The sequence below is a fragment of the Pseudoduganella namucuonensis genome, assembly GCF_900116645.1.
Taxonomy (GTDB): domain Bacteria; phylum Pseudomonadota; class Gammaproteobacteria; order Burkholderiales; family Burkholderiaceae_D; genus Rugamonas; species Rugamonas namucuonensis.
The window spans coordinates 55,487-113,157 of record NZ_FPBO01000028.1 but is presented as its reverse complement, the minus strand read 5'-3'; the positions used below and the strand labels follow the sequence as shown (position 1 = coordinate 113,157).

General features: G+C 67.5%; 49 protein-coding genes, 1 tRNA gene and 1 pseudogene (2 of these 51 running past the window's edge). 17 read left to right on the top strand and 34 right to left on the bottom strand.

The genetic code is table 11. The features are described 5' to 3' along the window. From era to BM436_RS24995, 18 genes are all read right to left on the bottom strand, one after another. On the bottom strand, positions 1-220 hold the start of the coding sequence (gene era, locus BM436_RS25080; RefSeq protein WP_093558260.1) for a GTPase Era. The gene continues 683 nt to the left of window position 1, outside the view; the window shows 220 of its 903 coding nt (coding positions 1-220); its start codon is at positions 218-220; the stop codon falls past the left edge of the window. Between the two features lie 16 nt (positions 221-236). Then, positions 237-1,058 (bottom strand): ribonuclease III, encoded by an 822-nt coding sequence (gene rnc, locus BM436_RS25075; protein ID WP_093558259.1) that lies wholly within the window; start codon positions 1,056-1,058, stop codon positions 237-239. A 14-nt stretch (positions 1,059-1,072) separates the two neighbouring features. Continuing rightward, on the bottom strand, positions 1,073-1,462 hold the full coding sequence (locus BM436_RS25070; RefSeq protein WP_307666155.1) for a DUF4845 domain-containing protein: 390 nt from the start codon (positions 1,460-1,462) through the stop codon (positions 1,073-1,075). A 32-nt stretch (positions 1,463-1,494) separates the two neighbouring features. Continuing rightward, positions 1,495-2,415, bottom strand: a complete 921-nt coding sequence (gene lepB / locus BM436_RS25065; RefSeq protein WP_093558258.1) for a signal peptidase I — start codon at positions 2,413-2,415, stop codon at positions 1,495-1,497. Continuing rightward, positions 2,412-4,205: a translation elongation factor 4 gene (lepA, locus tag BM436_RS25060; protein ID WP_093558257.1), complete on the bottom strand. Its 1,794-nt coding sequence runs from the start codon at positions 4,203-4,205 to the stop codon at positions 2,412-2,414. The genes lepB and lepA overlap by 4 nt, the downstream gene beginning before the upstream one ends. Before the next feature lie 209 nt (positions 4,206-4,414). Further along, positions 4,415-4,669 carry a glutaredoxin family protein gene (locus BM436_RS25055; protein ID WP_093558256.1) on the bottom strand — a complete coding sequence of 85 codons (255 nt, stop codon included), beginning with the start codon at positions 4,667-4,669 and terminating at the stop codon, positions 4,415-4,417. Between the two features lie 74 nt (positions 4,670-4,743). Next, positions 4,744-6,246, bottom strand: coding sequence for a DegQ family serine endoprotease (locus tag BM436_RS25050; protein ID WP_093558255.1), 1,503 nt, complete (start codon positions 6,244-6,246; stop codon positions 4,744-4,746). 230 nt (positions 6,247-6,476) lie between these two features. Further along, positions 6,477-6,800, bottom strand: coding sequence for a sigma-E factor negative regulatory protein (locus tag BM436_RS25045; RefSeq protein ID WP_093558254.1), 324 nt, complete (start codon positions 6,798-6,800; stop codon positions 6,477-6,479). 25 nt (positions 6,801-6,825) lie between these two features. After that, positions 6,826-7,428, bottom strand: a complete 603-nt coding sequence (rpoE, locus tag BM436_RS25040) for an RNA polymerase sigma factor RpoE (RefSeq protein WP_093558253.1) — start codon at positions 7,426-7,428, stop codon at positions 6,826-6,828. A gap of 64 nt (positions 7,429-7,492) precedes the next feature. Beyond that, entirely contained in the window at positions 7,493-7,960 is a 468-nt protein-coding gene (locus BM436_RS25035) for a hypothetical protein (protein WP_143133304.1), read from the bottom strand. Positions 7,961-8,071: 111 nt separating this feature from the next. Then, positions 8,072-9,316 (bottom strand): beta-ketoacyl-ACP synthase II, encoded by a 1,245-nt coding sequence (fabF, locus tag BM436_RS25030; RefSeq protein ID WP_093558251.1) that lies wholly within the window; start codon positions 9,314-9,316, stop codon positions 8,072-8,074. A gap of 29 nt (positions 9,317-9,345) precedes the next feature. After that, a complete protein-coding gene (gene acpP / locus BM436_RS25025; protein ID WP_093558250.1) occupies positions 9,346-9,588 on the bottom strand; it encodes an acyl carrier protein in 243 nt (80 codons plus the stop codon). Positions 9,589-9,733: 145 nt separating this feature from the next. Next, complete coding sequence (fabG, locus tag BM436_RS25020; RefSeq protein ID WP_093558249.1) at positions 9,734-10,480, bottom strand: 3-oxoacyl-ACP reductase FabG; 747 nt, start codon at positions 10,478-10,480, stop codon at positions 9,734-9,736. 20 nt (positions 10,481-10,500) lie between these two features. After that, the gene (gene fabD / locus BM436_RS25015; protein ID WP_093558248.1) at positions 10,501-11,442 is read right to left on the bottom strand and encodes an ACP S-malonyltransferase; all 942 of its coding nucleotides are present in this window, start codon (positions 11,440-11,442) and stop codon (positions 10,501-10,503) included. Between the two features lie 127 nt (positions 11,443-11,569). Beyond that, the gene (locus BM436_RS25010; protein WP_093558247.1) at positions 11,570-12,556 is read right to left on the bottom strand and encodes a beta-ketoacyl-ACP synthase III; all 987 of its coding nucleotides are present in this window, start codon (positions 12,554-12,556) and stop codon (positions 11,570-11,572) included. A gap of 42 nt (positions 12,557-12,598) precedes the next feature. Continuing rightward, positions 12,599-13,651, bottom strand: a complete 1,053-nt coding sequence (gene plsX / locus BM436_RS25005) for a phosphate acyltransferase PlsX (RefSeq protein WP_093558246.1) — start codon at positions 13,649-13,651, stop codon at positions 12,599-12,601. A gap of 145 nt (positions 13,652-13,796) precedes the next feature. Beyond that, the gene (gene rpmF / locus BM436_RS25000; RefSeq protein ID WP_028104096.1) at positions 13,797-13,979 is read right to left on the bottom strand and encodes a 50S ribosomal protein L32; all 183 of its coding nucleotides are present in this window, start codon (positions 13,977-13,979) and stop codon (positions 13,797-13,799) included. Between the two features lie 184 nt (positions 13,980-14,163). Continuing rightward, on the bottom strand, positions 14,164-14,658 hold the full coding sequence (locus tag BM436_RS24995; RefSeq protein ID WP_093558245.1) for a YceD family protein: 495 nt from the start codon (positions 14,656-14,658) through the stop codon (positions 14,164-14,166). A 142-nt stretch (positions 14,659-14,800) separates the two neighbouring features. Between BM436_RS24995 and BM436_RS24990 the strand changes: the two genes are divergently transcribed. The 3 genes from BM436_RS24990 to BM436_RS24980 all read left to right on the top strand — a co-directional run bounded on the left by BM436_RS24990 (position 14,801) and on the right by BM436_RS24980 (position 16,732). Next, on the top strand, positions 14,801-15,529 hold the full coding sequence (locus BM436_RS24990) for a Maf-like protein (RefSeq protein WP_093558244.1): 729 nt from the start codon (positions 14,801-14,803) through the stop codon (positions 15,527-15,529). 2 nt (positions 15,530-15,531) lie between these two features. After that, on the top strand, positions 15,532-16,269 hold the full coding sequence (locus BM436_RS24985; protein ID WP_093558243.1) for an SAM-dependent methyltransferase: 738 nt from the start codon (positions 15,532-15,534) through the stop codon (positions 16,267-16,269). 70 nt (positions 16,270-16,339) lie between these two features. After that, positions 16,340-16,732 carry a hypothetical protein gene (locus BM436_RS24980; protein ID WP_143133303.1) on the top strand — a complete coding sequence of 131 codons (393 nt, stop codon included), beginning with the start codon at positions 16,340-16,342 and terminating at the stop codon, positions 16,730-16,732. On the opposite strand, the gene BM436_RS24975 is transcribed toward BM436_RS24980, so the two are convergent. The 5 genes and pseudogenes from BM436_RS24975 to BM436_RS24955 form a co-directional block, all read right to left on the bottom strand. Next, positions 16,729-18,000 (bottom strand): EAL and HDOD domain-containing protein, encoded by a 1,272-nt coding sequence (locus BM436_RS24975; RefSeq protein ID WP_093558241.1) that lies wholly within the window; start codon positions 17,998-18,000, stop codon positions 16,729-16,731. The two genes, BM436_RS24980 and BM436_RS24975, sit on opposite strands and share 4 nt — an antisense overlap. 202 nt (positions 18,001-18,202) lie before the next feature. Beyond that, positions 18,203-19,390: a 23S rRNA (adenine(2030)-N(6))-methyltransferase RlmJ gene (locus tag BM436_RS24970; protein WP_093558240.1), complete on the bottom strand. Its 1,188-nt coding sequence runs from the start codon at positions 19,388-19,390 to the stop codon at positions 18,203-18,205. A gap of 139 nt (positions 19,391-19,529) precedes the next feature. Continuing rightward, positions 19,530-20,828 (bottom strand): annotated as a pseudogene (aceA, locus tag BM436_RS24965) (isocitrate lyase). A gap of 521 nt (positions 20,829-21,349) precedes the next feature. After that, positions 21,350-21,844: a ribonuclease E activity regulator RraA gene (rraA, locus tag BM436_RS24960; RefSeq protein WP_093558239.1), complete on the bottom strand. Its 495-nt coding sequence runs from the start codon at positions 21,842-21,844 to the stop codon at positions 21,350-21,352. A 35-nt stretch (positions 21,845-21,879) separates the two neighbouring features. Beyond that, positions 21,880-23,088 carry an MFS transporter gene (locus BM436_RS24955; RefSeq protein ID WP_093558238.1) on the bottom strand — a complete coding sequence of 403 codons (1,209 nt, stop codon included), beginning with the start codon at positions 23,086-23,088 and terminating at the stop codon, positions 21,880-21,882. Positions 23,089-23,204: 116 nt separating this feature from the next. On the opposite strand from BM436_RS24955, the gene BM436_RS24950 reads away from it, so the two are divergent. After that, positions 23,205-23,999 carry a helix-turn-helix transcriptional regulator gene (locus BM436_RS24950; RefSeq protein WP_093558237.1) on the top strand — a complete coding sequence of 265 codons (795 nt, stop codon included), beginning with the start codon at positions 23,205-23,207 and terminating at the stop codon, positions 23,997-23,999. A 97-nt stretch (positions 24,000-24,096) separates the two neighbouring features. Here BM436_RS24950 and BM436_RS24945 read toward each other — a convergent pair whose 3' ends face one another. The 8 genes from BM436_RS24945 to BM436_RS24910 all read right to left on the bottom strand — a co-directional run bounded on the left by BM436_RS24945 (position 24,097) and on the right by BM436_RS24910 (position 39,642). Beyond that, a complete protein-coding gene (locus tag BM436_RS24945) occupies positions 24,097-26,961 on the bottom strand; it encodes an ATP-binding protein (protein ID WP_093558236.1) in 2,865 nt (954 codons plus the stop codon). Positions 26,962-27,225: 264 nt separating this feature from the next. Then, positions 27,226-29,829 carry an ATP-dependent chaperone ClpB gene (gene clpB, locus BM436_RS24940; RefSeq protein ID WP_093558235.1) on the bottom strand — a complete coding sequence of 868 codons (2,604 nt, stop codon included), beginning with the start codon at positions 29,827-29,829 and terminating at the stop codon, positions 27,226-27,228. A gap of 77 nt (positions 29,830-29,906) precedes the next feature. Further along, positions 29,907-30,377, bottom strand: coding sequence for a molybdopterin synthase catalytic subunit MoaE (moaE, locus tag BM436_RS24935; RefSeq protein ID WP_229490685.1), 471 nt, complete (start codon positions 30,375-30,377; stop codon positions 29,907-29,909). Further along, complete coding sequence (locus BM436_RS38350) at positions 30,374-33,763, bottom strand: DUF349 domain-containing protein (protein ID WP_259741442.1); 3,390 nt, start codon at positions 33,761-33,763, stop codon at positions 30,374-30,376. The genes moaE and BM436_RS38350 overlap by 4 nt, the downstream gene beginning before the upstream one ends. A gap of 74 nt (positions 33,764-33,837) precedes the next feature. Next, positions 33,838-34,473 carry a hemerythrin domain-containing protein gene (locus tag BM436_RS24925; protein ID WP_177307492.1) on the bottom strand — a complete coding sequence of 212 codons (636 nt, stop codon included), beginning with the start codon at positions 34,471-34,473 and terminating at the stop codon, positions 33,838-33,840. Between the two features lie 177 nt (positions 34,474-34,650). Next, positions 34,651-37,299, bottom strand: coding sequence for a bifunctional acetate--CoA ligase family protein/GNAT family N-acetyltransferase (locus BM436_RS24920; protein WP_093558233.1), 2,649 nt, complete (start codon positions 37,297-37,299; stop codon positions 34,651-34,653). Positions 37,300-37,336: 37 nt separating this feature from the next. Then, positions 37,337-38,326, bottom strand: coding sequence for a DUF2804 domain-containing protein (locus tag BM436_RS24915; RefSeq protein WP_093558232.1), 990 nt, complete (start codon positions 38,324-38,326; stop codon positions 37,337-37,339). Beyond that, the gene (locus BM436_RS24910; RefSeq protein WP_093558231.1) at positions 38,323-39,642 is read right to left on the bottom strand and encodes a winged helix-turn-helix domain-containing protein; all 1,320 of its coding nucleotides are present in this window, start codon (positions 39,640-39,642) and stop codon (positions 38,323-38,325) included. Before BM436_RS24910 ends, BM436_RS24915 begins: the two co-directional genes overlap by 4 nt. A gap of 243 nt (positions 39,643-39,885) precedes the next feature. Here BM436_RS24910 and BM436_RS24905 point away from each other — a divergent pair, with 243 nt between their 5' ends. The 3 genes from BM436_RS24905 to BM436_RS24895 all read left to right on the top strand — a co-directional run bounded on the left by BM436_RS24905 (position 39,886) and on the right by BM436_RS24895 (position 47,883). Beyond that, on the top strand, positions 39,886-42,537 hold the full coding sequence (locus BM436_RS24905; RefSeq protein ID WP_229490683.1) for a sensor domain-containing diguanylate cyclase: 2,652 nt from the start codon (positions 39,886-39,888) through the stop codon (positions 42,535-42,537). Between the two features lie 89 nt (positions 42,538-42,626). Further along, positions 42,627-43,880, top strand: a complete 1,254-nt coding sequence (locus BM436_RS24900) for an exonuclease SbcCD subunit D C-terminal domain-containing protein (protein ID WP_093558230.1) — start codon at positions 42,627-42,629, stop codon at positions 43,878-43,880. 19 nt (positions 43,881-43,899) lie between these two features. Continuing rightward, complete coding sequence (locus tag BM436_RS24895; protein ID WP_093558229.1) at positions 43,900-47,883, top strand: AAA family ATPase; 3,984 nt, start codon at positions 43,900-43,902, stop codon at positions 47,881-47,883. A 7-nt stretch (positions 47,884-47,890) separates the two neighbouring features. Here the strand turns inward: BM436_RS24895 and BM436_RS37230 are convergent, their stop codons facing one another. Further along, a complete protein-coding gene (locus BM436_RS37230) occupies positions 47,891-48,046 on the bottom strand; it encodes a hypothetical protein (protein WP_177307484.1) in 156 nt (51 codons plus the stop codon). Positions 48,047-48,185: 139 nt separating this feature from the next. Here BM436_RS37230 and BM436_RS24890 point away from each other — a divergent pair, with 139 nt between their 5' ends. The 9 genes from BM436_RS24890 (at position 48,186) to BM436_RS24850 (ending at position 55,585) form a co-directional block, all read left to right on the top strand. Then, positions 48,186-48,644: a putative metalloprotease CJM1_0395 family protein gene (locus BM436_RS24890; RefSeq protein ID WP_093558228.1), complete on the top strand. Its 459-nt coding sequence runs from the start codon at positions 48,186-48,188 to the stop codon at positions 48,642-48,644. A gap of 75 nt (positions 48,645-48,719) precedes the next feature. Continuing rightward, positions 48,720-48,932: a hypothetical protein gene (locus BM436_RS38025; RefSeq protein ID WP_093558227.1), complete on the top strand. Its 213-nt coding sequence runs from the start codon at positions 48,720-48,722 to the stop codon at positions 48,930-48,932. Between the two features lie 97 nt (positions 48,933-49,029). Further along, positions 49,030-49,923, top strand: coding sequence for a hypothetical protein (locus BM436_RS24880; RefSeq protein WP_093558226.1), 894 nt, complete (start codon positions 49,030-49,032; stop codon positions 49,921-49,923). 109 nt (positions 49,924-50,032) lie between these two features. Then, positions 50,033-51,205, top strand: coding sequence for a methyltransferase (locus tag BM436_RS24875; protein ID WP_093558225.1), 1,173 nt, complete (start codon positions 50,033-50,035; stop codon positions 51,203-51,205). Positions 51,206-51,434: 229 nt separating this feature from the next. Then, positions 51,435-51,511 (top strand) — tRNA-Met (locus BM436_RS24870). A gap of 132 nt (positions 51,512-51,643) precedes the next feature. Next, the gene (locus tag BM436_RS24865; RefSeq protein WP_093558224.1) at positions 51,644-53,281 is read left to right on the top strand and encodes an acid phosphatase; all 1,638 of its coding nucleotides are present in this window, start codon (positions 51,644-51,646) and stop codon (positions 53,279-53,281) included. A 129-nt stretch (positions 53,282-53,410) separates the two neighbouring features. After that, positions 53,411-53,635, top strand: a complete 225-nt coding sequence (locus BM436_RS24860) for a hypothetical protein (RefSeq protein ID WP_093558223.1) — start codon at positions 53,411-53,413, stop codon at positions 53,633-53,635. A gap of 109 nt (positions 53,636-53,744) precedes the next feature. Then, entirely contained in the window at positions 53,745-55,157 is a 1,413-nt protein-coding gene (gene dbpA, locus BM436_RS24855) for an ATP-dependent RNA helicase DbpA (RefSeq protein ID WP_093558222.1), read from the top strand. Positions 55,158-55,198: 41 nt separating this feature from the next. Beyond that, the gene (locus tag BM436_RS24850) at positions 55,199-55,585 is read left to right on the top strand and encodes a VOC family protein (RefSeq protein WP_093558221.1); all 387 of its coding nucleotides are present in this window, start codon (positions 55,199-55,201) and stop codon (positions 55,583-55,585) included. Here BM436_RS24850 and BM436_RS24845 read toward each other — a convergent pair whose 3' ends face one another. Continuing rightward, positions 55,586-55,987 carry a hypothetical protein gene (locus BM436_RS24845; RefSeq protein ID WP_093558220.1) on the bottom strand — a complete coding sequence of 134 codons (402 nt, stop codon included), beginning with the start codon at positions 55,985-55,987 and terminating at the stop codon, positions 55,586-55,588. A 158-nt stretch (positions 55,988-56,145) separates the two neighbouring features. Here BM436_RS24845 and BM436_RS24840 point away from each other — a divergent pair, with 158 nt between their 5' ends. Next, positions 56,146-57,165 (top strand): glycoside hydrolase family 43 protein, encoded by a 1,020-nt coding sequence (locus BM436_RS24840; RefSeq protein ID WP_093558219.1) that lies wholly within the window; start codon positions 56,146-56,148, stop codon positions 57,163-57,165. 21 nt (positions 57,166-57,186) lie between these two features. Here the strand turns inward: BM436_RS24840 and BM436_RS24835 are convergent, their stop codons facing one another. Then, positions 57,187-57,671, bottom strand: the 3' portion of a protein-coding gene (locus tag BM436_RS24835) for a threo-3-hydroxy-L-aspartate ammonia-lyase (RefSeq protein WP_093558218.1). The gene runs 478 nt beyond the window's last position; 485 of the gene's 963 nt are visible here — the last part of the coding sequence; its start codon lies off the right edge, out of view; its stop codon occupies positions 57,187-57,189.

The following is a 57,671-nucleotide window of genomic DNA, read 5'->3' as shown; positions in this document are numbered from 1 at the left end:
GGCGGGTCTGGAAGCCGGGCGTGTCCACGTAGATGAACTGGGCGTCGTCCAGGGTCTGGATGCCGGTGATGCGGTGGCGCGTGGTTTGCGCCTTGCGCGAGGTGATGCTGACCTTGGCGCCGATGAGCATGTTCATCAGCGTCGATTTGCCCACGTTGGGACGGCCGACGATGGCGATGTAGCCGCAGCGGAAGCCGGCGGGGGTGGTTTCGGTGTTCATGTGTGACCTGCTTATTTTAAGATTTGGCTACTTTGCCATCGCCAGCGGCCTTGCCTTTTGGGGCGGCCGGTTCGGGGTCGGTCTCGCCCTGGATGGTGGCGATGCCGGCCAGCTTCAGCTGGGCGCCGCGCTGGCGTGGCTTGCGCGCGGCGGCCGGCGTTTTCTGCAACGCCTGCTCCGCCACTTCCAGCGCCAGCTTGGCGGCGGCCTGTTCGCCGGCGCGGCGGCTGCCGCCGCGGCCATAGACCTGGATGCCCAGCTTGGGCACCAGGCACTCGATTTCAAACTCCTGGCTGTGCGCGGCGCCATGGGTGGCCACCACATTGTACAGCGGCAGCGAGATCTTCTTGCTTTGCAAGAATTCCTGCAGCAGGGTCTTGGCGTCCTTGCCCAGGGTTTGCGGGTCCACGCTGTCCAGGATGGGGATGTAGAAGGCGCGTATCACCTTGGCGGCGGCGTCGAAGCTGGTGTCCAGGAAGATCGCGCCCAGCAGCGCCTCCAGCGTGTCGGCCAGGATGGACGGGCGGCGGAATCCGCCCGACTTCAGCTCGCCCTCGCCCAGGCGCAGGAACTGCGACAGTTCCAGCTTCTGCGCGATCTCGTACAGCGATTGCTGCTTGACCAGGTTGGCGCGCAGGCGCGACAGGTCGCCCTCGTCGATGCCGCTGTAGCGCTCGTACAGGATCGAGGCGACCACGCAGTTCAGGATGGAGTCGCCCAGGAATTCCAGGCGTTCGTTATGCAAACTGCTGTGGCTACGGTGCGTCAAGGCTTGCTGCAGAAGGCCAGCATCCTGGAACGTGTAGCCTAAACGGGTTTGCAATAACTGTAGATTCATGGACTCGTGTTTCTTTATTGTTCTGGTTTGGGTTTGGCCGCCGCCACGCCCGATTTCGAGGTGGTGCCGGCGTATTCCAGCAACAGGCTGGCCGGGCCGACCAGCGGGATTTTCTTGTCGTAGGCGAAGCTCACCTCCAGCCCGCCCTCTTCCCGCTCGATGATCAGGTCGCGGCCGGTGATGGCGGTGATGTAGCCCACCTCGGCGCTCTTGTCGAAGGACGTCATGATCTCCTTCGGCGTGCTGCCGGCGCCCTTGGCGGTGACGATGGCCGACGAGATGGCGCGGTACTCGGAATAGGTGGGGACGATTTTCATCCCCAGCACCCCGAGCACGCCCAGCACGGCCAGCGTCAGGATCAGGCCGACGAGGGAAATACCCTGCTGCTTGTGCATGCCACGCATATGCGATCTCCTAGAGTGTGCTTAGTTGATGCTTAGTTGATGCTGCCGATACGCTTCAGCGGATTGCTGAAGTTCATCCAGACGAAGAAGGCCTTGCCGACGATGTTCTTGTCCGGCACGAAGCCCCAGTAGCGGCTGTCCGCGCTGTTGTCGCGGTTATCACCCATCATGAAGTAGTTTCCGGCCGGAACGGTGCAGGTGAAACCCTCGTAGCGGTAGGTGCAGTTCTCGCTGTGCGGGAAGTCCTTCACGTCGCCCAGGTTCACGTTCGGCGCGCCCTCGGTCAGGATGACGCGGTGCTCGACGTTGGCCAGGCTTTCCTTGTACTGCTTGGAGTACAGCAGGCTGTCGTCGTTCAGGTAGTCGTCCAGCGCGGTGTACTTCACCGCTTGGCCGTTCACCGTCAGGCGCTTGTTTTCATAGGTGATTTTATCACCGGGCACGCCGATCACCCGCTTGATGTAGTCCTGGCTCATGTCGCGCGGATACTTGAACACCATCACGTCGCCGCGCTGCGGATCGTTCAGCTCGATGATCTTCTTGTTGATGATGGGCAGGCGCACGCCGTAGGTGAACTTGTTCACCAGGATCAGGTCGCCGATCAGCAGGGTCGGCACCATCGACGAGGACGGGATCTTGAACGGCTCGTACAGGAAGGAGCGCAGGATGAACACCAGGGCGATCACCGGGAAGAAGCTGCCCGAGTACTCGACCCAGGTCGGCTGGCGCAGCTGCGCGGCCTCGATCTCGGCGCGGTTGCTGTTGTTGTCCAGCTTGATGCCGTCGGCGGTCAGCTTGGCGGTGCGGGCGTCGTACTCGGCCAGGGCGCGGTCGGCCGCGGCGCGGCGCTGCTTGGCCAGGTAGAACACGTCCAGGCACCAGATGACGCCGGTCACCACCATCAGGATGAACAATATCAGGGCAAAGTTGCTCAGAACGGCTTGCAGGGTCATTTCTCGTCCACTTGTAAGATTGCCAGGAAGGCTTCCTGTGGAATCTCCACCGAACCCACCTGTTTCATGCGTTTTTTACCGGCCTTCTGCTTCTCCAGCAGTTTCTTCTTGCGGCTGATGTCGCCGCCGTAGCACTTGGCCAGCACGTTCTTGCGCAGCGCCTTGACGTTCTCGCGCGAAATCACATTGACGCCGATGGCGGCCTGGATCGCCACGTCGAACATCTGGCGCGGGATCAGTTCGCGCATCTTGGCGGCCACCTGGCGGCCGCGGTAGGCGCTGTTCGAGCGGTGCACGATGATGGCCAGCGCGTCGACCCTGTCGCCGTTGATCAGCATGTCCACCTTGACCACGTCGGAGGTGCGGTATTCCTTGAACTCGTAGTCCATCGACGCGTAGCCGCGCGAGGTCGATTTCAGCTTGTCGAAGAAGTCCAGCACGATCTCGCCCATCGGCATCTCGTACACCAGCTTGACTTGGCGGCCGTGGTAGCTCATGTCCATCTGCACGCCGCGCTTGCCGATGCACAGCGTGATCACCGAGCCCACGTATTCCTGCGGCATGTACAGATTGACCGTGACGATGGGTTCGCGGATCTCGTTGATCTTGGTCGGCTCCGGCATGCGCGAGGGGTTGTCCACCTTGACGACGCTGTTGTCGCGCATCACCACCTCGTACACCACGGTGGGCGCCGTCGTGATCAGGTCCTGGTCGAACTCGCGCTCCAGGCGCTCCTGCACGATTTCCATGTGCAGCAGGCCCAGGAAGCCGCAGCGGAAGCCGAAGCCCAGCGCCTGCGACACCTCGGGCTCGTACATCAGCGCGGCGTCGTTCAGTTTCAGCTTTTCCAGCGCGTCGCGCAGCGCGTCGTACTGGTTGGCCTCGACCGGGAACAGGCCGGCGAACACCTGCGGCTGCACTTCCTTGAAGCCGGGCAGCGGCGCCGGCGCCGGACGGTTGGCCAGGGTGATGGTGTCGCCCACCTTGGCGGCCTTCAATTCCTTGATGCCGGCGATGATGAAGCCCACCTGGCCGGCCGACAGCTGCGGCAGCGACAGCGAACGCGGCGCGAACACGCCCACGTCCTCCACCAGCTGCAGCGACTCGGTCGCCATCAGCTTGATGCGGTCCTTCGGTTTCAGGGTGCCGTTCACCACGCGCACCAGCATGACCACGCCCACGTAGGCGTCGTACCAGGAGTCGACGATCAGCGCCTGCAGCGGCGCGTCCGGGTCGCCCTTCGGCGGCGGCACCTTGGCGATGATGGATTCGAGCACGTCGTCCACGCCGAAGCCGGTCTTGGCCGAGCAGTGCACGGCGTCGCCGGCCTCGATGCCGATCACGTCCTCGATCTCGGCGATGGCGCTGGGCGGGTCGGCGTTCGGCAGGTCGATCTTGTTCAGCACGGGCACCACTTCCACGCCCAGGTCCAGCGCGGTGTAACAGTTGGCCACGGTCTGGGCCTCGACGCCCTGCGACGCGTCCACCACCAGCAGCGCGCCCTCGCAGGCGGACAGCGAGCGGCTGACCTCGTAGGAGAAGTCGACGTGGCCGGGGGTGTCGATCAGGTTCAGGTTGTAGATCTGGCCGTCGCGCGCCTTGTATTGCAGGGCGGCGGTTTGCGCCTTGATGGTGATGCCGCGCTCGCGCTCCAGATCCATCGAATCGAGCACCTGCGACTCCATCTCGCGCTCGGACAGGCCGCCGCACAGCTGGATGATGCGGTCGGCCAGCGTCGATTTACCGTGGTCGATGTGGGCGATGATGGAGAAATTGCGTATGTTGTTCATTAAACAAATCTAAAAAAGACGAACTGCCTCGAGTAGGCAAACAAAAAAAGCGCGACAAAAAAAGCGCTCCGGGCGGGGCGTGGATGCCCTGGCGAGCGCTTTTGTTACTATCACTGCAAGGAAACAAGAGCTTTCCAACCCCCGCATTTTACCGGATTTCAGAGGGGAAAGCCCGGTTTAATGCTGCGAACCGGGCGCCGTTGGCTGATTTACACGGGATTTTGGGCGGCCAGGGCCCGCCTCACGGCGTTTTCGTCGAGGAAGTAATGGCACAGTTCGGGCTGGTCCAGGCCGGCGAACAGCACCGGGACCAGTTCGTCGAAACGGGCCACCAGGGCCTCGTCGGCGTCCACGTCGATGACGTCGACGGTGAAGGGGCGCTCGGGGGTCTGGAACGCGTTGAGGGCGTCCAGCATGTCCTGGCAGAGGTGGCAGTAGCCGCGGGAGTAGAGGGTGAAGTGCATGAAAAACTTTGAACCCGAAGCGAAGGGCTGGGGGTCAGACCCAATGGGTCCGACCCCGGAATTTGCCGTTGGGTTTATTTGGTCACCGGGCGCAGCGGGATGAACTGCGCCACGTCGCCGCGGCGCACCAGCACCACGTGCGCCTTCTTCGGATCGAGCTTGGCCACCAGCGCGTTGAATTGCTTGGCGTCCTTGATCTCCACGTTGTTCAGCTGCAGCAGGATGTCGCCCTGGCGCAGGCCGGCCTTGGCGGCCGTGCCCTCGGTGGCGTCGACCACCACGCCGCCGTCCAGCTGCGTCTCCTTGCGCTGCGCCGCCGTCAGGTCGCTGACCTTGAAGCCCAGCGCGTTGAAGGCGGCCATCTCGGGCTTGGCCTTCTCGGCCGGACCGCCGGCCTTGGCCGTCTTGTCCGCCTCCAGCTCCACCACCGTCACCGGCAGGTCCAGCTGCGCGCCCTTGCGCCACACGGTCACCACGGCCTTGCTGCCCAGCGCGGTGCCGCCCACCAGGCGCGGCAGGTCGGACGAGCGGTTGATCTGCACGCCGTTGAACTTGAGGATGATGTCGCCGGCCTTGACGCCGCCCTTGTCGGCGGGGCCGCCCGGCTCCACCAGCGTCACCTCGGCGCCCTGCGAGCCCTTCAGGCCCAGCGACTCGGCCACTTCCTTGCTCAGCTCGCCGATCTGCACGCCGATGCGGCCGCGGGTGACCTTGCCGGATTTCTTCAGCTGGTCGGCCACGCGCATGGCCTCGTCGATGGGCACGGCGAAGGAGATGCCGTTGTAGCCGCCGGACAGGGTGGCGATCTGCGAATTGATGCCGATCACCTCGCCGCGCATATTGATCAGGGGGCCGCCCGAGTTGCCGGGGTTGACCGCCACGTCGCTCTGGATCAGCGGCAGGTATTCGCCGGTGTCGCGCGACTTGGCCGAGATGATGCCGGCCGTGACCGTGTTTTCCAGGTTGAACGGCGAGCCGATCGCCACCACCCACTCGCCCACGCGGATCTTGTCCGAGTCGCCGATGGTCAGGCTGGGCAGCTTGGCGCCGTCGATCTTGAGCAGGGCCACGTCGGTGCGGGCGTCCGCGCCCAGCACCTTGGCCTTGAATTCGCGCTTGTCGGTCAAGGTCACGTAGACCTCGTCGGCGCCGTCCACCACGTGGGCGTTGGTCAGCACGTAGCCGTCCGGCGAGGTGATGAAGCCGGAACCGACGCCGCGCTGCACCTCGTCGCCCTGCTGCTGCGGCGTGCCGCGCCGTCCGCGCGGGGCCTGGCCCGGATTGCGCGGGGTGGGCACCGCGCCGCCGAAGAAGCGCCGCAGGAACTCCTGCATCTCCTCCTCGCCCGGCTGCGCCCCGGCGCCGCCCTGGCTCAACTTGACGCGCTCGGTGGTGCGGATGTTGACGACGGCCGGGCCGACCTTGTCGACCATGTCGGCGAAATCGGGCAGGCCGGCGACGGTGGAGGCCGCCTGCGCCATGGGCGCCAGGCCCAGCACAGCAGGGGCAAACAGGACACCCGCGCTCAGCATCAGCGCGGACAGCGTTTTACTACCGGTAGAGAAGTTGGTTTTCATGGATGGCATCGGTTTGGTTTTTTCTGGATAGCTCGCCGGCCCCGCCGCCATGGGGCGCAGGGCACAGCACATGGTAAGCTAAAACGGGCGTTGCCGCATGCACAAGATATTGCGAACCGCAAGTTTTTCAAGGGGGAGATTTGCGCTGGATCGCATCCTGCGCGGTGGGCAGCAGCGTCTGTTGATACGCGCGCAGAAGTTGCTGCGATACGCCCAGCCGCCGCCCGGCCTTAGGGGGTGGCCAGGATCGTGGCGGGCGGCGCGCCCTCCTGCTCCGCCTCGGCGGCGTCCGGCGCCGGCCGCGGCTTGGCGGGTGACCGGCGGCGCGGCGCGCGCGCGCCCGGTGCCGGCTCGGCGTCCAGCCGCGCGGCGAGACTGGCGGCGAAGCCCTCGCTCAGTTCCGGCTGGTCCGCGCGCAAGGTCTCGCCGATGGCGCGGTAGCTGCGCCACGTGGCCTGCCCCGCCGGCTCCGACAGCTCGGCCATCGCCTGCTCGGTGTCCAGCCCGGCCAGTTCGCCGTCCATCAGCGCGGAGAGTCGTTGTTTCTTGTGCATGTCTTCCGGTCCAGTTGTCAAAGGCCTACCAGCGCCTGTCCGCAGCCCGCTCCAGCAAGGGCTTCAGCTTCTCCGCCACCACCTCGCGCGCCCGGAAAATGCGGCTGCGCACGGTGCCGATCGGGCAGGCCATGATGTCGGCGATCTCCTCATAGCTCAGGCCCTCTATCTCGCGCAGCACGATGGCCGTGCGCAGGTCCACCGGCAGCGCGTCGATGGCCGCGTTGACCGTCTGCGCGATCTGCTTGGTGGCCAGCATGGATTCCGGCGTGCTGATGTCGTGCAGCTGTTCGCCATGCTCTTGCCCCTCCGCCTGTTCGGCGTCCGTGCCCGTCGACGTCGGCGTGCGGCGGTTTTGCCCGGCGAGATGGTTCTTCGCCGTGTTCACCCCGATACGGTACAGCCAAGTATAAAACGCCGAGTCGCCGCGGAAATGCCGCAGCGCGCGATACGCCTTAATAAAGGTTTCCTGTACCACATCCTCCGCCTCCACCGGGTCGTGCACGATGCGCGCGAGCAAGCGCAGCAGCCTGCGCTGGTACTTGGCCACCAGTAGGTCGAACGCCTGCCGCTCGCCTTCCTTGGCCCGATCCACCAGCAACTGATCGCTTTCGCGTTCTGTCGTCACGCCGTGTTCCCCGGTGGCGGCAGCGGGCTCTATACTGCCTTAGAGCAAGCTTACCGCAAGAAGTTCAAAGATTTTTCTCCGCGCAGGCGCGGCACGCGAGCGCCAGCGGACGGAACTCGCCGGGCGCCACGCTGTCCGGCAGCACCACCAGCAGCGCCGCGCCGCCATCGTCGCGCCGCAAGGGCAGCACCAGCAGCCAGGGCCACAGCAGCGCGCCGCCCAGCAGCGTCACGCGCTCGCCGGCGCCCCCCTCTGCATGCAGGTATACCGCCAGCCGTAGCTGGCCGACACGCGAAATGTCAATTCGGTGCGCCTTCGCGTGGGCGCCGTAAAGAATCGGCGGACATAGCCCCGCGAGGGCAGCCAGCGCCATGACGGGGGGCAAAGCCGCGGCGATCAGGCGCGGGCCGGCCAGCGGCGCGCCGGTCAGCGCCAGCCACGCGGCGGCGGCCAGCAGCGCCATGGCGAACGCCGTCCGCAGCCGGCGCAGGCATGGGGATGGACGAACAATGGCGGTGACCTCGATAGTCATGACCACAGTAAAAACAAGGGAGTTACGGCGGATGGCCGGGCGTCGGGTGCCGGCGGGCGCCGGCACCGACTCAGCGCTCACTCCGGTTCGACCGGAGCGAGGCTGAAAGGTTCAAACTTTTCCGAACACGAGGCTGCCGTTGGTGCCGCCGAAGCCGAACGAGTTTTTCACCGCGTACTGGATCTTCATGTCGCGCGCCACGTTGGCGCAGAAGTCCAGGTCGCAGGCGGGGTCCTGGTTGAAGATGTTGATGGTCGGCGGCACCACTTGGTGGTGGATGGCCAGTACCGTAAACACCGCTTCCAGACCGCCGGCGCCGCCCAGCAGGTGGCCCGTCATGGACTTGGTCGAGCTGACCACCATCTGCTTGGCGTGGTCGCCGAAGGTGCGCTTGATGCCCACCACTTCCGCCTGGTCGCCCAGTGGCGTGGAGGTGCCGTGCGCGTTCACGTATTGCACCTGGTCCGGGTTGATGCCGGAGTTTTTCAGGGCCGCGATCACCGCCTTGCTGCCGCCGCTGCCGTCTTCCAGCGGCGACGTCATGTGGTAGGCGTCCGCCGTCATGCCGAAGCCGTGGACTTCCGCGTAGATCCTGGCGCCGCGCGCTTTCGCGTGCTCGTACTCTTCCAGCACCATGACGCCGGCGCCCTCGCCCAGCACGAAGCCGTCGCGGTCCTTGTCCCATGGACGGGACGCGGTCGCGGGGTCGTCGTTGCGGCTGGACAGCGCGCGCGCCGTGGCGAAGCCGCCCAGGCCCAGCGGGGACACGGTCGATTCCGCGCCGCCGGCCACCATCACGTCGGCGTCGCCGTACTCGATCAGGCGGGCCGCCGCGCCAATGCTGTGCAGGCCGGTGGTGCAGGCCGTCACGATCGCCAGGTTGGGGCCGCGCATGCCGTACTTGATGGACAGGTTGCCCGAAATCATATTGATGATCGAGGCCGGCACGAAGAACGGCGAGATACGGCGCGGTCCGCGCTTGTCGTAATCGGCCTTTTGCTCTTCGATCATCGGCAGGCCGCCGATGCCGGAACCGATGATGACACCGACGCGGTCGGCGTTTTCCTCGGTGACGACCAGGCCCGCGTCCTGGATCGCCTGAATGCCGGCTGCCATGCCAAAGTGGATGAACGTATCCATATGGCGCGCTTCCTTACCGGGGATGTAATCCTCGATATTGAAGCCCTTCACTTCACCGGCGAAGCGGGTAGAAAATGGCTGCGCATCAAACTTGGTGATGTTGGCGATCCCCGACTTACCCTCAGTAACTGCGCTCCACGCTTCGGCAATGGTATTGCCGACGGGTGACACGCAGCCGAGGCCGGTGACCACTACACGACGGTTTTTAGAACTCAAGCGATTCTCCTGGAGTCGATCGGGCAGGCTTAGGCAGCCTTGACGTGCGCGGTGGCGTAGTCGATGGCTTGCTGCACGGTGGTGATCTTCTCGGCTTGTTCGTCAGGGATTTCCATTTCGAACTCGTCTTCCAGTGCCATGACCAGTTCAACGGTGTCCAGGGAGTCAGCGCCCAGATCGTCAACGAACGACGATTCGGTTTTGATGTCTGCTTCTGCGACGCCCAGTTGTTCTGCGACGATCTTTTTTACGCGTTGTTCGATATCCGACATGTTATGGCTCCATTTTGTTTGTTACGGAAAGCGCGCATTTTATCAGGTTTGCGCGCTGAAAAACTAATTTCGGCTGCTGCTGCTATTTGCGCCGAAATCTCTCTTAAAAGATAGCAAAGCGCGGCTTACGGGCCGCGCGCGGCCATCAATTCATATACATACCGCCGTTCACGTGCAGGGTCGTGCCGGTGATATACGCCGCTTGCGGCGAGGCCAGGAAGGCGACCGCCGCGGCGATGTCCTCCGGCTTGCCCAGGCGGCCCAGCGGGATCTGCGTGAGCAGCGCCGCGTGCTGGTCGTCGCCCAGCGACTTGGTCATGTCGGTGTCGATGAAGCCCGGCGCCACGCTGTTGACGGTGATGTTGCGGCTGCCGATTTCGCGCGCCAGCGCGCGGCCCATGCCCTCCACGCCGGCCTTGGCCGCCGCGTAGTTCATCTGGCCCGGATTGCCGGCCGAGGCCACCACCGAGGTGATGTTGATGATACGCCCGGTCTTCGCTTTCATCATGCCCCGCAGGACGGCGCGCGACAGGCGGCCGACGGAACTGAGGTTGGTGGCGATGACGCTGTCCCATTCCTCGTCCTTCATGCGCATGGCCAATTGATCCTGCGTGATGCCGGCGTTGTTGACCAGGATGCCGACCGCGCCCCAGGTCTTGGTGATCTCGTCGATCACGGCCGCGCAGCGCACGGCGTCGGTCACGTTCAGCACCAGGCCCTTGCCGGCCTCGGGGCCGATCTCGGCCAGGTAGGCGGAAATGGCTTCGGCGCCGGCCTCGGTGGTGGCGGTGCCGATCACGCGCGCGCCCTGCTTGGCCAGTTCCTGCGCGATGGCCTTGCCGATGCCGCGCGATGCGCCCGTAACCAGGGCGACTTGATTTGCCAGAGTCATGTGTTTCCTTATCGATTAACTTATTTCAGCGAGGCCAGCACACGCTCCAGGGAGGCCTGGTCGGTGATGGCGTCGCCCACCAGGCGCGCGTCGATGCGTTTGGCCAGGCCCATCAGGACCTTGCCCGGGCCGCATTCGACCACCTGGGTGATGCCGTCGTTGGCGACCAGCTGCATGGTTTCCACCCAGCGCACGGGGCGCGCGGCCTGGCGCACCAGGGCGTCCTTGATGGCGGCCGGGTCGTTCACCACGGCCACGTCGACGTTGTTGATCAGGGCGATCCGCGGCGCCGAGAAATTCAGGCCGGCCATGTATTCGTTCAGGCGGTCCGACGCGGGCTTGAGCAGGGTCGAGTGGAACGGCGCGGACACCGGCAGCTTCATGGCGCGCTTGGCGCCCTTGGCCTTGGCGATCTCGCAGGCGCGTTCGACGGCGCCGGTATGGCCCGCGATCACCACTTGCGCGGGCGCGTTGAAGTTGACCGGCTCGACCACCTGGCTGGCGTCGGCCGCGGCGGCCTCGGCGCAGGCGGCGCGCACGTCGTCATCGGACAGGCCCAGCACCACGGCCATGCCGCCCTGGCCGACCGGCACGGCTTCCTGCATCGCCTGCGCGCGGAAGCGCACCAGCGGCACCGCGTCCTTGAAGGCGATCACGCCGGCGGCGACCAGTGCGGAATACTCGCCCAGGCTGTGGCCGGCCATCACCGACGGCACCGGGCCGCCGGCGGCGATCCAGGCGCGGTAGGCCGCGACGCCGGCCGTCAGCATGACGGGCTGGGTGTTGGTGGTCAGGTCCAGCGCTTCCTTCGGACCTTCGGCCATCAGCTTGCCGATGTCGAAACCGAGGGCGTCCGACGCCTCGGCGATGGTCTGCGCGACCACGGGATTGCCGGCGAAGCCGTCCATCATCGCGATCGCCTGCGAACCCTGGCCTGGGAATACAAATGCAAATTTGGTCATATCTGTCTCGTTCTTTTGTCAAAGGGGGCCAACGGCGGGAATCTTATGGTGTGGCACCCGCCGCGCCCCAAATGGGTAGAACTCTAATTCTAAAGAGGGCCCTTATTTTACCGCCTCGGGCCGAACCTTACATCCTCACGAGGACGGCGCCCCACGTGAAGCCGCCGCCTACGCCTTCCATCATCACGTGATCGCCCTTCTTGATGCGGCCATCGCGCACGGCGATGTCCAGCGCCAGCGGGATCGACGCGGCCGAGGTGTTGCCGTGCTGGTCCACCGTGACCACCATCTTTTCCAGCGGCATGCCCAGCTTCTTGGCGGTGCCCTTCATGATGCGGATGTTGGCCTGGTGCGGGATCAGCCAGTCGATCTGGCCGGCGGTCATGCCGGCGTGCTCCAGCGCCTCGTTGGCGACCTGCTCCAGCACCGTCACGGCCAGCTTGAACACCGCCGGGCCATCCATGAACAGGTAGGAACTACCCGCCACCGCGCCGCCGGACAGGTTGCCGGGGATGCTGAGGATGTCCGCGTGGCGGCCGTCGGCGTGCAGCTTGGTGGCCAGGATGCCCGGTTCCTCCGAGGCGCTCATGACAATGGCGCCGGCGCCGTCGCCGAACAGCACGCAGGTGGTGCGGTCCTCGAAATTGAGGATGCGCGAGAACACCTCGGAGCCGATCACCAGCACGTTCTTGTGCACGCCGGCCCTGATGAAGGCGTCGGCGGTCGAAACGGCGTAGACAAAGCCGCTGCAGACGGCCTGCACGTCCACCGCCGCGCTGTGGTTGGTCATGCCCAGCTTGCGCTGCACGATGCAGGCGGTGCTGGGGAAGCTGCCGAAGAAGTCCGGCGTGGAGCTGGCGACGATGATCAGGTCGATGTCATCGGGCTTCAGGCCGGCCATCTCCAGCGCTTTCCTGGCGGCGTGCACCGCCAGGTCCGACGAGTTCTGCTCGGGCGCCGCGTAGTGGCGCGCCGAGATGCCGCTGCGGCTGGTGATCCATTCGTCCGACGTCTCTATGCCCTTGGCCGCCAGTTGCACGGTCAGGTCCTCATTGGTCACTCGTTGTTCTGGCAGATAACTGCCGGTGCCTATAATTTTGCTGTACAAAGTCATCCGTATCGTCCCAGATAAGCGGGCCGGCTCGCGCGCGTGGCGTTATACCGGCTCTTGCGTTGTCTCCGTGCTGCGGGGCATCAGTTCGGCGATCATCGTCGACAAATGCGCCTGCACGTCATTTTTTGCAGCATCATACGCGCGCCGGATCGCCCATTCAAAGGAATAAGCGTCGGCTCCGCCGTGGCTCTTGAACACCAGGCCGCGCAGGCCCAGCAGACTGGCGCCGTTGTAGCGGGAAGGGTTGAACTTGTTTTTCATCGCCTTCAGCGCGCCATTGCCGATCAGCGCGCCCAGCATCGTGAAGATGTTGCGCTTGAATTCAGTGGTGATCACACTCTTGACGAAGTGGCCCAGGCCCTCGACGGCCTTCAAGGTCACATTGCCAACGAAACCGTCGCACACCACCAGATCGACCGTTCCCTTGAAAATATCGTTGCCTTCCACGTTGCCGTGGAAATTGAGCGCGCCGCGCTCGTGGTCGGCCTGCAGCAGCTTGCTGGTGAGCTTGACGACCTCGTTGCCCTTGATGTCCTCGGTGCCCACGTTCAGCAGGCCGATGGTCGGGCGCGCTATGCCCTCCATGGCGCTGACCAGCACGGAGCCCATGATGGCGAACTGGTGCAAATGGTGCGGCTCGCAATCGACATTCGCGCCCAGGTCCAGCATGTAGGTGGGGCCGTTCTTCTCGTTGGGCAGGATGCTGCAAATGGCGGGGCGGTCGACGCCGGCCATGGTCTTGAGCACGTAGCGCGAGACGGCCATCAGGGCGCCGGTGTTGCCGGCCGAGACGGCGGCGTGCGCCTTGCCGTCCTTGACTTGCTCGACCGCCACGCGCATCGAGGAGTCCTTCTTGCGGCGCAGCGCCACTTCGAGCGGATCGTCCATGGTCACCTGTTCGGAGGCGTGCTGGACGGAGATGCGGGGCAGGTTCTCGGCGTGGTGCTTTTTGAGCTCGGCGCGAATGACGTTTTCCAGGCCAACGAGGATCAGCTCGGCTTCGGGCTCCCGTTTAGCGAAGGAAATGGCGGCAGGAATGGTGACAGACGGGCCGTGATCTCCGCCCATGCAGTCGATGGATATTTTGATTGTCATTGTGGGACAAAATGCGAGGCTGACGGGTCAGTCCTGCAAGATACGAGTGGCGAGCTGTCGAATAACAGCCGGAAGAAAAGAAAAAAGCGGCGCCACGTCAGACCAACTCACGTCGCACCGCTTTTAATCTTGCTAAAAACGCCGATTACTCGTCGTTTTTGGTCTTCAGCACTTTACGGCCACGGTAGAAACCGTTAGGGCTGATGTGGTGACGCAGGTGCGTTTCACCGGTGGTTGGCTCGACCGCCAGGTTTGGTGCAACCAGGAAATCGTGCGAACGGTGCATACCGCGCTTCGATGGGGATTTCTTGTTCTGCTGAACTGCCATGATGACTCCTAATACATAAGTTCTAAAATTCTAACACAATCGACCGGCAAATACATGCGAATCGAGTATCCCTGCGGCAAAACTTTGCCGCATTGCCCTTCTTCTACTGCATACAACACAATGCCAATACTCGATCAACTGCACGCGTTTTGACACGTTCTTTACTACAACTTGTTCTGTGTGTTTATTTTTTCAGGTCTTTCAGACCTGCAAACGGCGACTTCTTCTCGGACTTCTGGGCGTCGAGCAGCGCCGTGTCCGGACACACCTCGTGCTTGGGCGTGTGCGGCAAGGCCAGCAGGGCCTCGTCTTCCACCAGGTACATCATGTCCATGTCGCGGGCGCCGACGATGACGTCGATGCTCTCGTCGTCGATGATGGATTCGATCTCATCGGCCTGCTCGTCGTCCTTGCCCAGCATCAGCAGCGTCGACGATTCCAGCGTGTGCGCGTAAGGCGCCATGCAGCGCTGGCAAACCAGTTGCACGGTGCCGGACACGGTCAGACGCAGTTGCGGAAAGCCGTGCTTGCTGGTGCCGCCCTCCACCTTCCAGGCGATCTCGCCGGAGGTATCGGCGCATTCCTTGGCCAGCCGGCTCATGTCGGCGACCGGTGTCACACCGTCGCGGCTCCCATTGGTCCGACTGAAATCAAAGGCGTCGATCACAAAGGCATTCATTAGCAGCGTTCCCCGGAAAACCTGCGATAATAACAGGATTTTCGCCGGCGCGCCGCATTTGCGTCGATCTCGCGCACAAATTTTGTGTCGGGATGACGGCGCACAGAGCATATAACAATTCTTCGCCAGGGGCCAGCATCAAATGCCAATTATTGAAAATTCGCCGCCGGGCCGGGCTCCGCGCCTGATCCTGGCGTCCAGCTCGGCCTACCGCCGCGAGCTGCTGTCGCGGCTGCGGCTGCCCTTCGACGTGGCCGTGCCCGATATCGACGAAAGCCCGCTACCGGGCGAGTCGCCCAGCGCCACCGCCCTGCGCCTGGCGCGCGAGAAAGCGTCCGCCGTCGCCCTGCGCCATCCCGGCTGCCTGGTGATCGGCTCCGACCAGGTCGCCACGCTGGACGGCGAGCAGATCGGCAAGCCCGGCGGCCACGCCGCCGCCCTGGCCCAACTGCGGAAAATGCGCGGGCGCGATGTGGTGTTCCACACCGCGCTGTGCCTGTGGGATGGACGCGACAGCACGGCCCAGGTCGAGGACATCCAGACCGTCGTGCGGTTCCGCGACCTGCCTGACGAGGAGCTGGACGCCTACCTGCGCATCGAGCAGCCCTACGACTGCGCCGGCAGCGCCAAGAACGAGGCGCTGGGCATCGCCATCCTGGAACGCATCGACAGCGGCGACCCGACCGCCCTCACCGGCCTGCCGCTAATCGCCCTGACGGGCATGCTGCGCAAGGCCGGCGTTTCCTTCTTCAACCTGAACCAAGACCACGGCCCAGTCCCTTCGGGATCGGAAGCGGCCCCATTGGGGCCGCTTCCCCCACTGGGTCTGACCCCGGTTTCTGCCGCTGGTTTTGGCTCGCATCAACAATGAATATGACCGGCACCCTCTTCCTCATCCCGAACACCCTGGGCGACACCGAATCGCTGGCCCACGTCATCCCCGAGCACGTGCAGGCCACCACGGCCGCCCTCGGCTATTTCGTGGCCGAGAACGCCAAGACGGCGCGCGCCTTCCTGAAACTGGTCGGCGCGCGGCACCCGCTGGCGCGTCCGCTGCAGGAAATCAAGATCGCCGAGCTGAACATCAACACCCCGCACGCCGCGCTGACGGGCCTGCTGGAGCCGCTGCTGGCCGGGCAGGACGCGGGGCTGGTGTCCGAGGCGGGCGTGCCCGCCGTGGCCGACCCCGGCGCGGACCTGGTGCGGCTGGCGCACCAGCACGGCATCCCCGTGCGGCCGCTGGTCGGCCCGTCGTCGCTGCTGCTGTCGGTGATGGCGAGCGGCCTGAACGGCCAGAGCTTCGCCTTCAACGGCTACCTGCCGACCGACGCCGCGCTGCGCGCCAAGCGCCTCAAGGAGCTGGAAATCCGCTCGCGCCACGAAAAGCAGACGCAGCTGTTCATTGAAACGCCCTACCGCAACGCCGCCATGCTGGAAGCCATCATCGCCAGCTGCCATGGGAGCACGCTGGTGTGCGTGGCCACCGACATCAGCCTGCCGTCCGAAAGCATCCGCACCATGACGGGCGCCCAATGGAAAAGCCTGCTCGCCTCGGGCAAGGCGCCGGACTTCCACAAGAAGCCCACGGTGTTCCTGCTGCTGGGGCAGTAAAAGCCCGGTCGGCCACGGGCCCGGGCGACCATGCTATATTGGCAAGATTATATTTTCACAAAGAATGATCATGCCAAAGCCATCTCCGCCAAACGGCGAATTCCTGCTCGGCGCGGCGCGCGTATTCTCGGGACTCCTGGCCGCGGCCATATTGGTGGCAAGCGTGCCGTTGACGTTTTTCGGCATGACGATGAAAATTCCTCCCGCCATCGTCGTGCTCGGCTCATTGACGTTTGTTTTGGGCTACATCCACATCGCCATCTACGGGCGCAAGATCCTCGCCTCCGTCGCGCAACGCAAAACAGCGGGCGCATTGCTCGCCATTCCAACGGCGCTGAGTTTCTGTGGATTGTTCTACGAACACGGGCTAGCCAAACCAGTGGCGGAACCGTTGCTGGTGATTACACTGTTCCTCGGCGCCTTGTTTTGCTGGCCCGGGGTTCGGGCCGACAAGCCAGGCTAGTGCACGCCCTGCCGGTAGTCGTTGACCCAGTCGTAGGCGGCCAGTTGGATCGCGTACAGGTCGGCCGGCGCCAGGTCCAGCTCCTGCAGCAGGTAGCCCAGGCCGGGACTGTCGGCGCCGCGCTCGGTGTGCTCGACCAGCGCCAGCATGCTGCCGTAGTTGCCGCGCCGGTGCAGCAGCGCGCCGCGCACCTCGTCCAGCACGTTCACGCTGTCCAGGATCTCCTCCATCCGCACCGAGAACAGCGTGTCCATCAGCGACATGATGCCGACCGTGAAACCGATGTCGGCGCCCGTCCGCTGGCCCGGATGCTTGTGCTCCATCAGCAGTTCCATGGTCTTGCCGCGCGTGGTGGCCAGCTGCAGCAGCGGCGAGTCGAAGTCCTGCTTCGGCCCGGATTTCACGTACAGCAGGATCTGCAGCCAGCGCTGCAGCTGGCGCCGCCCCAGCACGATCAGCGCGTGCCCGACCGAGTTGATGCGGAAGCGCGCGCCCACCGCCGGCGTGTTCACCAGCCGCAGCAGGTTCAGCGTGATCAGCACGTCGTGCTTGACCGCGCGTTCGATCTCGTTCTGGTCGGCGTCCGCGTTCAGCAGGTTGAGCAGGTGCAGGATGGCCATCTGCGACGGTTCGATTTTCTTGCCGCTGAGGATGACCGGGCGCGCGAAGTAGTAGCCCTGGAAGTATTCGAAGCCCAGGTCCATGCACTGCTGGAACTCCTCCACCGTCTCCACCTTCTCGGCCAGCAGCTTTTGCCTGGGATTGCGCAGATTCCTCGCCAGCGAATGGAGGCGGGCCGGCGGCATCTCGTGGATGTCGACCTTGATCACGTCCATCAGATCCTGCAGCTCGTGCACGTCCTCCGACTCGGCGACCACGTCGTCCAGCGCGAAGCGGAAGCCGGCGTCCTTCAGCTCGCGCACGCGTTTCAACACCTCCGGCGTCGCGCGCACCGTTTCCAGGATTTCGAGGATGACCTTGTCGTTGGGCAGGAAATGGATGAAGTCGCTCATCAGCCCCACCGCGTCCACGTTGACGAAAGCCATCTGGTCGCCCACCACGTGGCCCATGCCCAGCTCGGACGCGTGGGCGATCACGGTGGCGGTGGCGGAGGCGTCGTCGCCGACCTCGGCGTATTCCACGTCCGCGTGGCGGAACAGCAGCTCGTACGCGACCAGGCGCTGGTTGCGGTTGAGAATGGGCTGGCGGGCCAGGTAAAACTGGTTGGCGAGCGCGGGGGCGATCTGGACAGGCATACCAATGGTCATGGCTGGCCTCTATGCAAGGGATTCCGGGCCGCGCGGGCGCTGCGGGGATGCGCGGCAAGCTTGCCGGAACCGTTATTCACGCGCGCTCCGGTTACTTCAAGCCTATCCCTTTAGTAAATCCTTGACAATGTTTATTTGACAAATATCATTGCAACGGCCGAGGCCGTTGTTGCGCCGGATCGACGCGCCGCCCCGCCCGCGGTCACGGGCGGCGCGGCTTGCGCGGCCCGGCGCCGCGGGGACCGTCGGTGCCCAGCTTGGCAACCGCCTTGGCGCCGGCCGGACGGCTGTAGCTGGCGCCCGGCGAACCCGGACGGCCCGTGGCCGCGCCCGGCGTGCCGGGACGCGACGAGGTGCGCAGGCTGCCGCGCGGCGCGGTCGGCGCGTTGTTGCCGCGCAGGCTACCGCCGGGACCGATGGCGCGCGGCGAGATCGGCGCGCGCAGGCCGCCGCGCGGATTGTTCTCGGTCTGCTGCAGCGAACCGGCGCGCGGCGCGGTGGCGGCGGTGCCCGATTCCAGCACGAAGGTGGCGCCGGCGTCCTCGCCCAACACTTCTTTCAGGTAGGGCATCACTTCCTTCAGCGTCGCCTCCAGCGTGTACGGCGGATTGACGATGAACATGCCGCTGCTGTGCAGGCCGCCGAAGCCATCCGGTCCCGGCGTGCGGATCGTCAGCGTGACGTTCAGCCACTCCGTGCCCTTGACGTGCTTCATGCGCTCGGCGAAGTTGCGCGCCTCGATGCGCTGCAGGATCGGGTACCAGATGGCGTAGGTGCCGGCCGGGAAGCGCTTGGTGGCGTCGTTCAGCATCTCCACCACCTTGCGGTAGTCCTGCTTGTCCTCGTACGGCGGGTCGCACAGCACCACGGCGCGGCGCGACGGCGGCGGCAGCAGGCCCTTCAGTTCATGGAAGCCGTCGCCGCGCGTGACCAGCACGCGTTTGCCGCGCACGGTGGAGCGGATGCCCTGCGCGGCCTTGTGCTCGTCCAGCTTGCGGAAGTTGTCGGTCAGGATCTTGGAGTCTGCCGGGTGCAGCTCGTACAGGCGCAGGCGGTCCTGCTCGCGCGCGACCTGGTCGGCGCAGTACGGCGAGCCGGGGTAGTAGCGCAGCTTGCCGCTGGGGTTCATGCCCTTGATCAGCGCCACGTACTCGGCCAGCGCGGCCGGCATGTCGGTGCGGTCCCACAGGGGGCCGATGCCGGTCTCGTATTCCGCGTTCTTCGAGGCGAAGGTACCGTCCAGCGCGTACACGCCCGCACCGGCGTGGGTGTCGATGTAGCTGTAGGCGGCGTCCTTCTGGTTCATATACTGAAGCAGCTGGATCAGCACGAAATGCTTCAGCACATCGGCGTGGTTGCCGGCGTGAAAGCCGTGGCGGTAACTGAACATGGGGAATTCCTTAGACGTAGCGGTGTGAAGCTGAACAAGCTATAAGAGCGCATTATACCTAAGGAAAAAAGGCCGCAGGCCAGGGAGGGCTGGCAGGCGGCCGCGAGTTGGCGGGGGAGGCTCCCCGCCCGATCAGTCGTCAGGCGACTTTTTTGCTATCGAAGAATTGCTCGTTTTCCGTCGAGCCGTGCAGCGCGGTGGTCGAGCTCTGGCCCTGCTGGATGGCCTGGGTGACCGCGTCGAAGTAGCCGGTGCCCACCTCGCGCTGGTGCTTCACGGCCGTGAAGCCCTTCTCGGCCGCCTGGAACTCGGCCTCCTGCAGTTCCACGAAGGCCGACATGTGGCGCCGCGCGTAACCGTGCGCCAGGTTGAACATGCCGTGGTTCAGCGAGTGGAAACCGGCCAGCGTGATGAACTGGAACTTGTAGCCCATGGCGCCCAGCTCGCGCTGGAACTTGGCGATGGTGGCGTCGTCCAGGTTCTTCTTCCAGTTGAACGAGGGAGAGCAGTTATAGGCCAGCATCTTGCCCGGGAACCTCTCGTGCACGGCGGCCGCGAACTCCCTGGCGAAGACCAGGTCGGGCCGGCCAGTTTCGCACCACACCAAGTCGGAGTACGGCGCGTAGGCCAGCGCGCGGGACACGGCCTGGTCGATGCCGGGGCGCACCTTGTAGAAACCCTCGACGGTGCGCTCGCCGGTGCAGAACGCGCGGTCGTTGGGGTCCACGTCCGAGGTCAGCAGGTCGGCCGCCTCGGCGTCGGTGCGGGCGATCACCAGCGTCGAGGTGCCCATCACGTCGGCCGCCAGGCGCGCGGCGGTCAGCTTCTCGATCGCCTCGCGGGTCGGCACCAGCACCTTGCCGCCCATGTGGCCGCACTTCTTCACGGAGGCCAACTGGTCCTCGAAGTGCACGCCGGCGGCGCCCGCCTCTATCATGGATTTCATCAGCTCGTAGGCGTTCAGCACGCCGCCGAAGCCGGCCTCCGCGTCGGCCACGATGGGCGCGAAGTAGTCGATGTCGTCCTTGCCCTCGGACCATTGGATCTGGTCGGCGCGCTGGAAGGTGTTGTTGATGCGGCGCACCACCATCGGCACCGAGTTGGCCGGGTACAGCGACTGGTCCGGATACATTTCGCCGGCCAGGTTGGCGTCGCCGGCGACCTACCAGCCGGACAGGTAGATCGCCTTCAGCCCGGCCTTCACCTGCTGCATGGCCTGGTTGCCGGTCAGCGCGCCCAGCGCGTTGACGAAGGGCTCGTTGTTGACCAGGTCCCACAGCTTTTCCGCGCCGCGCCGCGCGAGCGTGTGTTCTATCCTCAGGGAGCCGCGCAGCCGGACCACGTCGTCCGCCGTGTAGCTCCGGGTCACGCCATTCCAGCGCGGATGGGTGTCCCATTCCTTTTGCAGTTCGGCCGCTTGCTGTTCACGCGTTGCCATGGTGGTTCTCCTTGCTGAATAAACGAAATCCTTTAGAAACATGGTAGGCCGTATTGTTCAGCGCAGCAATGGTCTTATATAAGATACATGAGCAAATATAATCGTTTAAAAATCAATAATTTAAATTTCATTTTTCATGATACGGCAAGACATTTCTTCCAATGAAAGCCGCCGCGTGCGGCACAGCCGCATGCGTTTCGCGATGTGGAATATAAATTCCACGGCATGAAAACATTGAAATTTCTCAATGGATACATGAATTTCTTTATTGAAACGATAGTTTTCTTAAGAAAATACAATGGGACAATCCGGCGGGCTCTGCTAAAGTGAAACCATCAAAAATAACAGAGCAGCCAGTGCGCCGCGATGGGTCCGGATGATGTCGACGCTAGCACAGCGGTATCCGGAAGTCGGAGCGGGGCCTGGCCCGGTCGGTTGCTTGTCCGGACGAGCAACCTGAACGAATAGGCCGCGCCGTTGACGTCAACGGGGCGGCCGTTTCTTTTGATGGGTGGAAAGCGTCAGGCCAGCTTGCCGCGCGAGACCAGGACGCCGTCGGCGTCCGCGTAGATCCAGTCGCCCGGCGACACCGCCACGCCGGCGATCTGGATCCGCACATTGCGGTCGCCGTCGCCCTTCTTCGAACTCTTTTGCGGATGGGCGCCCAGGGCGCGCACGCCAACTTCGCAGGCGTTGATCTCGTCGGTGTCGCGGATGCAGCCATACACCACGATGCCGGCCCAGCCGTTGTTTTGCGCCAGCACGCCCAGTTGGCCGCCGACCAGCGCGCGGCGCGTGCTGCCGCCTCCGTCGATCACCAGCACGTGGCCGTTGCCATCGGTCTCCAGCGTGGAACGCACCAGCGCGTTGTCCTCGAACACCTTCAGCGTGGTGGCGGGGCCGCTGAAGCGCGCGTGCTTGCCGTAGCGGGTGAAGAGCGGCGGCAGCACGGCCAGCGCGCCGGATTCCAGCAGTTCGGGATGGTCGTCGCACAGGTCGGTGGTGGCAAAGCTCATGGCATCTCCTTGATGAGTAATCAAACGAGACAATCTTAAGCTTTTTGCAGCCTCAGCGCGCGGGTATTGCCGCCCACGCCCACGGCGGTGACGATGGCCAGCGCCTGGAACACGCCGATGCAGATGAACAGCCAGGCCGGCTGGCCGGCGTCCATCAACGCGCCGAACAGCAGCGGGCCGACCGCCAGGCCGCTGTCCAGGCCCGAGTACACCACGCCGAACACGCGGCCGGTGGCGTTGGGCGGCGCGGCGGCCTTGATCATCAGGTCGCGCGAGGGGCCGGCGATGCCCGCCGCGAAGCCGACCGCCCCCATCATCACGAAGGCCAGCCAGCCCGGCACGGCCGCCATGCCCAGCAGGATGGCCATCAGCGCGGCCAGGCCGAACGCCAGGGCGATGGTGCGGTCGTGGTCCTGGCGGCCGGCGGCCAGGAAGCCGCCCACCAGCATGCCGGCGGCCGAGGCGCCCATGTAAGCCGTGTAGCTGGAGGTGGCCAGCGCCAGCGACATGCCGTACAGCGACACCAGCGCGGACGAGGCGAAGCTCTGGATGCCGGCCAGCGCCAGCGCGGTGATGAAGAAGAAGGCGAAGCACATCCACACCGATTTCAGGCGCAGGAAGTCCAGCGAGCCGTCGCGCGCCTGGCCCGCCGGGACGCGCGCGACGGGGTTGGGGCGCAGCGCGTGGCGGTTCAGCGCGAGGATGGCCAGCACGCCGAACGGCAGCGCGGCGGCGCACAGCAGCGCGGTGCGCCAGTCGGACAGCGTGGTGACGGCGGTCATGAACAGCGGCGACAGGGCCCAGCCGATATTGCCGCTGATGCCGTGCACCGAGAAGCCGTGCGCCAGCCGCGCCGGGGAGACGCGCTGGTTCAGCAGCGTGTAGTCGGCCGGGTGGAACACGCTGTTGCCGGCGCCGGCCAGCATGGCGCCGACCATCAGCACCGCGTAGCTTTGCGCGCCGGACAACACCAGCGCCGAGACGCCCAGCATGCCGACGCCGGAAAACAGCACGGCGCGCGCGCCGAAGCGGTCCACCACGAAGCCGGCCAGCGCCTGGCCCACGCCGGAGACCACGAAGAACACCGTCATCAACAGGCCCACTTCGACGTAGGACAGCTTGAAGGCCGGGATCAGCCACGGGAAAAGCGCGGCCAGGATGACATGGTAAAAGTGCGAGATGCCGTGCGCGAGGCCGACCAGGCCGATCACGCGGGCGTCCTGGCGCAGGGGTGCGGTGGACATTGCGGACTCCAGAGTTGTAGCGTAAAGCCCAGTGTATGCAAAATGTCGCCGGCTGAATTAAGATAGCGTGACATTGTTTATCGCGATCCTGCCAAAGCGAATCCGGGGCTTCCCACATGGCCATCACCGTCGTCACCCACACCAAGACCTACCCCTACAACGATCCGACGCCGGAACGGCCGGTGACGATGCGGGCGCGCGACCTGCAGGCGGCCGAGTTCATGCAGGCCCACAACCATCCCTGGGGCCAAGTCACGTTCGCGCTGGAGGGCGTGCTGCGCGTGGCCGCCAACGGCAGCAGCTGGATCGTGCCGCCGCTGCGGGCGATCTGGATCGCGCCCGAGGTGATGCACGAGGTGACGGTGCTGGAAACGGCGCGGCTGCGGCCACTGTGCGTGCTGGCCGCGCGCGCGCCGTTCGCCGGCAACGAGTGCAAGGTGCTGGCGGTGTCGCCGCTGCTGCGCGAACTGATCGTGGCGCTGGAGCAACTCGATCCGGGTGCCGAACCGGCGCGCGAGGCGCTGCTGGCCGAGTTGATACTCGATGAACTGGGGCGCTCCGCCACCCGTCCCATCCGCGTGCCGCTGCCTGAGGACAAGCGCCTGAAGGTGCTGTGCTCCGCGCTCATCGACGATCCCGGTTCGCCGCAGACCCTGGAGCACTGGGCGCGGCAAGTGGGCGCCTCCGAGCGCACGCTGGCACGCCTGTTCGAGCGGGAGCTGGGGCTGACGTTCGGCCAGTGGCGCCAGCAGGTGCGGCTGGCCCACGCCGCGCCGATGATCGCGCGCGGCATGCCGATGTCGCAGGTGGCCGAGCAGCTGGGCTACGCCAGCCAGTCGGCCTTTTCGGCGATGTTCAAGAAGACCTTCGGCACCACGCCGTCGGCCTTCTTCGCCGACAGCGGCGGGTAGCGCCATACAAGCGGCGCGGGGACGGAGCGAGCGCGACTCGGCGTCCCAAGCTATTCCGCCGGATGCGCGCAGGCCCGCTGGCGTCCACGGGATCGCGTCATCCCAGTTCATCGAGCAGCGCGCGCGCCTGGAGCAGATCGCGCGTCCCCCAGCCCTCCGAGTAGCGTTCATACACCGCCAACAACGGCGCCCGGGCGTCGAGCCGCCGCTCCCGCGCGCGCAGCAGCGCCGCCAGGCTGGTGGCGGCGCGCAGTTCCCAGGCGCCGGCGCCCTGCTCCCCTGCGATGTCCAGCGCGCGCCGGAAGCAACGCTCCGCCTGCGCGTGCGCGCCGGCCTGCGCCAGGGACTCGCCCCAGCCCCGCAGCACCTCGGCGCGGCACCAGCCGGCCGCGCCGGACTCCGCCCGCTCCACGGCGCGCGGCGTCAGCAGGCGCGGATGCAGCGTGGCCATCACGTCCACCTGCAGGTCGCCGCAGAAGCGGCTTTGCCTGAGCGCCGCGATGGCCGCGTCGTCCGGCGCCCCCGTCCCGTGCAGCAGCCGCTGCGCCGCGGCGAAACCCTCGCCCCAGAAGTGCCAGTGCGGCAGCGCGCTGCGCTGGGAGTGCTCCAGCATCATGCCGGTGTAGCGCCGGCCGGCCGCCTCGTCGCCGCTCCAGGTGGCGACGCTGCATGCGAGCAGCAGGGCGAAGCAGAGCGAGATGGCGTGCGCGCCGCGCAGGCCCTCCTCCACGCATTGCCCGGCCACCGCCATGGCCTGGTCCGGATAGCCCTGCAGCCACAGGATGCGGCCCTGCACCGCCAGCGTGGAGATGTGCGGGTCGAACTGGAAACCGCGATTGCGCGACTGTCCCTCGCGGCGCAGCGGATGGTGGACCGCGAAGTCGATGTGGGCGCGCGCGCTGCGCTGCCGCCCCAGGTAATACATCACGCGCGCCAGCATGCGCGCGTGCCCCACCCTGGCCAGCTCGCCGCCATGCCGGTCGACGTCGATGCCATAGCGTTCGGCGTAGCCCAGCGCGATCTCGTAGTCGCCGTTGAAGATGGCGTCCGTGTAGCAGCCCCACAGCGCGGCCATGCGGCACGATACGTCGTCCAGCCGCTGCGCCAGGTCCAGCGCGCGGGCGAAGGCCTCCGATCGCACGCGGCTGTCCGAGTGCTCGCCGGCGTGCAGCAGCGCGTGCCCCATGGCCAGCCGCAGCGGCATTTCGGTGGCGGGGGCCAGCGTGTCCCCGCCGGCGCGCAGCGCGCGTTCCAGCCGGCCGCGATACTCGCCCATCAGCGAGAGCTGATACCACAGCGGCGCGGACACGGCGCACAGCCGCTGGCCAAGCGCGATGTCCCCGGCCGCAACGCCGCCGCCATCCCCGAACGCCCAGTCCAGCGCGGCGCGCACGTGGTCGATGGTGCGGCCGTACACCGCCAGCCATTGCGCCATCGGCTGCCGCTCGACCTCCTCCTGCGCCCGCGCCATGATGTCGCAGCAGCGCTGCGCGTAGCGCCGCGCCACCCGGTCCTGGTCGCCGCTGGCGCGCAGCTTTTCCAGCGCATAGGCGCGCGTGGTCGCCAGCAGGCGATACAGCATGGTGTCGCCGCCGGTGTCGGCGATCAGCAGTGACTTGGCGACCAGGTTGGCGATGCCGTCCAACACGGCGTCGGCCGCGTCTCCCTCTTGCTTCCCTTCGGCCTCGTCCGCGGCCACCGCGACCGCGCACTCCAGCATGAACGGCGCGCGGAAGACGCCGAAGCGGCGCAGGATGGCCTGCTCCGCCGGCGGCAGCATGTGGTAGCTCCAGTCCAGCGTGGCGCGCAGGGTCTGGTGGCGCGGCAGGGCCGTGCGGCGGCCGCGCGTCAACACGGCGAAGCAGTCCTCCAGCCGCGCGGCCAGCGCGTGCACGCCGAAGAACTCCGCGCGCCCGGCCGCCAGTTCGATCGCCAGCGGGATGCCGTCCAGGCGGCGGCAAATCTCCGCCACGGCGGCGGCGTTGTCCTCCGTCAGGCGGAAGCTGTCCACGCTGGCGGTGGCGCGTTCCACAAACAGCTGCACCGCCGGGCTGGCGGCCAGCAGCGCCATGTCCGGCGCCGCGCCGGCCGGCACGGCCGCGGGCAAGGCCAGCGGCGCCAGGCGGTGCACGCACTCGGACTCGGCGCGCAGCGGCTCGCGGCTGGTGGCCAGGATGTGGACGCGCGCCGTCGCGCACAGCAGCCGCTCGGCCAGCGCGGCGGCGCCGTCGATCACGTGTTCGCAGTTGTCCAGCACCAGCAGCGCGTCCGTGTCGCGCAGATGGACCAGCAAGCCCGGCAAAGGATCGCTGGACAGCGCCGGCAGGCCCAGGGCCATGGCCAACGCCACGCCCACCTGGCTGGATTCGGTGAGCGGGGCCAGGTCCACGAAATGCACGCGCTGGCCGAAATGCGGCGCGACGTCGGCCGCCACCGCCAGCGCCAGCGTGGTCTTGCCCATGCCGCCCGGCCCCACCACCGTCAGCAGGCGGCGCTCGATCACCTGCGCGGCCAGCTGCCGGATCGCGTCCTCGCGGCCGATGACGCGGCCGCGCGAAGCCAGCGTGGCGGCCGTCGGTTGCGGCCGTGGCGACGGCCGCGCCGCCGGCTGCCACGGCGCCGGTGGGTCCGGCGCCGCCTGCGTCGCGCGCCGCACCGGCGCGACGAAGCTGTAACCGCGCCCCACCACGTTTTCCACATACGGGCCGTCGTCGCCGCCCAGCGCCTTGCGCAGCGTGCCGATGTGCACCCGCAGGTTGCCCTCCTCGACGAAGGACTGGGGCCACACCCGGGCGATCAGCTCATCCTTGCCGACCACCTCGCCGGGGCGTTCAATCAGCGCCAGCAACAGGTCGAACGCGCGCCCGCTCAGCCGCACCGGACGCGCGCCTTGATAAAGCGCGCGTTCGGCGGGAACCAGGCGATAGGGACCAAACAGCAGGACGGTGTCGGCGGCGGGCATGGGCGTCGAGGGAGAGGGCCGGCTCTCCCTTAAGCTATAAAAAGGCTTAGCTTAACGCCAATTGGAAAGAATTCATGCGCCGCCACAAAGAATAGTTTTGCGTCAGAGGCTGAGAGTTTTTCGGGCGTGCCAGAGCAGCGCGCCAGAAAGTGGCCGATCGAGGCGCAAAGCACAGCCATAGCTCGGGCTATGGCGAGCATTTGCAACGACGAGCGGGCACTTTCTGGCGTGATGAGCGGGCATGATCGAAAGACTCTCAGCCTCTCAGGCCGCGGCCTGGCCTCCCGAGCCGAACACCAGCGCGCCGTCGCGGGCGTCGATGTGGATGGTGTCCTTCGGCCCGAAGCGGCCCTCCAGTATCATCCGCGACAGTGGGTTCTCGATCTCCTGCTGGATCGCGCGTTTCAGCGGCCGCGCGCCGTATACCGGATCGTAGCCCGCCTCGGCGATCTTCTGCAGCGCGGCGTCGGTCACCTCCAGCGCCATCTCCATGCGGGCCAGGCGCTGTTCCAGGATCTTCAGCTGGATCTTCGCGATGGCGCCGATGTTCTTCTCGTCCAGGCCGTGGAACACCACGATCTCGTCGATGCGGTTGATGAACTCCGGACGGAAGTGCGAGCGCACCTCGGCCATCACCGACAGCTTGACCAGCGCCGGATCCGAATCCTCCATCGCCTGTATCTTCTGCGAGCCCAGGTTGGAGGTCATGATAATGACGGTGTTCTTGAAGTCCACCGTGCGGCCCTGGCCGTCCGTCATGCGGCCGTCGTCCAGCACCTGCAGCAGCACATTGAACACGTCGTGGTGCGCCTTCTCCACCTCGTCGAGCAGGATCACGCTGTAGGGCTTGCGGCGCACGGCCTCGGTCAGGTAGCCGCCCTCGTCATAGCCCACGTAGCCGGGCGGCGCGCCGATCAGCCGCGCCACCGAATGCTTCTCCATGAATTCGCTCATGTCCAGCCGTATCATCGACTCCTCGGTGTCGAACAGGAAGGACGCCAGCGCCTTGGTCAACTCGGTCTTGCCCACCCCGGTCGGGCCCAGGAACATGAAGGAGCCGTACGGGCGGTTGGGATCGGCCAGGCCCGCGCGCGAACGGCGGATGGCGTCGGCCACGGCGTTGATCGCCTCGTCCTGTCCCACCACGCGCTCGTGCAGCTTCTCCTCGATGTGCAGCAGCTTGTCGCGCTCGCCCTGCATCATGCGCGAGACGGGGATGCCGGTCGCGCGCGACACCACTTCCGCGATCTCCTCGGCGCCCACCTGGGTGCGCAGCAGCTTGGGCTTGTCGCCCTTGTCGCCGGCCGCGCCGGCCGTCTCGGCCTGCTTCAGCTGGGACTCCAGTTCCGGCAGCTTGCCGTACTGGAGTTCGGACACGCGCTGCCAGTTGGACGCGCGGGTGGCCTCCTCCATCTGCTGCTTGATGCGCTCGATCTCCTCCTTGATGTGGGTGGTGCCCTGCACGTTGGCCTTCTCGGCCTTCAGCACCTCCTCGAAGTCGTTGTACTCGCGCTGCAGCTTGGCGATCTCCTCGTCGATCAGGTCCAGGCGGCGGCGCGAGGCCTCGTCCTTCTCCTTCTTGACGGCTTCCTTCTCGATCTTCAGCTGGATCAGGCGGCGTTCCAGCTTGTCCATGACCTCGGGCTTGGAATCGATCTCGATCTTGATCTTGGAGGCCGCCTCGTCGATCAGGTCGATCGCCTTGTCGGGCAGGAAGCGGTCCGTGATGTAGCGGTGCGACAGCTCGGCCGCCGCGATGATGGCCGCGTCGGTGATGGCCACCTTGTGGTGCAGCTCGTACTTGTCCTGCAGGCCGCGCAGGATGGCGATGGTGGCCTCCACGGTCGGTTCGTCGACCAGGATCTTCTGGAAGCGGCGCTCCAGCGCGGCGTCCTTCTCGATGTATTTGCGGTATTCGTCCAGCGTGGTCGCGCCCAGGCAGTGCAGCTCGCCGCGCGCCAGCGCCGGCTTCAGCATGTTGCCGGCGTCCATCGCGCCCTCGGCCTTGCCGGCGCCCACCATGGTGTGCAGCTCGTCGATGAAGACGATGGTCTGGCCCTCGTCCATGGCCAGTTCCTTCAGCACGGACTTCAGGCGCTCCTCGAATTCGCCGCGGTACTTGGCGCCCGCCAGCAGCGCCGCCATGTCCAGCGACAGCACGCGCTTGCCGCGCAGCGAGTCCGGCACCTCGTTGTTGACGATGCGCTGCGCCAAGCCCTCGACGATGGCGGTCTTGCCGACGCCGGGTTCGCCGATCAGCACGGGGTTGTTCTTGGTGCGCCGCTGCAGCACCTGGATGGCGCGGCGGATCTCGTCGTCGCGGCCGATCACGGGGTCCAGCTTGCCGGCGCGGGCGCGCTCGGTCAGGTCCAGCGTGTATTTCTTGAGCGACTCGCGCTGGCCCTCGGCCTCCTGCGAGTCCACGTTGGCGCCGCCGCGCACGGTGGCGATGGCCGCCTCCAGCGCCTTGCGGGTCAGGCCGTTCTCGCGCGACAGCTTGCCGGCGTCCGACTTGTCGTCGGCCAGCGCCAGCAGCACCATTTCGCTGGAAACGAACTGGTCGCCGCGCTTCTGCGCCTCCTTGTCGGACAGGTTCAGCGCGCCGATCAGCTCGCGGCTGACCTGCACGTCGCCGCCGTTGCCGGACACCTTGGGCAGGCGCTCCAGCGAGCTCTTCAGCGCGTTGACCAGGCCATTGACGTTGACGCCGGCGCGCTGCAGCAGCGAACGGGCGCTGCCGTCGTCCTGGTTCAGCAGGGCCGTCAACAGGTGCACCGGTTCGATGTAGGGATTGTCGTTGCCCACGGCCAGGCTTTGCGCGTCGGCCAGGGCTTCCTGCAGTTTTGTCGTGAGTTTGTCTTGCCGCATGTTGAATGCTCCTGATTATTGGTTGATCTCCAAGTTGGGATGGGCAACCTGTTTTCAAGGAGCATTCATGATTCAGATCAAGACGTCTCCCATTTCCTCAGGGCGGCGTCGTCGCTGACGCGGGCATCGACCCAGCGCGCCCCGGCCGGGGTCTGCTCCTTCTTCCAGAACGGTGCTTCCGTCTTCAGGTAGTCGATGATGAATTCGCAAGCGGCGAAAGCCTCGCCCCGATGGGCGGATGTCACGGCGACGAGCACGATCTGCTCCATCGGCTTCAGGGGGCCGATGCGGTGGATGACCAGCGCGCCATAGACGGGCCAGCGCTGTTTGGCCTGCTCGATGATGGCCTCGATCGATTGCTCCGTCATGCCGGGGTAGTGTTCGAGTTCCATCTCCGCGACATCGGCGCCCTCGTTCAGGTCGCGCACCGTGCCGACGAAGCTCACTATACCGCCAACCTTGGCGTTCCCGGCGCGCAGTTGCGCCAGCTCGGCGGCGACGTCGAAGTCCTCCGCCTGGACCCGGACCTGCGTCTTTCCATCCATCATTTCGAGTCCGCGCCGATGCGGCGGAACAGCTGCTCGATGCGGGTGGCGGTGCGCGCGTCGGCCAGGGCCGGCATCGCGCACAGCTGCAGGAACTGGGCCGCCTGCGTCATCGGCTTCTGGCCGGACTTGAGCGACGATTGCAGCACTTCCACCTGCAGCTTCAGGCGGTCGCGCGCGAACTCGGCGCCGCTGTCGACGCCGGCCACGATCTCCAGGCGCAACACTTCCTGCAGCAGTTTGGCGCGGCCCGCCTCCAGTTGGCCGGCGTAGGCGGCGCGCTTGCCTTGCGCCTCGGCGGCCAGGGCGGCGGCGTAGCGCGTGTGCAAGGTGCGCTCGTATTCGGCGGCCAGCGGCGGCAAGGCTTTCCAGCGGCCTTCCCAATCGGCGCTGTCGATGGCGTCGGCGCCGGTGAGCGCCGTTTCCAGCGCCTGCACCAGGCGCAGCTTGTCGCGCAGCGCGTTGGCCTGGGCGGCGCCGGCGCGCTTGCGGATCGCGTCCGACTGCGCCTGCACGGCGGCCACGGCGGCCTTGTAGCGCTGCTCAATCTTCTGCTCGCTGGCGCGCGGCACGTGGCCGGACGCGTGCCAGGCGGCGGCGGCGTCCTTCAAGGCCTTGGCCATCGCGGCCAGCTGGGCCTTGTCGTCGCCGCCGAAGGTGGCGTTTTCCAGCTGCGCGCAGATGTCCTCGCGCACATGCAGGTGCGCCTTGCGCTCGCTGTCCGCCGCGTGCGCCGACTCCTTGCGGGCGGCGAAGATGGCGTCGCAGGCGGCGCGGAAACGCTGCCACAGCGCCTGTTCCTGCTTGCGCTCCAGTGGCAGCGCCTTGGCGTGCTCTTGCCAGCGCTCCTGCAGCGAACGCACGGCGTCCAGCGTGTGGCGGTCGCTCGGGTTGAGCTTGAGGGCTTCCTCGATCAATTCCTCGCGGCCGGACACTTCGACACGGCGCTGCTGTTCCAGCGGCGCCAGCATGGCGTCCATGGCCTTGCCGAAGGCGCTGTCCAGCTTTTTCTTTTCCTTGCGGTCGATCGCGCCCAGGCGGCTCCAAGCCTGGCGCAGGCGCTGCGAGGCGGCGGCCAGGCCTTTATAGTTGGGCGTGCCGGCGGCGGCGATCTCGGCGGCCATGGTTTCGATCTCCGAAATCATGGCCTGCGCCTTGGCGGCGTTGGTGTGGCGCTCGTCGGCCAAGTGCTTGAAGTGGGCCGCGGCCGGCGCGTAGGCGGCGGTGCAGGCGGTGTCGAAGCGTTCCCACAGGCCCTTGGGGGCCGGACCGGACACGCCGTCCAGCGCCTTCCAGCGCTCGCGCATGCTGCCGACCTTCTTGGCCAGCTCGGACATGGCCAGTTGCTGGCCTTGCAGGTCTTCCACCGCTTTCACCAACTCTTCGCGCGAGACGTTGCCGCCCCAGCGCGCCCAGTCGCCCAGGCGCTTCAATTCGCCGCGCACGTGGGCCAGGCGGTCGGCCTGGGGCGGCGTCAGGCGGCCGGTTTTGCTTTCCTTTAACAGCTTGTCGTGGTCGGCGGCGATGTGCAGTTGGCCTTGCGCCAAGGCGGCTTCCATGGCGTCCAGCGTGGCCATGAATTGCTTGTTGGCTTCCTTGGATGCATCGGACGCGGGCGCTTGCTGGCGGGCGGGCTTGGCGGGGCGCTCGCCGCCTTGCTCTGCGCCGCGGTTTTCGCGATTGTCCTTGGCGGCGTTGGCGGGCGCGGCCTTGGCCGGGGCGGCTCCGGTTTGATTGTCCTGGGGCTTGCGGGCGGCGTCCGGGCGTTCGTTGCGTTCGGCGCGCCGGGTGGCCGGGACGCTGGCCAGCAGCGCGTCGAAGGCCGGCTGCAGACCCGCGGCCAGCGTGTGCTGCGGCAGGCTTTTCCAGGTGCGGGTCAGCTCTTCGGCGCTCAGCGCGGCGGGGCCGGCAGACTGCCAGCCGGCCAGCGCTGCGCGGCGGGCTTGCAGGGCCGCCTGGCCGGCGCGGACGTCGGCCATCGCCGTTTCAAAGTCGCCCAGCAGGTGGCGCGGCAGCGCGGCGCTCTCCGGCGCCGCCACGTGCTTGGCGTGCTCGGCGGCCAGGGAGTCGAGGAGATCGGCGAAGGCGTCGGGCGCGGCGGCGTCCTGGACCGGGGCGGTGGCGCTGGCCCGCGGTTGATCGCCAACGGGCGCGGCGGCATCGGTGGCGCCGACGGCGGGCTCATTGGAGGCCGGCGCGCTTTCCGCTTCGGCCTTGATGGCGGCGCGGGGCGCATCGTTGGCGCTTGCATCCGCATGCGCGGCGACGGACGCGTTATCTACGGCGGTCTCGGCGGCAGCCGGCTCGGCGTTGGCCGGCGTATCGGCTTGCGCGGCGGCTGGGGCGTTTTCCGCAGCGGTCTCGGCCGCGGTCTGAGGCACATCCGCGGTCTGAGGCGCATCATTGGCGCTTGCCTCGGCTTGCGCGGCGACGCGCGTGTCACTCGCGGCCGCCTCGGCGACGGCTTGGGGCGCATCGTCGGCGTTTACCTCGGCTTGCACGGCGACTGACGCGCTATCTGGGGCGGCCTCGGCAGCGGCCGGCTCGGCGTTGGCGGGCGAATCGGCTTGCGCGGCGACCGGCGCGTTTTCCGCGGCGGTCTGAGGCACATCGTTGGCGCTTGCCTCGGCGCGCGCGGCGACGGACGCGTTTTCCGCGGCGACCTCGGCGGCCGGCTCGGCGTTGGCCGGCGCTTCTGCGGCGGCCTGCGGCTGTTCATCGGACGGCGACGATTCGGCTTGCGCAGCGGCGGGCGCCGGCGTGGCGGCTGGAACGGCCACCAGCGCGGCTTGCACTTCGGGAGGGACGTCGCCGGCGGCGATGCGCCTCACGGCGGCGAGCGCGTCCAGCGCGGCACGCTGCAGGGCGACCTGGTCCTCCAGGCGCTTGCCCAGCGCGGCGCGCACGCCGTTGAACTCGTCCGTCAGCTCCGGCGTGGCGGCGATGATCTTCCACATGCGGTCGAGTTCGGCGACCTGGTTGGGGGTGAGTTTTTCATCGGCCAGCAGCTTGCGGGCGGCGGCGATGGTGACCTCGGCCTGGCGCTGCTCGGCCTGCTGGTGGCGCAGCGCGTCCAGGCGCGACTGCATCAGCTTGGCCACGCGGCGGTCGGTGTTGCGCATGGCCTGCTGGACTTTCTCCAGCATCGGCTGCGAGTGGACGTGCGCGGCGGCGGCCAGGCGCACGTCGGCGAATTCGCTTTGGAGGATCAGCTCGACCGCGCCGGCCTCGTCGCCTTCGAGCGACTTGGCCCGTTCGCCCTGCGCGGCGCGGCGGGCGGCGGTCTGTTCAGCTTGCGCGGAGGAGGCGGCCGTGGCGGCGGCCTGCTCCGGAGTGGCCTGCTGATCGGACGGCTTATCGCCTGGGCGCTTGAAGAGGAATTCGAACATAGTGGGCTATCGATGGATCAAAACCGCCATGATAGCAAAGGAACGCGTTTTGCTTCGGCGTCCGCCATATATGCCTATTCCATCATGGCTCGGCTCGGTGGCCGCTGCCTGCGGTTGAACTTCAGTTCGGACACCGGGATGTTCATTTCCAGCTCGTCTTCCGGCACCGCCACCGGCAACGCGGACAGCGTGGGCACCAGCACCTCGGCGTCGAGCACCTCGTCGCGGTCCGATTCAACCAGCATCAACTTCTCCACCGGCGCTGGCAATGCTCCACGGCAACGACGCGTCTCGGCCACATGGGCGTCGTGCAGCAGGAACTGGTTGGCGATGGCGAACCAGGCCTCGCCGCCGATGGCGCTGCGGGCCACGGCGAACAATTCCTTCTCCTCCTTGTCCAGCCGGCGCAGCATCGCCTCGCAGAAGCTGTCGATCACGCGGCCGACCTCCTCGCTGCAGGAATCGTTGCGGGTCTGCGCGGTGGCGACCTGGTCCTGCAGCGCGCGGATCACGGCCAGCGCCGCGTCGTTCAGGCGGCCCAGCTCGTCCAGCAACTGGTCCGCCTGCTGCGTGGCCTGGCGGATGGCGGGGATCAGGTACATCTCGATCTTGCGCCAGTGGCAAGCCTGGTACAGGCGGTTCAGGGATTCGCAGGCGAATTCCAGTTGCGACAGCGTCAACCCGTGCTGGCGTACCAGAGTGGACTGCACATATTTTTGAAAGGTCAATAAGCTGACACGGATGTTTGCTTGCTCTACCGATAGAGCAACCAGAGTATATGTGGCCGTTAACATTCTTACTCCAAGCTAAGATCACGGGTTGCGACGAGGCGGAAGTAAAAGTGTAAATAAACGCGACAGTAACCACCTTGACTTAGAACAAACGTCTTAGTGTTGGTGTTGCAGGGTGATAATCAGATCGGCCAATCCCGGCTCCGGCGAAGCACTGACCGTACCGCCGAAGCGCCGGACCAGCTGCTGGACACCGCCATTCTCAGACAAGGCTGTTCCGACCATTTCCGCAGTGCCTCGGCCGCGGAAATAATCGATTAGCTTGTCAAACAGAATAGCGCCTAGGCCCTTCCCCTTCAAGTCCGACCTGACCAAAATGGCAAATTCGGCACGCCGGTTGTCCGGATCTGCAACAGCCCTCACTACCCCTAGTGTTTCAGGACGACCCGTACCACTAACGCGGGTGGCGATGAAGGCCATCGCGCGGTCGTAGTCGATTTGCGTGAGCCGCGCGAGTTGCGCCGGCTGCAATTCGCGCATGGCGGAAAAGAAGCGCAGGCGCACGTCGTCCGGATGCAGTTGCGCGAAGAACTCCACGTGTTGCGGCGCGTCCTCCGGCTTGATGGGGCGCAACAGCAGCGGCGCGCCCTGCCACTCGACCTCCTGCTCCAGTTCCTGCGGATAGGGGCGGATGGCCTGCGCGTGGCTGGCGCGCGGCGGCCCCAGGACGATGCGGGCGTCCAGCGCCAGCAGGCCGTGCGCGTCGGCCAGCAGCGGGTCGAGCGACAGCGCCTCCAGTTCCGCGATGTCGGCCACCAGGTCGGACACCTGGATCAGCGCGTGGCACACGGCCTGGATGTCGGCCGCCGGGCGATGCCGGTGGCCGCCCAGCACGCGCGCGACGCGGGTGCGCTCGACCAGTTCCGCCGCCAGCACCATGTTCAGCGGCGGCAGGCCGACCGCGTGGTCGTCCGCCAGCTTCCCCGCCAGCCCGCCCTGGCCGAAGCGGATCACGGGACCGAACATGGGATCGTTGCGCACCTCGATCACCAGTTCGTGGGCCTGGGCACGCGCCAGGCGGGCGGCGGCGGCCTCGCCCTCCCCGGCCACGGGGATGCCGTAGGCCGCCAGCACAGCGCGCGCGTCCCCGCCCTCCAGCCGCGCGCGGCCCGCGGCCAGGGCCTGGTCCACCATGGCCCGCACGGCCGCCCGTTCCGGCTTGCCGGTGGCGGGCGACTGGCCCGGCACCTGCATCAGTTGCTCCTGGTTGCGGCGGTATTGCACCATCTGCATGAAGCCGCGCACCGCCTGTTCGGGCGTGTCGTAGGTGGGCAGGCCGGCGTCCGCGAAGACCCGGCGCGCGTCCGCCACGGCCGCCCCGCCCAGCCAGCAGGACAGCACGTTCTTGCCGGAGGCGCTGGCCAGCGGCGCCAGGGTTTCCGCGATGCCGGTGGTGTCGACGCCGCTGGCGGGGGCGTGCAGCAGCAGCACCGCGTCCACTTCGGCGTCGGCCAGCAGCGCCTCGAGCGCGGCCGCGTGGGTGGCGGCGGAGGCGCCGCCGCCGAGGTCCAGGGCGAAGGCGGGCGCGGGCCGCGGCGGCGCGTCCTGGACAGCGGGTGGCGGGTGTGAACGCCACGCGGCGGGCAGCAGGCCCTCCGCGAGGCGCATCGCTTCGCCGAGGGCCTCGCTCAGCGCGTGGCCCAAGGTATCGCCGGGCGGCCCGCCCTCGGCGCCAACGTCGGCGGCCGCGGCGGCGTCCGGACCGCCAATCCGGGCGCCCGCCTGCGCGGAAGCGGCGTTCGCGCCGCCGCCATCGGGACGCGGGCCCAGGCCAAGCTTGAGCAGCGTCTCCGCGCCGAAGCGCGCCAGCTTCCCGTCGGCGGCGTCCAGCGCGTCGGTGGCGATGCGGCCCAGCGCGCCGCCGTTGCCCATGATGGCCAGCCGCTCGCCGCCGGTGGGCCGCAGCCGCGCCAGCGTTTCGGCCGCGTCGAACAGGTCCTCGGTGGCGTGCACGCGCAGCATGCCTGCGCGGCGGAACGCGGCGTCGTACACCTCGTCGCTGGCGTCGCGCCCGGCCTTCAGCACGATCACCGGCTTGGCGCGCGCGGCCAGCCGCCCCGCCGTCATGAATTTGCGCGCGCACACCGCGCTCTCCATATAGAGGAGGATGGCGCGCGTGTCCTCGTCGTCGGCCAGGAAGTCCAGCAGGTCGCCCAGGTCGATGTCGCCCCGCTCGCCCAGCGACACGCATTTGGAATAGCCCACGCCATGCAGGCGCGCCCAATCCAGCGACGCCGTCATCAGCGCGTCCGACTGCGACACGAAGGCGATGCGCCCGGCCTTGGCGCCGCCCTGGGCCACGCTGGCGTTCAAGCCGTTGGCGGGCGACAGCAGCCCGACGCCGCCCGGGCCCAGTATGCGCAGCAGGTGCGGCCTGGCCGCGTCCAGCATGGCCTGGTGCGCGCTCCCGCCGCCGCCAACCCGCGTGGCCGCCAGCCCGGGCGTCAGCACCACCGCCGCGCGCGTGCCGCGTTCGCCCAGCGCCGCGACCAGGTCCGGCACGGTGGCGGGCGGCGTGCAGATCACCGCCAGGTCCGGCGGGGCCGGCAGAGCCGCCACGTCCGGATAGCAGCGCACGCCCAGCAGTTCCTCGTATTTGGGATTGACCGGCCACAGGGCGCCCGCGTAGCCGCCCCCGGCCATGTTGTTCAGCACGATGGTGCCGATGCGCCCCGCCGCTTGGGACGCCCCGATCACCGCCACCGAGCCGGGGTCGAACAGCTTGCCGAAGTTCCTGATGCTCATCGCGAGTCCTTTCGGCGCGCCGGGGCGCGCAGCCACGCTACCAGCGTGAAGTATGGTCTTCGGTCACGCCCACCAGCCGCGTGACCACGCGTTTCGGATCGTCCACGCTGGCGCGCACCCAGCCGGTGAAGGTGCCGATCGGCTGCAGGTAGCGGCTGGCGGCGACCACCAGGTTCTTGTCCTGGCGGCGCGCGCCCTCGGGCGTGAAGAACAGCTCCAGCAGGTCGTCCTCGGTGAAGATATGCCAGTCCGACAACGGTTCCGACTGGTCGTAAAGGAAATGCGCGGGACCCAGCGCGTGCAGCCGCCCGTCCAGCCACAGCGCGTTCTCGTGGCCGCCGAAGTAGCCCGCCTGGAGGTTGAAGCCCAGTTCCAGATTATGCGCCGAGGCCCAGCGCCAGGCCGTGTTGCGCGCCAGCAGGCCGTTCGAATAGTCGAAACTGGCCACGCCGCCCGCCAGGTCGTACTCGCCGCGCCACAACCGCACCTCGCCGCTCAGCGGCATGCCGGAGGACTTTTGCGTGGCGTGCACCGAGCCGCCCTTCACCGGGCCGGCCGCCAGCAGCAGCGGCGAGGCGCCCGGGCCGAATTCGGCGTCTATCCGCAGGTAGGGGCAGTCCAGCTCCAGCCGGTGGCGGCCCTCGCCCACGCCTTCTATCGCGATGCGCGTTCCCTTGGCCTTGAAGGTGCTGCGCCCGTCCGCGCTGTCTGCCAGGCTGGCCGAGACGCCGGGCAGGCCGTCCTGCGAAAAGTTGGCCAGCATGTCGCCGTCGTCGCGGTCGAAGGCGTAGGCGAAGCAGGTGCTGGTCCAGCCCAGGTCCACGATGGCGACCGCGCAGAACACCTGCTCGGTCGCCAGCGCCACGTAGTGCCAGCGCTTGTGGTGAAAACGCCGCCACAGCGCGCCGCGCGCGTGCGGGCCGGCCAGCGCGCGCCAGTCGAAGCCCGCGGCCTGGCCGGCGTAGCGGCCGAACAGCGGCTGGCCGTCGGCGCCGATGACGCTGCGGGGAGCTGCCGGCAGCGTCATCGCGCGGCCCCGGCCCGTCGCGCCGGCGGCGTCGCCGGCGCGGATGCCAGCCCGGCCCCCGGCTCGGCTTCCGGCCCCGCCGCGGCCTCCGGTTCCCGGGCCGATTCCAGCGCGGCCAACAACGCGGCGCCGAAGGCGGCCGGTTCGGTCGGGCCCACCGTCACTCGCGGGCAGCCGTGCCAGTCGGCGCAGCGTTGCAGCGCGGCCGCCACGTCGCGCACGAAACGGTCGCTCACGCGCGCGCCCGGCTCCAGCGCCAGCGATTTCAGCTCGAACACCCGCTCGCGCCGGTGCGCCTTGGCGTCCACCCGCCCCACCAGCGCGCCGCGGCGCAGGATGGGCAGCGTGAAGTAGCCGTAGCGGCGCTTTTCGGCCGGCGTGTAGCATTCCAGCCGGTAGTCGAAATCAAACAGTTCCAGCGCCCGGCGGCGGTCCCACACCACCGGGTCGAACGGCGACAGGATGGTGGTGACGGTCGGCGCCAGGCCGTCGCCGGCCGCCGCCGCGGCCAGATCGGCCAGGTCGGGGTGGATGTACACCGGCTCGTCCCAGCCGCGCACCCGGGCGCGCAGCAACGCGCCCTCGGCCACCAGGGTTTCCGGGTCCAGGCGCGGCGGCCTGGTGCGGAAGTAGTCGGCGATCCAGGACGCCTTGGCCAGGCCCAGCGACTTCACGGTCTTGAGCACCAGCGCGCGGCGGGTGTCCTCCATCGGCGGCATGCGGCTGTCGTCCCAGCCGGGCAGCACGCGCTCGGCCAGGTCGTACACGCGCTGGAAGTTGTGGCGGCGCGCGATCATCAGCGCGCCGGAGGTGAACAGCACCTCCAGCGAGCGCTTCTCCGGCTTCCACTCCCACCAGCCGCCGCCCTTGCCGTCGGTGCGCTCGAAATCCGACGAGCGGGCCGGCCCCTGGTCGCGGATATGCGCCAGCACCGCGTCCACCTCCGCGCGGCGCTCGGACATCCAGGTCTCGGAATACTTCCAGCCCAGGGAGCCGGGGTCTATCATGCGGTGGCGGTAGTGGCCGTAATCCTCGATCGGCACGAAGCAGGCCTCGTGCGCCCAGTACTCGAACAGCGCGCCCTCGGCCAGCAGTTGCTCCAGCCATGGCCGCGGGTAGTCGCCAAGGCGGCTCCACAGCACCAGATAGGGACTGCGCGCCACCACGTGGATGGTGTCGATCTGCAGCACGCCCATCCGGCGTATGGTGTCCAGCACATCGGCTTTGCGCGCCTTCGCGCGGCGCGGCTGCAGCAGCCCCTGCGCCGCCAGGTGCAGCGCCCGCGCCGCCGGCAGACTGAGTATCGGTTCGCTCAAGGGCTACGCCCCTTTCATGGTAAGACCCAGCCCGCTATTCTAAAGAAGAAAACCCCGCGCGTTGCCCCCGCCGTTTACCCGCTGTTTACTATTTACCACTGCGATGCGCCGGCGTCGTTCGCCCCATTTTGTCGCGGCGCCGTAAAAAAGCGCAAAAAAAACGCCGCGCGGCCGCTCCGGGGCCGACAATTGCGTCAGAATACTAGCGACCGGAGACTGCGTTGACATAGCCTAAGGGGCAACGTGATTAGAACAGATAACCCAGTCCAGCAACTGCTGCGCAGACTTTACCGCGTGATCCTGCTGCCCGTGTTCGCGGTGGTGCTGCTGGTGTCCATGTGGGCGGCCGTGGTGTTCCAGGTCAACCAGGAATACGCCAGTTCCCGCCACGAAGCCGTGTTGCACAGCCAGGCGCTGGCGCGCACGCTGGCCGACCACACCGGCCACCTGCTGCGCCAGTCCGACCACGCCACCCAGCTGTTCAAATTGAAATACGAGGAAACCGGCGGCGCCCTGCGCCTGCCCGAATTCACGCGCCGGAACGGCCTGCTCGACTCGCTGATGCCGTCCAAGCTGGAACTGCCCATCGCGCTGTACGGCGCGGACGGGAAGCTGGTCGACAGCCAGTACGCCCAGTTCCTGCCGGACGTGGCGGACCAGCCCTTCTTCAAGACCATCTCCCTGTCGCACGAGGACACGGCGCTGGCCGCCAACCCCATGGTGGAGCCATCCACGAAAAAATGGCAGATCCAGATCTCGCGCCGCCTGAACAACCGCGACGGCGACTTCGCCGGCGTCATCATGCTGATGATAGACCCGGCCTATTTCGTCGAGGACTACGACCGCCTGCACGTCGAGGACCAGGGTCTGGTCATGCTGGTCAGCATGGACACCGGCCTGGCCATCGCGCGGGTGGACGAGAAGCTCTACATCAGCGACGCCATCGATTTCACCACCACCATCGACGCCGCCGGCGCCGGCGACGAGCTGGTGATGCGGCGGCCGCTGGACAACGTCGCGCGCATCTACAGCTACCGCGACATGCCGCGCTACCAGCTCACCGCCGTGGTCGGCAACACGGTGAGGCACGCGATGGCCAAGTTCGAGCGCCAGCGCGGCATGTACTTCACCGTGGCCGGCGCCGCGTCGCTGCTGGTGTTCGGCTTCGCGCTGCTGCTGATGCGCCAGAGCCAGCGCCTGAGCAACAGCATGGAGGCCGCCACCGCGGCGCAGCAGAAGCTGCGCGCCGCCGCCGACGCCAGCCTGGACGCGGTGTTCCTGCTGAAGGCCTGCCGCGGCCAGGACGGCGACGTGACCGACTTCATACTGATCGACGTGAACGAGCGCGGCGCGCGCATGCTGGAACACCCGCGCGACTCGCTGCCCGGCCAGCGCATCGGCGAACTGGTGCCGAACTGGCGCCGCGAGGGCTTCATCGAGAAATACGCGCAGGTGCTGGCCACCGGCCAGCCGCTGGAGGAGGAGTTCGAAACCCGCAACCTGCCCGGCGAGCCGCGCTGGCTGCGGCACCAGATCGTGGCCATCGACGACGGCGTGGCCGTCACCACGCGCAACATCACCTCGCGCAAGCGCGACGAACTGGCCCTGCGCAAGCAGCAGGCGGAATTGGCCGCCATGAACGACGCCTCGCCGCTGGGCCTGATACGGGCCGACGCCAACGGCCACTGCACCTACGTCAACCGCACCTTCGAGAAGATCACCGGCCTCACGCGCGCGCAGGCGCTGGGCGACAAATGGATGGCGGCGGTGCATCCCAACGACCGAGTCGTCCTCACGGCCGCGCTAAGCCACCTGCGCGACACGCGCAAGCCCTTCCAGGACACGATGCGCTGCGTGCATCCGGACGGCGAGGTGGTGTGGACCTCGATGAAGGTGGCGCCCATCATCATCGACGAGCGGATCGAGGGTTTCGTCGGCACCCTGGACGACATCACGCTGATGCGCAAATCGGTGATGGCGCTGCGCGAAAGCGAGGCGCGCCTGCGCACCATCGCCGACACGCTGCCGGCCATGATCGCCTATGTCGACTACGAGGAGGTCTACCGCTTCAACAACATCGCCTACGAGCGCGAATTCAGCCAGTCCGGCATGGACGTGATGGGCAAGACCGTGCGCGAGACCGTCGGCGAGGCCCGCTACGCCTTCCTGCAGCCCTACGTGCGGCGGGTGCTGGCCGGCGAAACCCTGAGTTTCGAGGAGGACGACGACAGCGGCGGCGTGGCGCGCAGCTTCGAGGTCAACTACATCCCGCAGTACGACGAGGAGGGCTACAGCGTGATCGGCTTCCACGTGATGCGCCAGGACGTCACGGCCAGGAAGCGCGAGAAGCAGCGGCTGCTGAAACTGTCCCAGGTGGATGCGCTCACGGGCCTGGTCAACCGCGCCGGCTTCCTGCAAAAGCTCAGCGAGAGCATGGCCTACTGCCGCGACAACGACAGCATCATGGCGGTCATGTACATGGACATCGACCGCTTCAAGCCCGTCAACGACACCTACGGCCACAGCGTGGGCGACGAGCTGCTGAAGGCCTTCTCGGCGCGGCTGACGCACACCATGCGGGCCAGCGACACCATCGCGCGGCTGGGCGGGGACGAGTTCACCATCATCATGGAGCGCATCGGCCGCCGCGAGGACGCCGACGCCCTGGCCGGCAAGATCGTGCAGGTGATGCAGGCGCCGTTCGAGCTGGAACGGGCCACCGTCTCGGTCTCGACCAGCATCGGGCTGACCTACTACCGCGGCGAGGGGATGACGCCCGCCGAGCTGCTGAACCGGGCCGACGTGCTGCTGTACCAGGCCAAGCAGGCCGGCCGCGACACCTTCCGCGCCGGGCCGCCCATCCCCGCCCCGCAGGCTGCCTCGGACGCCGCTTAGCGGAATACAAGTACGCGCGCGGGATAGCGCAACTCGCGCGGCGCCAACTTAGGCTATATTGAGCGCTTTTCCGCGTTCCCAGGCAATCCATGCGTCTGCTGCACACCTCGGACTGGCATCTGGGCCAGTCGCTCCACAATTTCGACCGCACCTACGAACACCAATGCTTCCTGGACTGGCTGCTGGACACCATCGTCCAGGAGCGGGCCGACGCGCTGCTGATCTCCGGCGACGTGTTCGACAACGCCAATCCCTCGTCCGCCTCGCAACGGCAGCTGTACCGCTTCCTGCAACAGGCCAGGCGGCGCGCGCCGCGGCTGGACCTGGTGCTCATCGCCGGCAACCACGACTCGCCGGGCCGGCTGGACGCCCCGGGACCGCTGCTGGAAGCGCACGGCACGCGGGTGGTGGGCAACGTGCCGCGCCACGCGGACGGCGCGATCGACGTGGAACAGCTGGTGCTGCCGCTGACCGGCGCGAGCGGCGAGGTGGAGGCCTGGTGCATCGCGATCCCCTTCCTGCGCCCGGGCGACGTGCCGCGCATCGTCCGCGCCGAGGGCGAGGAGGCCGAGGCGGGGCCCGATCCCTACCTGGCCGGCATCGCCCTGCTCTACCAGCAGGCGCTGGAGATCGCCCGGGACAAGCGCCAGCCCGGCCAGGCCATCGTCGCCATGGGCCACTGCCACATGGTGGACGGCCAGATGTCCAACGACTCCGAACGCCGCATCGTCATCGGCGGCACCGAGATGCTGCCCGCCGGGATCTTCGGCGACGACATCGCCTACGCCGCGCTGGGCCACCTGCACCTGGCGCAAACGGTGGGCAAGCAGCAGCGCATCCGCTATTGCGGCAGCCCGATCCCGCTGTCGTTCGCGGAGGCCGGCTACAGCCACCAGGTGCTGCGCATCGACCTCGCCGAAGGCAGGGCCGGCGACATCGCGCCGCTGCACGTGCCGCGCGCGGTGGAGATGCTGCGCCTACCCGCCAGGCCCGCGCCTCTGGAGATGGTGCTGGAGGAGCTGGCGGCCCTGGCGCCGCCCGAGACACCGCCGGACGCGCGTCCCTTCGTCGAGGTGCGCGTGCTGCTGGACGCGCCGCAGCCCGGCATGCGCGCGAAAATCGAAGCCGCGCTGGAAGGCAAGGCCGTGCGCCTGGCGAAGATAGAGACCTCCAGCGCCGCGCGCGTCCCGTCGCTGGACGAGGCGGCCCTGACGCTGGACCAGCTCGACAAGCTCCAGCCGGACGACATCTTCAAGCGCCTGTACCAGCAGCGCTTCGGCGCCGAGGCGCCATCCGAACAACTGAGCGCCTTCGCGGAGCTGATGCTCCCCGGCGCGCCATGACAGCAGACAGCACAGAAGCATGCGTATCCTGAGAATCGGCGGTAAAAACCTGGCCTCGCTGGCCGGCGAATTCAGTGTGGACTTCGAACGGGAGCCGTTGGCCTCCACCGGCCTGTTCGCCATCAGCGGCCCCACCGGCGCCGGCAAGAGCACCCTGCTGGACGCGCTATGCCTGGCCCTGTACGACGCCACCCCGCGCCTGTTGAAAGCCATGGGCCGCAGCCTGCTGCCGGACGTGGGCGCCGACACCGTGTCCACGCAGGACACGCGCAACCTGCTGCGGCGCGGCGCCGCCGACGGCTACGCCGAAGTGGACTTCGTCGGCAGCGACAACCTGCGCTACCGCGCGCGCTGGGCCGTGCGCCGTTCGCGCAACAAGGCCGAGGGCGCGCTGCAGCCGACAACGATGGGCTTGCAAAAGCTGCCGGAACTGCTGCCGATAGGCGGCACCAAGACCGAGACCAAGGTGGAGATCGAGAAGCGCATCGGCCTCTCCTTCGACCAGTTCACGCGCGCCGTGCTGCTGGCGCAGAACGAGTTCGCCACCTTCCTGAAGGCCGACGACAACGAGCGTGGCGAGCTGCTGGAAACGCTGACCGGCAGCGCCGTCTACAGCGAGATCTCGATGCGCGCCTTCGAGCGCGCCAAGCTGGAACAGGCCGCGCTGCAAAAGCTGACTTCGCGCCTGGCGGACCAGAAGCCGCTCAGCGGCGACGAACGCGCCGCGCTGGAGGCGCGCGCCAGGGAGGCCGACGCCGCCGTCGCCGCGCTGGACACGCACAAGGCCGTGCTGGAGGGGGAACTGCGCTGGCACCAGCAGGCCGCCAAGCTGGAACAGGACGAACAACAGGCCGCGCAGGCGCTGCTGCAATGCGAGGCGGACGTGCGGGCCGCCGCGCCGCGCCGGGCCGCGCTGGAGCGGCTGGACACGGTGCAGGCCGCGCGCCCTTTGGCGGACGACGCCACCCGCATCGAGAACGAGATCGCCGGCGCGCAAGCCGCGCAGGCGGCGGCGACGCTGGCCGCCGAACAGGCCCAGGCCGCGCGTGAGGCCGCGACCGCGGCGCAGCAGCAGGCGCAGGCCGCGCTGGCCGACACCGAGGCCGCGCAACGCGCCGCCGCGCCGCGATTGGACCAGGCCAAGGCGCTGGACGCGCGCATCGAAGCCATGCTGCCAGCGCACCGGCAGGCCGCCGCCGCGCTGGAGGCGGCGAACCAGATCGACACGCGGGCCAGGGCCGCGCTGCAAGCCAAGGCCAACGAGCGGCGCCTACTCGCCAACGCGCAGGAGCACGGCGCCGCGTGGCTGGCGCGCCATCAACAGTGGCAGCCACTGGCGGAGTCCTGGCAGAAGTGGGACGTGCTGTTCGTGCAGGCCGGCCAGGCCGCCGCGCAGGCGGAGCGGCACGCGGACGCGCTGGCCATCGTGCAGAGGAACGGCGCCCGCCACCGCGAAGAGGAGGGCCGCGCGAGCGCCGGCCTGAAAGGCGCGGCGGAGAAACTGCAAGCACTGGAGGCCCAGCGCCAGCAAGCCATCCAGGCGCTGGCCGGGTTCGACGCCGACGCGCTGCGCCGGCGCCGCCAGTCGCTGGAGGAACGGCGCGACCTGCTGGCCGGCGGCGAAAAGATCTGGACCGAGCTGGAAGCGCGGCACGAGCGCAAGCTGCAGCACGACAGCCAGGCGGCCCAGCACCGCGCGGCGCGCGAGGCGGCGGATGTGGCGCTGGCCGGCGCGCAGCGGGAATACGCCGTCATCATGGCGGCCTTCGGGCAAGCTGAGCGCTCGCTCAAGCTGGCCGAGGCGGCGTGCGCCGAAAGCGTGGAAAACCTGCGCGCCACGCTGGAGGACGACACGCCCTGCCCCGTCTGCGGCGCGCACGAGCATCCCTACCGCCACGACGACGGCGCGCTGGCGGCGATGCTGGCCGGCCTGCAGGGCGAGGTCCTGCGCTGCCGGGAGCAATTGCAGAGGAACGTGGAACTGCAGGCCGCGCAACGCACACTGGCGCAGACCAGCGTGGAGCGGCTGGCGCAGATCGCAGCCGAACAGCACGCGCTGGAGGAAGCGCTGGCGCGCGTGGCCTCCGCATGGGCCGCGCACCCGCTGGCGGAGGAAGCCAGGGCCGCGGCGCCGGACGCCCTGGACGGCCGCCAGCATGACCGGCTCGATGGCCATGCGCCCGCCGCCGACGCTTCCCCATCCCCCGCCGCTATCGCAGCCTCCGCGGGAAGCTCCGCCGCGGCGTTGGGCGTCTCCGCAGCCATCCGGCAGGCGCCTGCGCTCGATGATGAACGTCTGGTCGGCGCGCGTGCCGGCTGGTTCGGCGCGGAACTGGCGGCCGCGCGCAACGGCCTGCGGCAGGTGGACGAACAGGAGCAGGCGCTGCGCCGCGCCGGCGCCGCGCGCGACCAGGCGCAGCAGGCGTGCGACCTGGCCGCCGCCGATCACACGCGACAGCAAGCCGCGGCGGCGGCCGCGCAAGCGGCGTTGGCGCAAGCCGTGGCCGACTACCGCGCGCTGGACGAGAAGCGCATCGAGGTCGCGCTGCAACTGGGGACCCTGCTGGATGAACTGGACGCGGCATTCAGCAGCGTCGAACTGCCCAACGAAGGCTGGAAGGACGAATGGAAGTCGGCCCCGGCGCGCTTCCACGACGCCCGCCGCGCCGAGGCGAAGCAGTGGCAGACCCAGCGCACCCAGCAGGACGAGCGCGCCCACGCGCTGGTCACGCTGGAAGCCGAATGGAGCGCGCTGACCGAGGCCCAGGCCCGCAGCGGCCAGGACGCGGCGGCGGCCCAAGCCGGCTTCGACGCCGCCAACGCCGGCCTGCAGGCGATGCAGGAGCAGCGCATGGCACTGTGGGGCGGCAAGGAGGTGCGCGACGTGGAGGCGCAACTGCAGGCGGCCATCGACGCCGCCCGCGCGCGCGTGGCCGCGCAGCAAACGGCGTGGCAAGAGGCCGCGCAACGGCGCGCGCGCGCCGAGGAGGCGGCCGCGCAGGCCGCCGCCCGCATCGCCGCGCTGAAAGGCGCCGCCGAAGCCGCCGCCGCGCGTCTCCTGGCCTGGCTGGACGCGTACAACCGCGGCGTGGGGGCCGAGGAGCCCGCCGCCGACCTGTTCGCCGCCGGCGAAGCGGAGCCGGACCCGGACCGGTTGACGCTGGAGCTGCTGCTCGCCCTGCTGTCCCACCCCGCCGACGCGATGCGCGCCGAACGCGAGGCGCTGCGTGCGCTGGAGCACGCGGTGGCCATGGCCGCCACCGTGCTGCGCGAGCGCCAGTCGCAGCGCGCGCAGCACCAACAGTCCGCTCCCGAACACGGCACGCATACGGCGGACACACTGGCGCTGGCGCTGGAAACGCTGGCGGCCGAGCGCAAGCTGGCCGACGGCGTCGCCGCCGCGCATCGCGTCGCCATCGCGCAGGACGAGGACAAGCGCCAGCGCGCGCACGCCATGCTGGCGGAGATCGAGCGGCAAGAGGCCATCGAGCAGCGCTGGGCGCGCATGAACGACCTGATCGGATCGGCCGACGGCAAGAAGTTCCGCAACTACGCCCAGCAGTTCACGCTGGACGTGCTGCTGGGCTACGCCAACGCCCACCTCAGCCACCTGGCGCGGCGCTACCAGCTCGAGCGCATCGCCAACGCGGCCAATCCCTCGCTCGGCCTGCTGGTGCGCGACCAGGACATGGGTGGCGAAACACGCTCCGTGCACTCGCTGTCCGGCGGCGAATCCTTCCTGGTGTCGCTGGCGCTGGCGCTGGGACTGGCCTCGCTGTCGTCCAACCGCGTGCGGGTGGAATCGCTGTTCATCGACGAGGGCTTCGGCAGCCTGGACGCCGAGACGCTGCGCGTGGCGATGGACGCGCTGGACGGCTTGCAGGCCATGGGCCGCAAGGTGGGCGTCATTTCCCACGTCCAGGAAATGACGGAACGGATATCCACGCGCATCCTCGTGCAGCCCTCGGCGGGCGGCAAGAGCGTGGTGTCCGTGCAATCCTGACGAACGACTATCGGGCGGGGGTCTTGTCCCGCTCCAGTTTCACCAGATCCCAACCCAGCTCGCGGCGTATCTGCTGCGGGTCGGACGGGGGACGCCGCTCCACCAGCTTGTCCTTCAGCCACTGGCGCACGGCTTCCTTGGTCGGTTGTTTCGGTTGTTCCACGGCGAGCCTCTTTAGAAAGCGAGAACGGATACCTTCACAACGCGACGGCGGCGATACCGTTGACGAGAAACCCCGAAATACAACACGGGTATGATGTAAGGAATTGTAAGGATCCCCAGGCCGAGTCAGACCTAGTCCCATGAGCATCAACGCCATCTCCCCCGTCGCCAGCGCCGCCGCCCCGCAGCGGGCCGGGCCCGTCGCGGCCAAGGCCGAGCTGACCCGGGAGCAGGTGGCGCAGCTGGACAAGCTGAAACAGCGCGACACCGAGGTGCGCCAGCACGAATTGGCCCATCTGTCGGCCGCCGGCGGCCTGGCCACGTCCGGCCCCAGCTACACCTATCAGCGGGGACCGAACGGCGTCAACTACGCGGTCGGCGGCGAGGTCAACATCGACACTTCGCCCGGCGCCACGCCGGAGGAAACCATCGCCAAGGCGCGCACCATGCAGGCCGCCGCGCTGGCCCCGGCCGAGCCGTCCAGCCAGGACAGGGCCGTCGCCGCCCAGGCCCGACAGCTGGAGCAGCGGGCCCGCGCCGAACTCGAACGCGCCTACACCACCTCCCCCACCCGCGGCGAAATCGACACCTACGCCTAGGACGGCGGCGGCCATGGCGCGCGCCTTGGCGGCCCCGTCGGTGCTAAAATCCGGGTTTTAACCGCCGTCCCCGCCATGCTCAAAGCTCCCCGCACCCTCACGTTTAAATGCGTCAAATGCAACAAATCGGTCACCGTGTTCCTGCAAAAGGTATCGGCCTGCTCCCATATCCAGCCTTACCAGGGCATTTGCGCTTGCGGCGAGGTGAAGCGCCACGCGACCGGGCAGAAGGACGCCGTGCAATCTTTCCTGGACTCCGCGGACGGAAATTGGCACCACCATCATTGAGCTCCACATTGCGCTTTCACAAGAAGGTTGAACAAACAGCTCAAGAAATCGCCAGTTTTGCCGATGTAATAAAGGAAACCCGACCTTAGGTGCTGCGATGACCAATTTATCTCCACTGAACTCACGTTCGTTCCTCCCCACTTCCCTGCCCTCCGCCAACGCGCAGGACGGCAAGAACTTGCGCTCCTCCAACTCCTCGCTGGCGGAGAAGGCGCAGAACGACCTGGTGTCACTGTCGAAAAATGGCATCGACCTGCAGCAGCGCGTCGACACGCTGGGCAACTCCACGGTGGATCTCGCGCAAAACCTGATCGGCACCTTCGCCCAGCAGATGTTCGGCGACGACCTCAAGGGCGCGACGATCTCCTTCGACTCCGTGGACCTGGAAACCTCGTCCAGCTTCGCCGCCGGCGTGCAGCAGAGCTCGGGCTCGGGCGGCGTCAGCAACGCGGCCGCGTTCAGCCTGACGGAAAGCTCGCACTTCCTCGGCAAGGGCACCATCACCACGGCCGACGGCCGCAAGTTCGATTTCGAAGTGGAAGTGCAATACGACTATTCATTGGAGGCGGCCGCCGGCCAGACCACGTCCGCCCCGGCCGACAGCAAGGCGCCGCGTTCGGCGGCCGACCCGTTGCCGGAGATCCAGTTCCCCGACATCCGCTTCCCCGGCAGTCTGCAAGACCTGTTCCGCCTGTTCGACAAGCCGCTGAAATCGGACTTGGTGGACCAGAAGTCGGAGGAAAAACTGGGCACGCTGTCGCTACGCCTGCTGAACCTGGTCAACAAACAGGAATCGCTGGACACCTACACCCAGCCCGGCGAGAAAAACGCCAAGGCCGTGGCCAACGCCTACGGCCGGACCGAGCCGTCGCTGCCCGAGCAGGCCGCCGCGCCGGCCCAGGCCAACGCCGAGGCGCGCGCCGCCGAGGCCGCGGCGGAGGCGCCCGCGCCGGAGCCGACACCGGCCCCGGACGCCGAGCCGGCCGCCTGATATCCGGCGCCGGTCGCGCGGCACGTATAATAGCGCCATCCCACGAACCGCCGCCCTTCGCGGCGGTTCTGCCGTTTACACCACCCACACACATTAAGTCAGCACAACTATGACCGCAGCCACACCCGAAGCGCCCCAACTCATCCACTGGACCGAAAACGGCGAGGAACGTTCGGCCCGCTGGCGCTCCGAGAGCGGCATGCCGCCGCCGAAACGCGTGATGCTGGCCGACGACACCCTCAACGCCGACGTGGCCTACCGCCTGGCCTGCGAGGGCACGGCCCTGCTGTGGCGCGGCGACTTCCAGAACGCGCGCCAGCTGCTGCAGGCGCTGGCGCGCCGCGCCGACCACAAGCTCGGCGGCGGCGGCAAGGGCAAGAAGGCCAAGGCCGTCAAGGCGCCGGCCACGCCCACCGAGGCCTTCCACCTGCACCGCCAAGCCCAGTCGCAGCGCGCCCGCACGCTGGCCATGCTGGTGATCCCGTTCGACGCCGACTACACCATCCCGCTGCGCCGCGCGCCGGACGCCAAGCTGGCCTGCAATGAAACCTACGGCCGCGGCGAACACCCCTTCGTGGCCTCGCTGCGCGAGCTGCAGGGCGTGATCGGCGCGCACGAATGGCGCCGCACCGGCGTCGAAATCCCCGCGCTGGGCGCGCGCATCCACCCGCACTACGGCGTGTTCTCGCCGGTGCGCGGCGAATACGTGGCGCTGGTCGACGAGGCGCCGCTGCCCAAGGGCACGCAGACCGCGTTCGACATCGGCGTCGGCACCGGCGTGCTGTCGGCCGTGCTGGCCAAACGGGGCGTGAAGCGCATCGTCGCCACCGACCAGGACCCGCGCGCCCTCAGCTGCGCCCGCGAGAACCTGGCCCGCCTGGACCTGGACGGCCAGGTCGAGCTGCAAAAGGCCGACCTGTTCCCCGAAGGCCGCGCGCAGCTGGTCGTGTGCAATCCGCCGTGGGTGCCGGCGCGCGCCAACTCGCCGATCGAGCACGCCGTGTACGACCCGGACAGCCGCATGCTGCGCGGCTACCTCGGCGGCCTGAGGGACCACCTGGCGCCCGGCGGCGAAGGCTGGCTGATCCTGTCGGACCTGGCCGAGCACCTCGGCCTGCGTCCGCGCGAGCAGCTGATGGAATGGATCGCCGCCGCCGGCCTGAAAGTGCTGGACCGCCACGACGTGCGCCCGACGCACCCGCGCGCCGCCGACGCCACCGACCCGCTGCACGCCGCCCGCGCCGCCGAAGTCACCTCGCTATGGCGCCTCGCCGCCGCCTAAAAAGTTACCCGCGCCACATCGGTGTCAGGCGCGACATTCGGACACGGCCTCCGCAGTGGCGGCCGTGAATCGCATGGCGACGCCGATGAGTTCGCGACTACGGCTGTGCTCGTGTCCGAATGTCGCGCCTGACACCGATGTGGTTTTGATATCAGTTGGGGACGGGGAGCTTGTTCTGCACTCGGCCCTTGCATTACGCGGCGAGGGTCTATATAATTCGGGCCTCAGACGCGGGGTGGAGCAGTCTGGCAGCTCGTCGGGCTCATAACCCGAAGGTCACAGGTTCAAATCCTGTCCCCGCAACCAGATTCAGAAAAGCCGTTGATTCTCTTACAGGAATCAACGGCTTTTTCATTTTCGTCGGCGGATCGCTACAGTTGTATCTTTCCATAGTGATACACTTTGCGGCTTCTAAATCTTCCAGCGAAGGAGCCAGGCGTGACGGACAAGAACAATGAGCAGCCAGCCAATCTCAACCGCCGCCGCATTTTCCAGGCAGCCGCGGCGACCGGACTCGCCTCCACGGTGCCGGGCATCGCCGGCGCGGCGCCCGCCAGGAACCCGGCCGGCTCGCTGGACGCGAAACTGAAGGAGCACGTCAAGAACGTGGTGGTGATCTACCTGGAGAACCGCAGCTTCAACAATCTGTTCGCGGACTTCCCCGGCTTGGCCGCGCCGATGTCCGCCCTCAAGCCCGAGCAGTACACGCAGGTCGATTACAACGGCGCGCCCCTGCCCGCCCTTCCCAGGATCTGGGGCGGCATGGTGCCGGCCTCGCAGACCATCGGCGGCGCGACCTACGAGATCAAGGAGGACCAGATCAAGGACCTGCCGAACGCGCCCTTCAAGCTGACCACGCCGGACGGCAAGCCGCTGCCGGAATCGGTCATCACGCGCGACCTGTGGCACCTGTTCTACCAGAACCAGATGCAGATCAACGGCGGCAGGAACGATGGCTTCGTCGCCTGGGGCAACACCGGCGGCATGCCGATGGGCTACTACAGCGAGTCGTCGAGGAACCTCGGCCTGTACCAGCTGGCGCGCCAATTCACGCTGTGCGACAACTTCTTCATGGCGGCTTTCGGCGGCTCCTACCTGAACCACCAGTTCCTGATCACCGGCCGCACGCCGGAGTACTTCAACGCCGCCGAAACGGCGGCGAAGAAGAAGATCTGCGTGCTGTCCGACGGCCCCACCGGCACCCGCCTGGCCGTCGCGCCGGACAGCCCGGCGTCGGCCATGGACGGCAAACCGAAATACGTGAACGACGGCGCCATCTCGCCGGACGGCTACGCGGTCAACACCATGGCGCCGCCCTACCAGCCCAGCTGGGTGCGGCCGGCGCCGGGCGGCGACGCCAGCCTGGCCGATCCGGCCGACGCCAGCACGCTGCCGCCGCAGACCTACGACACCATCGGCGACCTGCTGTCGGCCAAGGGCGTGGGCTGGGCGTGGTACGGCGGCGCGTGGCAGGCGGCGCTGGACACCAGGGGCGGCGGACCGAAGCCGAACTTCCAGTATCACCACCAGCCGTTCAACTACTTCAAGCGGTTCGCGCCCGGCACCGCCGCGCGCGCCGAGCACCTGCGCGACGGCGGCCTGGGCGACAGCCCCATGTCGAACAAGTTCCTGGCCGACGCGGTGGCCGGCAAGCTGCCGGCGGTGACGTTCTACAAGCCGCAGGGCAACCTGAACCTGCACGCGGGTTATTCTGACATCGAGTCGGGCGACCAGCACGTCACCAACGTCATCGCGCACTTGCAGAAGTCGCCGCAGTGGAAGGACATGGTGGTGGTGATCACCTTCGACGAGAACGGCGGCTGGTGGGACCACGTGGCGCCGCCCAAGGGCGACCGCTGGGGCCCGGGCTCGCGCATTCCGGCCATCGTGGTGTCGCCGCACGCCAAGAAGGGCGCGGTCGACCACAGCTTCTACGACACCACGTCCATCCTGCGCTTCATCACGCGCCTGCACGGCCTGCCGCTGCTGGAGGGCCTGAAGACGCGCAACGACGCGTTCGCGGCGCGCGGCGCGCTGCCGCCGGGCGATTTGACGGGGACGCTGAGCTTCCGCTGACGCCGCCGACAATCCCGACACGGCGGCATGGCTTTGTGATACACTCCGTGCCGCTTTAAACTTTTCTAAGCCCGACTCAATGCAGCCGGGCTTTTGTTTTGTAGGGCGCGTTCTGCAACGCACAGGGAAATGAGAGACAAAAAAGACAACGCGACGTTCGACCTGCCGGGCTTCACGCCGGCCGCGCCGATGGAACCGGAGCCGAAACGCCCGCCTCCGCCGCGCGCGCGCCGCGCCGCCCTGAAACAGGTGCAGCTGGAATTGCTGGAGGCCACCGACACCTCCGGCCTGCCCGTCTGGCAGCGCGACGAGGCCCTGGACCTGACCGGATTGCCGGTCTGGCGCAAGGACTGAGTCCCTCATCCCCGTCCGCCCCGGTGCGGACACACACACGCGCACGGCTGGCTTTTCGCCTGATAGACTGTGCGCACCCTCTTCACCACTTCTTAAAGTGTCCGCCACCATGAGTTCCGATTCCTTCCACAGCCTGCCGCTGACGCCCGCCTTCCTGGCCAACCTCGACATCCTCGGCTACAAGACGATGACGCCGATCCAGGCGCAAAGCCTGCCTTCCGTGCTGGAGGGCCGCGACCTGATCGCCCAGGCCCAGACCGGCAGCGGCAAGACCGCCGCCTTCGGCATCGGCATGCTGAGCAAGCTCAATCCCGCGTGGTTCGCCACCCAGGGCCTGGTGCTGTGCCCGACCCGCGAGCTGGCCGACCAGGTGGCCAACGAACTGCGCCGCCTGGCGCGCGGCGTGGGCAACGTGAAGGTGCTGGTGCTGACCGGCGGCGCGCCGATGCGCCCGCAGATCGCCTCGCTGGAGCACGGCGCGCACATCGTGGTGGGCACGCCCGGCCGCATCCGCGACCACCTGGGCCGCCAGACACTGGACCTGTCCACCGTGAACACGCTGGTGCTGGACGAGGCGGACCGCATGACCGACATGGGCTTCTACGACGAGATCGCCGGCATCGTCTCGGCCTGCCCGAAACGCCGCCAGACGCTGCTCTTCTCGGCCACCTACCCGGACGACATCCGCGTGGCCACCGAGGCCTTCCTGGCCGATCCGCTGGAGGTGATCATCACCGCGCAGCACGACAACAGCAAGATCGAACAGCGCTTCTACGAGGTGGGCTTCGACGACCGCGACGCCGCCGTCGGCAAGCTGCTCAAGCACTTCACACCCGCCTCGGCGATCGCCTTCTGCAACACCAAGGTGCATTGCCGCGAGCTGGTCGAGTCGCTGCGCGCGGACGGCTTCACGGCGCTGGCGCTGTACGGCGAACTGGAACAGCGCGAGCGCGACGAGATCCTGGTGCTGTTCTCCAACCGCAGCGCCACCGTGCTGGTGGCCACCGACGTGGCCGCGCGCGGCCTGGACATCGCCAACCTGGAGGCGGTGATCAATGTGGACGTGTCCAAGGACACCGAGGTGCACATCCACCGCATCGGCCGCACCGGCCGCGGCGACGAGCGCGGCCTGGCGCTGTCGCTGTGCGCGCCGAACGAGAAGAAGTGGGTCAAGCTGATCGAGGAATACCAGGGCAGCGAGGTGGAATGGCACTCGCTGAAGGAACTGCCGGACGACGAGTACGCCCAGGGCGATCCGGCGCCGATGATGACCTTGTGCGTCATGGCGGGCAAGAAGGAAAAGCTGCGTCCCGGCGACGTGCTGGGCGCGCTGACCGGCGACGCCGGCCTGGCCAAGGAACAGGTGGGCAAGATCAACGTGTTCGAATTCATGACCTACGTGGCGATCGATCGCCGCGTGGCCTACGAGGCCTTCGACCGCCTGGCCAAGGGCAGCCGCGAAGGCGCCGATTTCGGCACCTTCAAGGGCCGCAACTTCAAGATGCGCTTCATCGACGTCTGATCTGATACAGTGGTCGACGCGACCACTTTCAGGAGAGCGGCATGAAAATCGGACTGGCCGGCATCATGGTGGACAACCAGGACAAGGCGCGGGACTTCTACACCAGGGTCCTCGGTTTCACCGTCAAGAACGACATCCCCATGGGGCAGTTCCGCTGGCTGACCGTGATCTCCCCCGAGGGGGCCGACGATATCGAACTGGTGCTGGAGCCGATCGGCTTCCCGCCGGCCCACGCCTACCAGACGGCCCTGTACGAGGCCGGCATTCCCGCCACCGCCTTCCTCACGCACGACATCGCCGGCGAATACGCCAGCCTGAAGGAAAAAGGCGTGGCCTTCCGCGGCGAGCCGACGCCGATGGGACCCATCATCGGCGTGCTGTTCGAGGACACCTGCGGCAATCTGATCAACCTGGTGCAGCCCGGCTGATCACCCGCCCAGCAGATCGTTGGCGTTCAGGATGGCGTAGATGATTTCGGGGTTGCGCTTGAGGCAGCGGCGCACCGCCGCCGGGATCGCCTCGCGCGTCTTGCGGCACAGGCCGGGACGCATGGACAGTTCGATCTGCAGGCCCATCACGGTGCGCACCTCGTTCTCGCCGGGCGCGATGGTCAGGGACACGCCCAGGTTCTGCCGCAGGCGCACGCCGATGCGCTGCAACTCCTCGTAGCTGGCGGCGCCCTCGATGCGCTCGACCAGCCGCTTCTCCTCTTCCTTGGTCAGCCGCAGGATGGCGAGGTCGGCTTGCGGATCGTCCAGCAGCAACTCGCGCTTGCAGTCGCAGGCGCCGGGAGGGCATTCTTTGCGTATCGGGAAATCCGGTTGCTGCATGGACGGCACCGCCTTGGGGTTTCGATTCTCACCGCCGGCCACACGCCGGGCAAGGCAAATTCTACCCCGATTCGGGGGCGCGGCTTGTCGCTTTCGCGTCCGCCTTGTTTTATGCTAACATGCATGTTATCGATATCAGAAACCCTCGGAGACGACCCATGTTGTTGGATGCGAAAAAACGCGTGCTGCTGACCTTCATGGCGGCGGTGATGGCTACCTTGCCGGCCAAGGCGGAGCCCGCGCCCCACACCGGCTACCTGCTGGTGCACTTCACCAGCGAGGTCGCCGACGGCGAACAGATCTATTTTTCCACCAGCACGGACGGGCTGCACTGGCGGGACCTGAACGATTCGCGGCCGGTGCTGGTGTCGGACATCGGCGAAAAAGGTGTGCGCGATCCGGCCATCGTGCGCTCCGCCAATGGCGACAAGTTCTACATCCTGGCCACCGACCTGCGCATCGAGAGCGGCAAGGGCTGGGACGCGGCGGTGCACCGCGGCAGCACCTCCCTGATCATCTTCGAGTCGACCGATCTGCTCAACTGGTCGGCGCCGCGCAAAGTCGACATCGCCGGCGGCATCCCCGGGGCCGGCTGCGCATGGGCCCCGGAGGCGATCTACGACGACAGCACCGGCGAATACATCGTCTACTGGGCCACCACCTCCCCGTTGAACGGCATCGACAAGGCGCGCATCTATTATTCGACGACGCGCGACTTCGTGAGCTTCACTCCGGCGCGGCTGTATATCGACCGCCCCGGGAAAGCGGACATCATCGACACCCAGATCGTGAAGATGGACGACAGCGCCGGCGGCTACAAGTACTACCGCGCCTCGGGCGACGGCCAGATCACGCTGGAGGGCAGCCAGAAAATCCTGGGCGAATGGACCACCATCGGCGACCTGCGCTCGGTGGGTTTGACCGGCAAACAAGTCGAGGGGCCTATCCTGTACAAGTTCAACGGCACGGACCAGTGGGCGCTGTGGGTCGACCAGTACGCGGCGGGCAAGGGATACCTGTCGCTGGTCTCCTCCGATTTGTCGCGCGCCGAGAACTTCCGCATCCTGTCCCCCGCCGAGTATTCGATGGGCAAGAGCAAGAAGCGGCACGGCTCCATCCTGAGCGTTTCGGCCCGGGAGTACCAGGCGCTGCAGTCGAAATGGGGGCCGTCACGCTAGCACCCGTCGACCAGGAAGCGCTCAGCCGGCCAGCAGCGCGCAGAAGCGCTCCATGTCCACGTTGCCGCCGCTGAGGATGACGCCGACGCGCAGCCCCCGCAGCTGGTCGCGCATGGCGCGCGCGGCGGCGAAGCCCAGGCAGCCGGTGGGCTCGACCACGAGCTTCATGCGCGAGGCGAAGAAGCGCATGCCCTCCACCAGCTGCGCGTCGCTGACGGTGAGGATGTCGTCCACCTCGCGGCGGATGATCTCGAAGGTGTAGTCGCCCAGGTGCTGCGTCTGCGCGCCGTCGGCGATGGTTTTCGGCGTGTCGATGTGGACGATGGCGCCGCCGCGGAACGATTGCTGGCCGTCGTTGCCCGCCTCCGGTTCCACGCCGTAGATCTTGCAGCCCGGGGACAGCGCGCGCGCCGCCAGCGCGGAGCCGGACAGCAGGCCGCCGCCGCCCAGGCACACGAACAGCGCGTCCAGCTGCCCCGCCTCCTCGAACAGCTCCTTGGCGGCCG

Coding starts and splice junctions, on each gene's coding strand:
- rnc (WP_093558259.1), bottom strand. CDS start 1,058: ATGAATCTACAGTTATTGCAAACCCGTTTAGGCTACACGTTCCAGGAT.
- BM436_RS25070 (WP_307666155.1), bottom strand. CDS start 1,462: ATGCGTGGCATGCACAAGCAGCAGGGTATTTCCCTCGTCGGCCTGATC.
- lepB (WP_093558258.1), bottom strand. CDS start 2,415: ATGACCCTGCAAGCCGTTCTGAGCAACTTTGCCCTGATATTGTTCATC.
- lepA (WP_093558257.1), bottom strand. CDS start 4,205: ATGAACAACATACGCAATTTCTCCATCATCGCCCACATCGACCACGGT.
- BM436_RS25055 (WP_093558256.1), bottom strand. CDS start 4,669: ATGCACTTCACCCTCTACTCCCGCGGCTACTGCCACCTCTGCCAGGAC.
- BM436_RS25050 (WP_093558255.1), bottom strand. CDS start 6,246: ATGAAAACCAACTTCTCTACCGGTAGTAAAACGCTGTCCGCGCTGATG.
- BM436_RS25045 (WP_093558254.1), bottom strand. CDS start 6,800: ATGCACAAGAAACAACGACTCTCCGCGCTGATGGACGGCGAACTGGCC.
- BM436_RS25035 (WP_143133304.1), bottom strand. CDS start 7,960: ATGACTATCGAGGTCACCGCCATTGTTCGTCCATCCCCATGCCTGCGC.
- acpP (WP_093558250.1), bottom strand. CDS start 9,588: ATGTCGGATATCGAACAACGCGTAAAAAAGATCGTCGCAGAACAACTG.
- fabG (WP_093558249.1), bottom strand. CDS start 10,480: ATGACTCTGGCAAATCAAGTCGCCCTGGTTACGGGCGCATCGCGCGGC.
- fabD (WP_093558248.1), bottom strand. CDS start 11,442: ATGACCAAATTTGCATTTGTATTCCCAGGCCAGGGTTCGCAGGCGATC.
- BM436_RS25010 (WP_093558247.1), bottom strand. CDS start 12,556: ATGACTTTGTACAGCAAAATTATAGGCACCGGCAGTTATCTGCCAGAA.
- plsX (WP_093558246.1), bottom strand. CDS start 13,651: ATGACAATCAAAATATCCATCGACTGCATGGGCGGAGATCACGGCCCG.
- rpmF (WP_028104096.1), bottom strand. CDS start 13,979: ATGGCAGTTCAGCAGAACAAGAAATCCCCATCGAAGCGCGGTATGCAC.
- BM436_RS24995 (WP_093558245.1), bottom strand. CDS start 14,658: ATGAATGCCTTTGTGATCGACGCCTTTGATTTCAGTCGGACCAATGGG.
- BM436_RS24990 (WP_093558244.1), top strand. CDS start 14,801: ATGCCAATTATTGAAAATTCGCCGCCGGGCCGGGCTCCGCGCCTGATC.
- BM436_RS24985 (WP_093558243.1), top strand. CDS start 15,532: ATGACCGGCACCCTCTTCCTCATCCCGAACACCCTGGGCGACACCGAA.
- BM436_RS24980 (WP_143133303.1), top strand. CDS start 16,340: ATGCCAAAGCCATCTCCGCCAAACGGCGAATTCCTGCTCGGCGCGGCG.
- BM436_RS24975 (WP_093558241.1), bottom strand. CDS start 18,000: ATGACCATTGGTATGCCTGTCCAGATCGCCCCCGCGCTCGCCAACCAG.
- BM436_RS24970 (WP_093558240.1), bottom strand. CDS start 19,390: ATGTTCAGTTACCGCCACGGCTTTCACGCCGGCAACCACGCCGATGTG.
- rraA (WP_093558239.1), bottom strand. CDS start 21,844: ATGAGCTTTGCCACCACCGACCTGTGCGACGACCATCCCGAACTGCTG.
- BM436_RS24955 (WP_093558238.1), bottom strand. CDS start 23,088: ATGTCCACCGCACCCCTGCGCCAGGACGCCCGCGTGATCGGCCTGGTC.
- BM436_RS24950 (WP_093558237.1), top strand. CDS start 23,205: ATGGCCATCACCGTCGTCACCCACACCAAGACCTACCCCTACAACGAT.
- BM436_RS24945 (WP_093558236.1), bottom strand. CDS start 26,961: ATGCCCGCCGCCGACACCGTCCTGCTGTTTGGTCCCTATCGCCTGGTT.
- clpB (WP_093558235.1), bottom strand. CDS start 29,829: ATGCGGCAAGACAAACTCACGACAAAACTGCAGGAAGCCCTGGCCGAC.
- moaE (WP_229490685.1), bottom strand. CDS start 30,377: ATGATGGATGGAAAGACGCAGGTCCGGGTCCAGGCGGAGGACTTCGAC.
- BM436_RS38350 (WP_259741442.1), bottom strand. CDS start 33,763: ATGTTCGAATTCCTCTTCAAGCGCCCAGGCGATAAGCCGTCCGATCAG.
- BM436_RS24920 (WP_093558233.1), bottom strand. CDS start 37,299: ATGAGCATCAGGAACTTCGGCAAGCTGTTCGACCCCGGCTCGGTGGCG.
- BM436_RS24915 (WP_093558232.1), bottom strand. CDS start 38,326: ATGACGCTGCCGGCAGCTCCCCGCAGCGTCATCGGCGCCGACGGCCAG.
- BM436_RS24900 (WP_093558230.1), top strand. CDS start 42,627: ATGCGTCTGCTGCACACCTCGGACTGGCATCTGGGCCAGTCGCTCCAC.
- BM436_RS24895 (WP_093558229.1), top strand. CDS start 43,900: ATGCGTATCCTGAGAATCGGCGGTAAAAACCTGGCCTCGCTGGCCGGC.
- BM436_RS24890 (WP_093558228.1), top strand. CDS start 48,186: ATGAGCATCAACGCCATCTCCCCCGTCGCCAGCGCCGCCGCCCCGCAG.
- BM436_RS38025 (WP_093558227.1), top strand. CDS start 48,720: ATGCTCAAAGCTCCCCGCACCCTCACGTTTAAATGCGTCAAATGCAAC.
- BM436_RS24880 (WP_093558226.1), top strand. CDS start 49,030: ATGACCAATTTATCTCCACTGAACTCACGTTCGTTCCTCCCCACTTCC.
- BM436_RS24875 (WP_093558225.1), top strand. CDS start 50,033: ATGACCGCAGCCACACCCGAAGCGCCCCAACTCATCCACTGGACCGAA.
- BM436_RS24860 (WP_093558223.1), top strand. CDS start 53,411: ATGAGAGACAAAAAAGACAACGCGACGTTCGACCTGCCGGGCTTCACG.
- dbpA (WP_093558222.1), top strand. CDS start 53,745: ATGAGTTCCGATTCCTTCCACAGCCTGCCGCTGACGCCCGCCTTCCTG.
- BM436_RS24850 (WP_093558221.1), top strand. CDS start 55,199: ATGAAAATCGGACTGGCCGGCATCATGGTGGACAACCAGGACAAGGCG.
- BM436_RS24845 (WP_093558220.1), bottom strand. CDS start 55,987: ATGCAGCAACCGGATTTCCCGATACGCAAAGAATGCCCTCCCGGCGCC.
- BM436_RS24840 (WP_093558219.1), top strand. CDS start 56,146: ATGTTGTTGGATGCGAAAAAACGCGTGCTGCTGACCTTCATGGCGGCG.